Below are 56,984 nucleotides of genomic sequence, written 5' to 3'. Positions count from 1 at the left end.
GCGGGGTCGGCGGTCACCTGGCTGCTCTCGACGTTCTTCGCCGGGTGGATCAGCGACCGCATCGGCCGCCGGACGACCTACATCATCGGCTGGATCCTGCAGCTCGTCGGCGTCTTCACGCTGTTCCCGCTGGTCAACACCGGCGAGATCGGCCTCATGTTCGCGGGGCTCGCAATCCTCACGATCGGCCTGGGCCTCACCTACGGCCCGCAGGCGGCTCTGTACTCGGAGCTGTTCCCGGCATCCATCCGCTTCTCGGGCGTCTCGATCTCGTACGCGATCGGCGCGATCCTCGGCGGCGCGTTCGCCCCCACGATCGCGACGGCGCTGGTGCAGGCGACAGGTACCACGATGTCGGTCACGTGGTACCTCGCGGGGATGACGCTGATCGGCCTGGTCGCGACGCTCCTGCTGCGCGATCGGTCGGGCATCCCGCTCGGCCCCGACCACGAGGCGGAGCAGGCGGTGAGCCCGATCTACGGGCTCTCGAAGGCCTGAGCCGGACGTAGCCTGGTAGCGACGAGGGAGTCCCATGCAGTTCCATCACCACGGGTACGTGTCGGGCGATCCGCGGGTGCAGCCCGCCGCCGGCACGGGGATCGATCGCCCTGACGATCTCCCCGATGAGGTCGACGTCCTCATCGTGGGCTCGGGTCCGGCGGGCATGCTCCTCGCCGCTCAGCTCTCGCAGTACCCGACCCTCACGACGCGCATCATCGAGCGTCGTGAGGGTCGGCTCGTGCTGGGCCAGGCCGACGGCATCCAGCCTCGCAGCGTCGAGACGTTCCAGGCCTTCGGCTTCGCCGAGCGCATCGTCGCCGAGGCCTACAACATCGCCTACATGAACTTCTGGGGGCCCGATCCGGAGCACCCCGAGAACATCGTCCGCACCTCGCGCACCGACGACTACGCGCTGAAGATCAGCGAGTTCCCGCACCTCATCGTCAACCAGGCTCGTGTGCTCGACTACTTCGCAGAGTCGGCCGCGCACGGGCCGGCGCGCATCGCGCCCGACTACGGCGTCGAGTTCACAGGACTCGAGATCGATGACGACGGCGTCGACGTGCGCGTCAGCTACGTCGGCGGGCGGCGCGACGGTGAGGAGCGCACGATCCGCGCGAAGTACGTGGCGGGATGCGACGGCGCCCGCAGTCGCGTGCGCGACGCGATCGGTCGCACCCACGTCGGTGACATCTCCGCGCACGCGTGGGGGGTCATGGACGTCGTGGTGAACACGGACTTCCCCGACTGGCGGACGAAGTGCGCCATCAACTCGTCGGCGGGGAACATCCTGCACATCCCCCGCGAGGGCGGCTACCTGTCGCGCATCTACGTCGATCTCGGCGAAGTCGCCGACGACGACGACCACCGCGTGCGGCAGACGCCGATCGACGAGATCATCCGCCGTGCGGGCGAGATCCTGCATCCGTACACACTCGACGTCAAAGAGGTCGCGTGGCACAGCGTCTACGAAGTCGGCCACCGCGTGACCGACGGCTTCGACGACGTCACGCCCGACGGCGAGGGCCGCCCGCGGGTCTTCCTCACGGGCGACGCCTGCCACACGCACAGCGCGAAGGCCGGGCAGGGCATGAACGTCTCGATGCAGGACGGCTTCAACCTCGGCTGGAAGCTCGGCTCGGTGCTGACGGGCCGCGCTCCCGAGGCGCTGCTCGCGACGTACGCCGCCGAGCGCCGACCGGTCGCGCAGGAGCTCATCGACTTCGACCGCGAGTGGTCGTCGCTCATGGCCCGCAAGCCCGGCGAGATCTCGGATCCGCAGGAGCTCGCGACCTACTACCTCGCGACCGCCGAGTTCCCGTCGGGGTTCATGACGCGCTACGGCCCGTCCCGGATCGTCGGCGACGACGCGCATCAGGATCTCGCCAGCGGGTTCCCGATCGGCAAGCGGTTCAAGAGCAGCCCTGTCGTTCGTGTGAGCGACGGGAACGCCGTGCACCTCGGCCATCACGCGAAGGCGGACGGCCGGTGGCGGGTCTACGCCTTCGCCGATGTCGACGGCGCGGCGCTCACCGCGTGGGCTCAGCGCGTCGAACCGTCGCTGCGGCGATTCACCCCCGCCGACGCCGACGTGGACGCCGTCTTCGACGTGAAGGCCATCTACCAACCGCGGTTCGAGGAGGTCGACATCTCGACCGTGCCCGAGGTCTTCCTCCCGCGCACCGGCCCCCTGGGGTTGACCGACTGGGAGAAGGTCTTCGCGGCCGCGCCGAGCACCTGGACGCCCACCGACATCTTCGAGGAGCGAGGCCTCTCGCGCGATGGCGTCGTGATCGTGGTGCGGCCTGATCAGTACGTCGCGGCCGTGCTGCCTCTCGACGCGTCCGACGAGTTCTCGGCGTTCTTGGAGGGCGCCTTCCTCCCCGCGCGCTGAGGCTCGTGCAGACTCGAAGCATGACGACCGATCATCCCGACGGGTTCGAACCGGCATCCCTGTATCTCGATGCGGCGATCCTGCCCAAGCACGGCTCGGTCGGGGCGAAAGCGCTGCGCACTCTCGCGACGCTCGCTGCGGGGCTCATGACGAACGACCTCGAATCGGGCCCGTCCGTCCTCGACCTCGTCGTGACGAGGCGCGAGTCCGGCAACGAAGTGCTGCGCGTCTCGGCCGGCACCGTGCAGGAGTCCGACCGCCTTCTCGCTCGGGTGCGGCACGACCTCGACACCAAGAGCGTCGCCGACTTCATCGCGGAGTGGCGTGCTCCGGACTCCGACAGCGCACCCGTCGACTAGGGCGAGGGCGCCCGACCTTCACGCTCGAACCACTGCAGCGGGTCCCGCGTCAGGAGTTCACGCGGATGATCTCCTGCTGGTAGGGCGCGACGACGGCACCCGAGATGCGCACGTCGAGCAGCAGATAGGGGCGGGATGCCGCATCCTCCGTCGTCCACGTCGCGAGCCGTTCGAGGTCTTGCATCGTCCTGACCACGACCCCCTCGGCGCCGACGGCGCGTGCGAGGCCGGCGAAGTCCACGTCGGGGATCATCATGGGCCCGGTCGCCACACCCTTGAGGCCGTAGAGGTTCACCTCGGCGCCGTACGCGCCGTCGTTCCACACGACCGCGAGCCCGCGACCGCCCGCGACCCGGACGGCGGACTCGAGGTCGGCGAGCGCCATGAGCCCGCCGCCGTCGCCGGTCGTCAGCACGACGGTCGAGGTGGGCTGCGCGAGTGCGGCGCCGGGTACCGACGGGAATCCGAGCCCGATGGACTGATAGGCCGTGCCGACCATCATCATACGGTCGGGCGACGCGACGGGCCAGTACATGTTCGCCCAGCCGATGAAGTGCCCGCCGTCCGAGACGACGACCCGGTCCTGCGGCAGGAGTTCCCCGATGCGCGCCGCGACGGTCCGCGGATCGAGCCGGCCGTCGGGAGCGATGCCGTCGCCGGCATCCTGCGCCCGCAGCGCCGGGGCCGCGACGGACTCGCGCCATCCCGACGACGTGGCTCCTGCGAGGGCTGCGACGAGCGCTTCGGCGACGACCCGCGCATCGCCGCGGATGTACCCGCCCACGTGGGGATGCGTCGCGGTGGGCGCGACGTCGACCTGAACGACGCGCGTCCCGGGGGAGAAGAGTTCACCGAACCGCATCGTGAACTGATTGAGCGATGCCCCGAACACGACCGCGACGTCGGCCTCGCGGACGAGCTCCATCGCGTCCTCGGCTCCGAATCCTCCCGTGACACCGAGGTCGAACTCCTCGCGCGGGAAGATCCCGCGGCCGAGAGCGGTGGATGCCGTGATCGCGCCGGTCGCGTCGGCGAGGACTCCGAGCGCGGCGCTCGCGCCCGCGACCCAGGCTCCGCGGCCCGCGAGCAGGAAGGGGCGCTCGGCGGCGGAGAGTTCCCGCGCGAGCCCGGTGATCGCCGCGCCCCCGAACGCTGTCGGGGCGAGCGGCGCGGGCAGCCGCGGCTCCGCCGTGTCCGGCACGGCACCCGCCTCGAGCGTCGCGACGTCGTAGGGGATCGCGAGCACGGTGGGCACGCGGTAGGTGAGGGCGTGCTCGATCGCGATGACGGTCGTCGCCGCGGCATCCGCGTGTCCGACCGTGTACGTGCGCGCGCCGACCGCGGCCGCGAGCGCGATCTGGTCGACGTCCCACGGTCGTGGGCCCGAGGTGGGTTCATCGCCGACGACGAGGACGAGGGGCACGTGCGCCTGGACGGCTTCGGCGAGGGCCGTGAGCGTGTTGGTGAATCCGGCGCCGTAGGTCGCGGTCGCGGCGGCGAGACGGCCCGATGCGCGGTGGAAGGCATCGGCGGCGACGACCGCCCCGGCTTCATGACGGACCGCGGTGTAGGTGGCGGGAGTCGAGCGCTCGAGCGCGTCGAGGAACCAGGCGTTTCCGTTGCCCATCACCCCGAAGACGTGGTCGATGTGGCGGGCGAGGGTGACGGCGACGTGGGCGGACACGGTGGGCATGGAAATGCCTTTCCAGACGAGACGGATCGAGACCGTATGTGTCTGGCGTGCCCTTTTTTCGAGCACCGGCGGAACGAGCCGCCGGACACGGCCAGTATAGAAGTCATGAAGACGATTCAGCTGCGCCGTTACACGCTCGTCGAAGGGGAATACGACGCGTTCGTCGCGTGGTGGCAGGGGTGCATGCCGCGCGTCCGGCCCGAGGCGGGCTTCGCGATCGAGTTCGCCTACGGGCTTCGCGAGTCGAACGAGTTCGTGTGGGCGGTCAGCGCCGAGGGCGACCAGGAGGCGTTCCTCGCTCTCGAGAAGGAGTACATGGCGTCGGATGCCCGTGCCGAGGCGTTCGCCGGGGTCCCGCAGCGCGTGGCCGTCTACAACATCGCCTTCGCCGACGCGTTCTGACTCACGCTCCCGCACGGACAGTGCGCCCGGTTCGATGTACGACCTGTACATCGAACCGCCTCTCCGGTGTCGACAGAATGAAGTGACGATGGATGCCGCGGCATCCCGAACTGCGACGAAGGAGCACCGATGGCGGCGAGCACCGTGACCGAGACCCGCGAGACCGACCTGCTGGCCTCCGTTCCGGACGGCCTGTTCATCGGCGGCGAATGGCGCGCCGCGACCGGCGATCGCACGCTGCGCGTGTTCGACCCCGCGACGGGTCGCGTCGTCAAGACGATCGCCGACGCGTCGCCCGAGGACGGCAAGGCGGCGCTCGACGCCGCCGTCGCCGCGGCCGACGACTGGGCGAAGACCCCGGCGCGCGAGCGCGCCGAGATCCTGCGCCGCGCGTTCGATCTGCTGCAGGAGCGCAAGGAGGACTTCGCGCTGCTGATGACGATCGAGATGGGCAAACCGCTCGCCGAGGCGCGTGGCGAGGTCGGGTACGGCGGCGAGTTCCTGCGCTGGTTCAGCGAAGAGACCGCTCGAGTCCAGGGCCGCTACGGAGCGAACCCCGAGGGCACCGGTCGCATGATCGTGTCGCAGCACCCGGTCGGTCCGTGCTTCCTCATCACGCCGTGGAACTTCCCGCTCGCGATGGCGACGCGCAAGATCGCGCCGGCGCTCGCCGCAGGCTGCACCGTCGTCATCAAGCCGGCCGAGCTCACGCCCCTCACGACCCTGTACTTCGCGAAGCTGCTCCAAGACGCAGGGCTCCCTGCGGGCGTCGTCAACGTCTTCACGACCTCGACATCGGGCGCCGTGTCGGAGCCGATCATCCGCGACCCGCGGCTGCGCAAGCTGTCGTTCACCGGCTCGACGTCGGTGGGCCAGCGCCTGCTTGAGCAGGCGGCGCAGGGCGTGCTGCGCACGTCGATGGAGCTCGGGGGCAATGCGCCGTTCGTGGTGTTCGAGGACGCGGACCTCGACAAAGCGGTCGACGGGGCGATGCTCGCGAAGTTCCGCAACATCGGTCAGGCGTGCACGGCGGCGAACCGGTTCATCGTGCACCGGTCGGTGGCGGAGGAGTTCGCGAACCGTGTGACCGAGCGCGTCCAGGCCATGCGGATCGGCCGCGGCACCGAGGACGGCGTGCAGATCGGCCCGCTCATCGACGACAAGGCCGTCGCGAAGGCCGAGGAGCTCGTCGGCGACGCGATCGAGCGCGGTGCGACGCTGCGCACGGGCGGGCAGCGCCCCGACGGCGACGACACCCTGAGCGCGGGCACCTTCTACGAGCCGACCGTTATCACCGACGTGCAGGCCGGCAGCGACATCCTGCGGGAGGAGATCTTCGGACCCGTGCTCGCGATCGTCCCGTTCGACACCGAGGACGACGCCGTGCGCATCGCGAACGACACGGAGTACGGACTCGTGTCGTACGTCTTCACCGAGAGCCTCAGCCGCGGGCAGCGCATGATCGACCGCCTCGAGACCGGGATGATGGGCCTCAACGTCGGCGTCGTCTCGAACGCGGCCGCACCCTTCGGCGGCTGGAAGATGTCGGGGCTCGGCCGCGAGGGCGGAGCCGAAGGCATCCACGAGTACCTCCAGACCAAGTACACGCTCACCGCGAACCCGTACAGCTGACGCGCGTCGTCACGGACGCTCCGTGTCCGCGTTGTGCGTCAGGATGGCGGCATGAGGCGCGAGAAGGTCATCGAGGAGCGTCTGCGCTCGCATCGGCTGAGTGCGCCTGCGCAGAACGTCACCGACGCCGCCCGGCACATGCTGGCTGTGCAGGCGCAGGAGTTCTGGGGTGGCAGACTCGCGCTCGCCGCGCGCACGAAGGGCGATCCGACGATGCGCGAGGTCGACGCCGCGTTCGATCGCGGCGAGATCGTGCGGTCCTGGACGATGCGCGGCACGATCCATGCGATCCCCGCCGCCGACCTCGGCTGGGTCCTGGGCCTCACGGGGGAGCGGCAGATCCGCCAGGGGGCGGCCGTCCACCGTCGGGAGGGCATCGACGACGAGGTCGTCGTCCGCGCCGAGCGCATCGCCCGCGCCGCGCTGCGCGGACGCGATCAGCTCACCCGTAAGGAGCTCTTCGCCGCCTTCGACGCCGGCGGCGTGCCGACCGCCGGTCAGCGCAGCTACCACGTGCTCACCCGGCTCTCGATGAATCCCGTGATCGTGCAGGGTCCCGTCGTCCCGCGCGACGGTGCACCGACGCGGGAGCAGTACTTCGTGCTCGTCGACGAGTGGATTCCGGATGCCGCGGCCCCCGCCGATCCGCTCGCCGAGTTCTTCGTCCGCTTCATCGCGTCGCACGGGCCCGCGGGCGCGCGCGACTTCGCGTGGTGGAGCGGCCTGCCGCTCGGCGTCGCGCGGGCCGCGGAGAGCGCGGCCGCGGCATCCGATCGCCTCATCGTCACCGATGACGGACCAGAGCAGACCTACGTCGCCGCCGGTCCGCGACCGCGCCGCTCGCCGAACGCGCACGAGGTCGTCGCGCTGCCGCCGTTCGAGGAGTACTACATCTCGTACGCCGATCGCACGGTCTCGTGCTCACCCGAGTTCCTCGCCGCCGTCGGTCCGGGGGTCAACGGGATGGTTCGCCCCGTGATCCTGGCGCGCGGAGCGATCATCGGCGTCTGGACGCATTCGCTGGCAGTGGGGCGGCACGAGGACGATCCGCTGCCCGAGCTGTTCGCGCCGGATGCAGCGACCCACGCCGAGGTCGTCGACGCCCTCGCGCGCTACCGCCGTTTCGTGACCGCGTGAGGGCCGTTCTGCCACACTGAACCCGTGGCGGCGGGGGCGAAGCTGAGCGGGCGGCGACTCGTCGCCGTGATCATCGTCGCGTTCGTGCTCGTGTACGGGGTCGTGGTCGCGCTCTATGCGATCAGCGATCGCGATCGCGAGGGCTGCGTCGATGAGCCCGCGCCCGGTCATGCGCAGATCGAGATGATCCCGACGGCGGTGGATGCCTCGGCCGAGCGCACGGCCGTGACCTTCACGATCCGATCTTTCGGCTCGGCCGGCGGTGAAGACGGACTTCCCGTCGAGCCCGTGACGCTCTTCGTCGACGGTGCCGACGCCGAGTCGACGTTCGACTTCGAGCCCGGCGATCCCCCTTCGCGCGTCTCCGTACGGCTCATCTCGAGCGGCGAGATCGAGCGGTGGCCGTTCGACCGGCACGTCGCGGACTTCACGCTCGTGATGATCGCCGGCGAGGGCGACCGGCGCTCGGACATCCCGGTGAATCTGTGCGGCGAAGCGCACGTGCCCGGCTGGACCTTCACGGAGGAACAGGTTCCCGGCGACAGTCGCGTCGAGGTGGACGGCGAGCCCGTCGACCGCATTCTGCTCACCGCCGAGCGTTCGGCGGCGACGATCGCGTTCGGGCTCGTCATCCTGGCTCTCATGATCGTTCTCACGGTCGTGGGACTCACCGTCGCCATCCGCGTGTATCGCGGAGAGAAGAAGGCCGAGGTCACGCTCATGAGCTGGATCGCCGCGATGCTGTTCGCGACGCTCCCCCTGCGCGGATTCCTCCCGGGCGCACCGCCCATCGGGTCGTGGGTCGACTATCTCGTCGTGCTCTGGGTCGTCGCGGGTCTCGTCGCGAGCCTCGTGATCTACGTGCTCGCGTGGAGCAGATGGGCGCCGCCGGGGGAGAAGCTTCAGCCCTGAGCGTGGCGTTCGAGGAAGTCGTACACCTCGCCGTCATCCACTCCCGGGAACGCGCCGCGCGGAAGCGGCGAGAACATGTACTGGTGCACGCGGGCGCTGGGCCAGGCCTTCCCGGCCCAGCGCTCGGTGAGGTCGGGGGCGGGCTTTCGGCAGCACGACTCGTCGGGGCACGTCGAGACGCCGCGCATCGGCGTCTCGCGCCCGCGGAACCACTTCGCGTCGTCGAACGGCACGCCGACCGTGATCGAGAACTCGCCGTCGGCCGTCGTGCCGGTCTGGGTCGAGCACCAGAACGTCCCGCCCGGAGTGTCTGTGTACTGGTAGTGCTCGGTCGTGCGGTTCTGCTCCTCGAACGCGGCGCGCGCGAGGAACCTGCGGCACACGATCTGGCCTTCGACGGCACCGGTCACATCGAGGGGCAGGGGCAGTCCGTCGTTCTCGTACACGCGTGAGATCGCCCCGGATCCGTCGACGCGGAGGAAGTGCAGCGGGATGCCGAGGTGCACCGTCAGCAGGTTGGTCATGCGCATGCCGGCCGCTTCGTGCGTGACCCCGAACGCATCGCGGAAGTCCTCGACGGCGAGGTTGCGATCCTTCTTCGCCTGCGTGAGGAACGCGACCGAGGCGGTCTCGGGCATGAGGCAGCAGGCCGCGTAATAGTTGATCTCGAGCCGCTGCTGCAGGAAGTCGGCGTAGTCGGTCGGTGGAGTGTGGCCGAGCAGGCGGTGGGCCATGGCCTGCAGCGCCATCGACCGCAGGCCGTGGCCGCCGGGGATGGATGCCGGGGGCAGATAGATGCGGCCGTTCTCGAGGTCGGTGACCGAGCGGGCGGAGTGGGGCAGGTCGCCCGCGTAGATGAGCTCGAAGCCGAGCTGCTCGGCCATGATGCTCACGGTGCGGTGCGTCAGAGCCCCCGTACGGTGCCCCGCCGCCCACAGCTGCTTCTCGGCGAGCTTCTCGATCTCGGGCAGGTGGTTGTCGACCTCGCGCATGCGCAGGCGCATCCCGGTGTTGGCGCGCCGGGCCTCTTCGGGCGTCGCGATCGCCTCGCGCTCGCGACGCTGCAACTCACGGTGAAGGCCGAGCACCGACTCGATCGTCTCGTCGGGCATGCCCTTCGTGACCTTGACCGGTGCGATGCCGAGCCGACGGAAGACCGATCCCGCCTGCGCGCGTTCGAGCTCGATCTCGAGAGCCGCGCGGCGATTGGGCGGCTCGTTCGACAGCAGGTCCGTGACCTCGACGCCGGTCGCCGTGGCGATGGCCTGCAGGACGGAGAGCTTCGGTTCGCGCTTGCCGTTCTCGATCAGACTCAGTTGGCTGCCGGCGATGCCGACCCGCTCGCCGAGCTCGTCGAGGGTGTATCCGTTCGACACGCGGTGGTGGCGGATGCGGTGGCCCAGCGTGGACAGTTCGATCGCGGTCGGCATTCCTTCATGATACGGAAAGAATCGCAACTCTTGACACGTGATCCGGTGGGAAGAGGCATCCATCCCGCGTCAAAGTGGAGGAGAACCTAAATCTGTTCACTCGATCGCAGAGGAGCGACCCATGGCACTGGCCGACATCTTCACGCGCCCCACCCCGACTTCCGGAGCACCGATGCCCGCCATGACCCGTTCCTTCGGCATGCGCCCCGTCGGCGAAGGTCTCGCCGAGCTGATGGCGTGGGTCGACGAGATCGCCGCGCTGACGCAGCCCGCCCGCGTCCACTGGGTCGACGGCTCGCGTGCAGAGAACGACGCGCTCCTTCGCGAGATGGTCGACGAGGGCAAGCTCATCAAGCTCAACCCCGAGTGGCGCCCCGGCTCATACCTCGCCCGTTCGCACCCGAGTGACGTCGCCCGCACCGAGGGGCGCACGTTCATCGCGTCGGAGCGTCCCGAGGACGCCGGCCCCACGAACAACTGGGCCGCTCCGGACGAGATCCGCGCGACGATCACGCCGCTCTTCGAGGGCTCGATGCGCGGCCGCACGATGTACGTCGTGCCGTTCTCGATGGGAGCCGTGGGCGGACCGCTCTCGCACATCGGCGTGCAGATCACGGACAGCGCGTACGCCGTCACCTCGATCGGCATCATGACGCGCGTCGGCACCGCTGTGCTCGCCGAGATCGCCGACGGAGCCGCGTGGGTCAAGACGGTGCACACCGTCGGCGCCCCGTTGGCCGCGGGCGAAGCGGACGTCGCGTGGCCGTGCAACGACGAGAAGTACATCGTGCACTTCCCCGAGACGCTCGAGGTGTGGTCGTTCGGTTCGGGATACGGCGGCAACGCGATCCTCGCGAAGAAGTGCTTCGCGCTGCGCATCGCGTCGGTCATCGGCCGCAACGAGGGATGGCTCGCCGAGCACATGCTGCTCATCCGGGTCATCGACCCCGCCGGTCGCCGCTACCACGTCGCGGCAGCATTCCCGTCGGCGTGCGGCAAGACGAACCTCGCGATGCTGCGCCCCACGATCCCGGGCTGGCGCGTCGAGACGCTCGGTGACGACATCGCGTGGCTCCGTCCCGGTGAGGACGGCCGCCTGTGGGCGATCAACCCCGAGGCCGGCTTCTTCGGCGTGGCGCCCGGAACGGGCGAGTCGACGAACGTCGCCGCGGTCGAGACGCTGTGGGGCAACACGATCTTCACGAACGTCGCGCTGCGCCCCGACGGCGACGTGTGGTGGGAGGGCCTGACCGACGAGGCGCCCGCCGAGCTCACCGACTGGGAGGGCAACGCGTGGACCCCGGCATCCGGTCGTCCCGCCGCGCACCCGAACTCGCGCTTCACCGTCGCCGCCGCCCAGTGCCCGCAGATCGCCGACGACTGGGACTCGCCCGAGGGCGTGCCGCTCGACGCGATCCTCTTCGGCGGACGCCGCGCGACCAACGTGCCGTTGGTCGTCGAGGCGACGGACTGGACGCACGGCGTCTTCATGGGCTCGAACATCTCGTCCGAGCGCACGGCCGCCGCCGAGGGCACGGTCGGCGAACTGCGCCGCGATCCCTTCGCGATGCTGCCGTTCTGCGGCTACAACATGGCCGACTACTTCGGCCACTGGCTCAAGATCGGCCAGAAGCTCCGCTTCGACCGCGCGCCGCGCATCTTCCAGGTCAACTGGTTCCGCAAGGGCGCCGACGGCCGCTTCCTCTGGCCCGGCTTCGGCGACAACGCGCGCGTCGTCGACTGGATCATCCGTCGCATCGAGGGCGAGGTCGCCGCCGTCGACAGCCCCATCGGGCGCCTGCCGCTCACGGACGACATCGACCTCGACGGCATCGAGGTGCCGCAGGCGGACCTCGACGCGCTCTTCGCGATCGACGTCGACTCGTGGCTGCGCGAGGCCGAGCTGACCGAGGAGTTCTACCAGACCTTCGAAGGCCGCGTGCCCGCGCCCCTGTGGGCCGAGCTGGCCGCACTGCGGTACCGCCTGCAGCGCGCCTGACGTCGGATTCCGGATGCCCCGGCCCCGCCATCGCGGCGGGCCGGGGCATCCGTACCCACACGTTCTCGTCGAACCCACACGATTCGCGTGCAGGAACCGTGTGGGGTCGCGGAGAGTATGTGAGTTCGGCAGTGACGCGGCTCGCAGTCACACGAGCAGTTGGTGCTTCGCGAGATCGCGGTACAGCGGTGTGGACTGGACGAGCTCGGAGTGCGTGCCCTGACCGACGACCGACCCGTGATCCATCACGACGATCAGGTCGCTGTCGACGACGGTCGACAGGCGGTGCGCGATCACGATGAGCGTCCGGCCCGCAGTGACGGCATCGATCGCCTCGCGCATGCGCTGCTCGTTGAGCCCGTCGAGGGATGACGTCGACTCGTCGAGCAGCAGGATCGGGGGAGCGGCCAGCAACGCGCGGGCGATCGCCAGCCGCTGGCGCTCGCCGCCCGAGAGCATGACGCCCGATTCGCCGACCGGGGCGTCGAGGCCGAGGTCACTTCGGTCGAGCACCTCGCCGAGGTTGACGGCCCGCAGCACGGCTTCGCATTCCTGATCGGATGCCTCGGGCGACGCGAGGCGCAGATTGTCTCCGATCGTGCCGGCGAGGGTCGGGGCATCCTGCTCCACATAGCCGAGCTGGGCGCGCAGCGCCGCGCGATCGATCGCGCGCACGTCCACGCCGTCGAGCAGGATCGCGCCCGCCGTCGGGTCGTAGAAGCGCTCGATGAGCGCGAGCGTCGTGCTCTTGCCCGCGCCCGACGGGCCGACCAGTGCGACCCGCGCGCCGCGCGGCACCGCGAACGAGACCCCCCGCAGCACATCGCGGTCGGGAACGGCGCCTCCGGGCGCGTCGGGCAGCGTCACGCTCGAAGTGTCGACGTGGGCTGCCTCGAGGGCGCTGAGTGCTTCGGACTCGGCCTTGCGCCGCGCGGCGACGACGGCTTCGGGATAGGCGAACCGCACATCGCGGAACTCGATCGCCGGTGCGCCCTCTGCCCGGGCAAGGGGATCTGACGAGGCGAGGACGGTGCCGGGCGATTCAGTCCTCTGCTCGGCAACCGCGCTTGGCTGAGGAGAGGAGAGCGAGGCCGCGAGCGCCGCATCGCCCTGCGACTCGGTCGGCAGGTCGAGCACCTCCTGGATGCGGCCGAGCGCGCCGAGCGCCTGATTGACCGAGGTGATCGCGCCGAAGAACGAGCCGAGCGGCGCGATGAGCAGGAACAGGAACATCACGAACGTCACGAGCGACGCGATGGAGATGGCTCCGGATGCCACGCGGAACCCGCCGACGCCGAGGACGACGAGCAGCGACACCTGCAGGGCGATGCCCGCGATGGGCACGACGAGGGCCGAGACCTTCGCGATGCGCACGCCGACGCCGTAGACGTCGGTCGCGGTCCGGGTGATCGACGCGATCTCGCGATCGGACGCGCCCGCAGCGCGCACCGTGCGGATCGAACCGACCGCGCGCTCGACGCTCGATGCGAGTTCGCCGACCTTCTCCTGCTGCTCGGCGGTCGCGGTGCGGATGCGGCCCGACAGCAGCGTGACGCCGACGACCGAGACCCCGATCACGGCGACGATGAGCGCGAGCAGCATCCAATCGATCAGCGCCATCGCGATGATCGCGCCGACGAAGAGGAGCGCGTTGCCGACGGCATCCGCCAATCCCTGCGTCAGGACGGCGTACAGGAGCGTCGTGTCGGTGCCGACGCGCGAGACCAGGTCGCCCGTGCGACGGGCGTCGAACTCGCTGATCGGCAGGTGCAGGATGCGGGCGATGAGCTTGCGGCGGCTCGAATAGACGACGGCCGTGCCCGTGCGCTGGAGCAGGTAGTGCTGGAAGCCCGAGATGAGCGACGACGCGACGACCAGCGCCACGATCGCCCACAGCAGGTTGCCGAGCGGGATCTCGTTCTGCACGCGCTCGATGACTTGACCCACGACGAGGGGCTGCGCGAGCGTCGCGACCGCGCCGAAGACGCTGAGGACGGCGACGACCGCCAGGACTCCTTTGTGCTCCAGCAGGAAGGGGATGAGCTGCTTCAGGCTCGCGCGGGGGCCGTCCTGCTGTTCGCGGCGGCGACCGCGGCCGGAGCGGTTCATGGACATAGCGGTACCTCGATCTTGCGCGGGGGGTGTCACTTACGACCGTACTTCTTGTGCGCGGCCTGCTTCGTCACGCCCAGGGCCGCGGCGATCGCCTGCCATGAGTAGCCCAGGTTGCGGGCCTTGCGCACCTGCACCTCCTCGGCGCGGGCGAGTTCGCGTCGCACGCCGGCGAGGCGGTGCAGCTCGGCGATCGGCTCGCGCTCGGGCGCGGCGCCGATGAGGGTGCGGATGTCGTCGCCGCTCACGGTGTTCCCTTCGATGGATGCCGCGGGTGCGGCATCCATCGTCAACCGTAGTTGACGGCTTTGCCAGTCGTCAACCTGCATTGACGCTCAGCCGTGTCCGCACGCGGCGTTAGGGTAGTCCGGTGCCCGCACCCGTGATCTCCGCATCGAACCTCGTCAAGACCTACAAGGTCAAGGGCAAAGAGGACTTCCTGGCCGTCGACGGCCTGTCGTTCGAGGTCGCACCCGGCGAGTCCTTCGGCCTCCTGGGCCCCAACGGTGCGGGCAAGTCCACGACGATGAAGATGATCGGTGCCGTGTCCACGCGTACGGCCGGCGACCTGTCGATCCTGGGCCTCGACCCCGATTCCTATGGCCCCGAGATCCGTTCGCGTCTGGGCGTCGTGCCGCAGCAGGACAACCTCGACGGCGAGCTCAACGCGCGCGAGAACCTCTACATGTACGGGCGGTACTTCGGGATCCCGGGCAAGGAGTGCTCGCGCAAGGCCGACGAGCTGCTCGCGTTCGCGCAGCTCGAGGACAAGGCCAAGAGCAAGGTCGATGCGCTGTCGGGCGGCATGAAGCGCCGCCTCACGATCGCGCGCGGCCTCATCAACGACCCCCGCATCCTGCTGCTCGACGAGCCGACGACAGGGCTCGACCCGCAGGCGCGGCACGTGCTGTGGGACCGCCTGTTCCGCCTCAAGGAGCGCGGCACGACGCTCGTGCTCACGACCCACTACATGGACGAGGCCGAGCAGCTCTGCGATCGGCTGATCGTCGTCGACAAGGGCCGGATCATGGCCGAAGGCACGCCCGCTTCGCTCATCCGCGAGCACTCGAGCCGAGAGGTGCTCGAAGTGCGGTTCGGCTCGGACCGCAACGAGCAGTATGCGCCGCAGCTGCACGGCTTCGGTGACCGGGTCGAAGTGCTGCCCGACCGCATCCTCATCTACACCGCCGACGGCGAGGCGGCGCTCGAGCGCATCACCGCGTCAGGCCTCGAGCCCGTCACCTCGCTCGTGCGCCGGTCGTCGCTCGAGGACGTCTTCCTGCGCCTCACGGGACGGACGCTGATCGAATGAGCGATCTTCCCGTCACCGTCGATCCGTCCGTCGAAGCGGCCCGTGCCGAGGCGCTCGAATGGGGCCGCAAGCCCCGCGCGCGAGGGCTCTGGTACGTCACCGAGCACATGGTGCGCTCGATGCGCGCCTATGGCTGGACGATCGTCGTCGGCGCCGTCGGGCAGCCGATCGTCTACCTCCTCGGTCTCGCCGTGGGTCTCGCTGCCATCATCCAGCTGCCGATCGAGCAGGGTGGGCAAGAGGTCAGCTACCTCGTCTTCGTCGCGCCGGCCCTGCTCATGACGGCGTCGGTCGCCGTGGCTTCCGAAGAGCTGTCGTATCCCGTCATCTCGGGATTCAAGTGGCGGCGGCTGTTCTTCGGCTTCAGCGCGTCCCCGTTGTCGCCGGGGCAGATCGCCGGGGGCGTCATCATGGCCGCCGCCGCGCGCATGGGCCTCGCGGTCGTCGCCTACTACCTCTTCATCTGGGCGTTCCAGGCCGTACCGAACCCGCTCACGGGGTGGCTCATGATCCCGATCGGCGTGCTCGCGGGCCTCTCGTTCGGCATTCCCTATGCGGCATACGCGGCATCCATCACCGAAGACAAGGGTCAGTTCGCGCTCGTCCAGCGCTTCGTCTTCATGCCGATGTTCCTCTTCTCCGCCACGTTCTACCCGCTCACGAACCTGCCGATCGAACTGCGCTGGATCGCCTGGATCTCGCCCCTGTGGCATGCGACCGAGCTCGGCCGCGTCGTGAGCTACGGCATGCCGATCTCGCCGGCGCTGCTGTGGGCGCACGTGCTCTTCCTGCTCGTGCTGGCCATCGGCGGCTACATCGTCTGCCGCCGGATCTTCCAGAAGAGGCTCGCGTCATGAGCACTGCCGAGATGACGATGGATGCGACGGCCCGCCGCGGTGGCGTGCGCGCGCTGTGGGCGGGCAACCCCCAGGCCGTCGTGCAGCGCGGTCTGGTCGCGGCGCGCTCGTCGAGCTGGGTCGTCGTCGTGTCGGGGTTCTTCGAGCCCGTCTTCTACCTGCTGTCGATGGGCATCGGCCTCGGAGCGATGGTCGGGCCGGTGACGACCTCGGGAGGCGTCGAAGTGCCGTACGCGGCGTTCATCGCGCCGGCGCTGCTGGCGGTCTCGGCTATGAACGGTGCGATCTACGACTCGACGTGGAACGTCTTCTTCAAGCTCAACTACGGCAAGCTCTACGAGGGAATGCTCGCGACATCCCTCGGCCCGCTCGACGTCGCGCTCGGCGAGATCCTCTACGCACTGCTGCGCGGCCTCCTGTACGCGACGGGCTTCATGATCATCATGCAGTTCCTCGGGCTCAACCTCGCCTGGACGGCGATCCTCGCGATCCCGGCAGTGCTCCTCATCGCCTTCGGCTTCGCGAGCCTCGGCATGGCGGTCACGAGCTACATGAAGACCTTCCAGCAGATGGACTGGATCAACATCGTGCTGCTGCCGATGTTCCTCTTCTCGGCGACGCTCTACCCGATCACGGTGTACCCCGACTGGGTGCAGGGCATCATCCAGGCATTCCCGCTGTGGCACGCGGTCGAGCTCATCCGCGGTCTCACGACGGGTTCGCTGCAGCCCGTGATGTGGGTGCACGTGTTCTACTTCGTCGTCATGATCGCGGTGGGGCTCGTCTTCACGACGAAGCGGCTGCGCGCCCTCTTCCTCGACTGAGGTTCTTGAACGCGTTCAGATCTCGGAGTAGATTCTGAACATGTCCAGTTCTGAAGTCGCAGCAACCACGAAGAGCGACCGCACGCGTGCGGCGATCCGCGATGTCGCACTCCGATCGTTCCGCGAACGCGGCTACGACCAGACCACGATCCGGCTCATCGCCGGCGAAGCGGGCGTCTCTGTCGGCACGACGAACTACCACTTCGCGTCGAAGAACGATCTCGTGCAGGAGCTCTACCTCGACGTCCAGACGGCCCACCGGGAGGCGGCGCTGCCGCTGCTCGAGGCGAGCGACGACCTGGTGGAGCGGCTGGGGATCGTGTTCCGGACGGGCCTGAGTCAGCTCGGGCCGTATCACCGCTTCGCGTCGGAGTTCCTCTCGGCGGCCGTCTCGCCGCGGTCGTCGATCAACCCCCTCTCGGGCGACTCGGGGCCGTCCCGTGAGATCGTCGTGGGGCTCTTCCGAGACGCCGTGGCGGGAGCATCCGACAAGATCCCTGCGGAGTTCGAGAAGGATCTGCCGGCGGCGCTCATGCTCGGTCACCTGCTGCTCGCGCTCTTCTGGGTCTACGACTCCTCCCCGGGTCAAGAGCGAACGCAGCGGCTCCTGTCGAGGGGCCTGCGACTGCTCAAGCTGTCGCTGCCGCTCGTGCGGATGCGGGTTCTGCGCAAACCGCTGCGCGAGCTGCTCGATCTCGTCGCCGAGGTGGGGGCATGAGCGCCGAACACGCCGTCGCCCCGCCGGTCACGAGCGACCCGGGGCTCTGGCACGTCCGCTGGTTCCGGGTCCTGACGATCATCAATTCCACGATCGTGCTCTTCTCCGCCGTCGGCGCCGCGATCCCGTCGTCGACCGCGACGGGATGGTTCTTCATCGCGTTCCCGGTCGTCCCGGCGCTGTTCGCGATGCCGTTCGCGTGGTTCGTCCTGCTCGCGTTCGCCGTGGTGTTCTCCGCGGTCAGCATGCTGCTCGGCCCGGGCCGCAGAGGTCCACGATTCCTCCGAGCCCTGACGGTGTGGGGCACGATCTATCTCGGAACACCGATCGCGGTCACGTCGCTCGGCGCGGTCATTGTTTTCGTCGGCGACCTCGTGACCTGAAGGAGGCCCGGCCGAGGCATCCGGATCTCAGCGCCAGATGACCGCGAGCGCCGCGTTGAGCAGCGTCAGGATGCCGATCGCCCAAAACAGGCCGGGGGAGACCGAGGTGCCGGCCTTGCGGGCCCGCGACGCGCCGATGCCCATGAGCGCGCCGATCGCGAGCAGGACCACGAGCTTGACGCCGAGCTTCACGTAGTTGAGCTCGTACGAGATGCCCCACGGCGCAGCCAGGATCAGGCCCGCCACGGCCGCGATCACGAGACCCCAGTTCATGACCTTGTTGATCTGGAAGCGGCGAGTGAACGCTTCGACGGCCCAGCCACCGAACAGCAGCGCGAAACCGGTGATGTGGACGAACACGACGACGTGACGCAGGATCTCCATGCCGTCACGGTAGGCCGCGAGGATGCCTCGTCGCTAGCAAGGCAGACCTTGGTCAGCCCCGGAGCGCCCGGAGCACGAGCGCCGTGCGGACCGCGGCATCCGCCGCCTCGTAGCCCTTGTCCTCCTTCGAGCCCTCGAGGCCGGCTCGATCGAGGCCCTGCTTCTCGTCGTCGAGCGTCAGGACGCCGAAGCCGACGGGCTTGCCGGTGTCGAGCGCGACGCGCGTGAGTCCGTCGGTCGCGGCGGACGACACGAACTCGAAGTGGGGCGTACCACCGCGGATGATGACGCCGAGCGCCACGACGGCGTCGGCACCGGCATCCAGCGCCGCCTTCGCGACGACCGGAAGCTCGAACGAGCCGGGCACGCGAACGAGTCGCCAGGAGGCGTGGGATGCCTCGAGCGCGCGCTCGGCGCCCGCGATGAGCCCGTCGCTGATCGCGTCGTGCCACGTGCCGGCGATGACGACGACCGAAAGCCCCGTCGCGTCGACGGGTTCGCCGGGCTGGGGTGCTCCGACGCCGCTCATCGCTCTGCGCCTTCGTGCAGATCGGCGAGCGCGTCGCGCAGCTCGCCCTCGTCGATGATGTGGCCCATGCGATCCCGCTTCGTCTCGAGGTACTGGTGGTTGTTGGGGCCGACGCCCACGATGAGCGGCACCTGCTCGACGATGTCGAGACCGAAGTCGCGCAGCTGCTTGACCTTGTCGGTGTTGTTGGTCAGCAGTCGCACGCGCTCGACCCCGAGGTCGGAGAGGATGCCGGCGGCCGCCGCGTAATCGCGGGCATCGGCCGGGAGGCCCAAGGCGAGGTTGGCGTCGACCGTGTCGAGGCCGCGCTCCTGCAGGCTGTAGGCGCGGAGCTTGTTGATGAGCCCGATGCCCCGGCCCTCGTGGCCGCGCATGTAGATGACGACGCCGCCGTCCTGCTCGATCGCGTCGAGAGCGGCTTCGAGCTGCGGGCCGCATTCGCACTTGAGCGACCCGAACGCTTCGCCCGTCAGGCACTCCGAGTGCACGCGCACGAGCGGTGCGTCGTCGGTCAGGTCGCCCGAGACGACGGCGAGGTGGTCGGTGCCCGTGATGCGGTCCTTGTAGGCGAGGAATCGGAACTCGCCGTGCGAGGTCGGGACGTGCGATTCGGCACGCAGGCTCACCCGACGTTTGTGTGCGGGCGCGGCATCCACCGGCTGCACCTCGTCGAGGTACGCGATGAGCTGCTCGATCGTGATGACGGGAAGACCCTCGCGCTCGCCGAGCTCGATCAGGCCGGGCAGGCGCATCATGGAACCGTCCTCGGCCACGACCTCGCCGATCGCGCCGACGGGCTGCAGACCCGCGAGCTTCATGAGGTCGACGGCCGCCTCGGTGTGACCGGCGCGCTCGCGCACACCGCCGTCCACGGCGCGGAGCGGCAGGATGTGGCCCGGACGGATGACGCTCAGCGGCGTCGACGCGGGGTCGGCGAGCACGTTGAGCGTGTGCGAGCGGTCGGCCGCGCTGATGCCCGTCGACACGCGGTCGGCGGCGTCGACGCTGACCGTGTAGGCGGTGCCGCGCGAGTCCTCGTTCTGCGCGACCATCGGCGGCAGATCGAGCCGATCCGCCCAGTCGGCGGGCATCGGTGCGCAGAGGAATCCGCTGGACCAGCGGATCGTCCAGGCGAGCCATTCGGTCGTCGCGAGCTCGGCCGAGATGATGATGTCGCCCTCGTTCTCGCGGTTCTCATCGTCGGCGACGATGACGGGCTTGCCCTGCTGCAGGGCCGCAAGGGCTTCGGGGATGGTGGAAAGGCTCATCGCGAGCCTCCTTCGTTCGAGTTCTTCTGAGGGGTGAAAGCGAGCAGCCGCTGCACGTGGCGGGCCAGGATGTCGGTCTCGAGGTTGACGGCGTCGCCGACCTCGCGGGCGCCGAGCGTCGTCGCGGCGAGCGTCTCGGGGATGAGCGAGACCTCGAACCACTGCTGCGGCTCGTCGGCCGGGGACGCGGCCGAGACGGTGAGCGAGACGCCGTCGACGGCGATCGAGCCCTTGTCGACGACGAGCGGGGCGAGCTCGGCGGGCAGTTCGACCCGCAGCACGCGCCACTCAGCGCCAGGACGCACGTCGAGGATCCGGCCCGTGCCGTCGATGTGCCCCTGGACGATGTGGCCGCCCAGGCGTCCGTGCGCGGCGGTCGCCCGCTCGAGGTTGACGACACGGCCGGGCGCGACGCCCGCGAGGGTCGACATGTCCAATGTCTGGCGCATGACGTCGGCGGTGAACCAGTCCTCGCCCTGATCGACGACGGTGAGGCACACGCCGCTCACCGCGATCGAGTCGCCGTGCGCGGCATCCGACACCGCCTTCGGCGCCCGGACCGTGACCCGTACGCCGTCACCCGACGGCTCGACGGCCGTGACGGCGCCGATCTCTTCGACGATTCCCGTGAACATCAGCTGGCTCCTTCGGAGGCGGGGCGGGCGACGATCAAGAGGTCGTCGCCGAGGGTCTGGATGGATGCCACAGCCAGCCGTCGCGCCTGTGCGATCGTGCCGACACCGACGTCGCCGAGGGCGAGTCGACCGCCGCCGAGCAGCACGGGTGCGACGTAGGCGAGGATCTCGTCGGCGAGGCCGGCGCGCACGAACGCGCTCGCGAGCGTCGGACCGCCCTCGATGAAGACGCGCTGCACGCCGAGGCCGCCGAGTTCGGCGAGGACGGCTGCCAGGTCGTCGCCCGATCGCTGGAAGTAGGGACGCGGATGCCGCGTAACTGCCGCCACCGAGGGCACGGCGCGGGCGCCGAGGACGACGGGGATGGGCTGGTTGTCGTAGAGCGTGCCGTCGGCCTGCCGCGCGGTCAGTGCGGGATCGTCGGCGAGCAGGGTGCCGGTGCCGACGACGATCGCGTCGGCCTCCGCGCGGCGGCGATGCACATCGGCCCGCGCGTCCGGACCCGTGATCCACTGGCTCGTGCCGTCGTCCGCGGCCGCACGCCCGTCGAGGCTCTGCGCCCACTTGACGGTGACGTGCGGGCGACCGAGCCGCTGCAGCGTGAGCCACGACGCGAGCAGGTCTTCCGCCTCCTCGGCCAGCACGCCGGCATCCACGTCCACTCCCGCGTCACGCAGGCGCTCGGCACCGCCGGACGAGTGCTCGCCGGGATCGTCCACGGCATAGACGACCCGCGCGACTCCGGCGGCGATGAGGGCCTCGGAGCAGGGCCCCGTGCGCCCGGTGTGGTTGCACGGCTCGAGGGTCACGACGGCCGTCGCGCCGCGCGCGGCATCGGTCTTCGCGAGCGCGTCGACCTCGGCGTGCGGCGTTCCGGCGCCTCGGTGCCAGCCCTCGGCGATCACGTCGCCCGTCGGCGACAGGAGCACGGCGCCTACCTGCGGGTTGATCCCGCGGGGGCCGCGTTCAGCGAGCTCGAGCGCACGGCGCATGGCCTGCCGCTCCGCGTCGTTCGCCGTCATCCGTTCCATCCTGGTTCCGAGTTCTCGGACTCCGGGGGCAACGGGAAGATGCGGCGTCCGACACTCGTCGGATGCCTTCGTGCGCCTCCCATCCGGACTAGCGATGGCTGACCATCGCATCACCGTCGGTTCCGGAGTTCCACCGGATCAGCCTCGGCAGGATCTGCGTCGGCTCGCGGACTATGACCGCCGGTTCGGATTCCCACCGACCCCGGAGCACGTAATGCTCACGAGTCTACCCAACGCCTCGCGGTCGGGTTCATTCCATGACGCTGGATGAATGCGGTGAACCGGCGCGGGTGGGCTGAGGCATCCCGATCCGGACGTAGCCTGGAGGAGGGGAAGGGGTGCCATGTCGGATCGCAGGATCGGGTTCGCCGCGTTGCGCGAGCGACCCTACGCGGACGTGCTCATCATCGGCGGCGGGATCAACGGACTCGCGACGTTCCGCGATCTCGCGCTGCAGGGGGTGGATGTCGCGCTGGTCGAGCGCGCGGACTTCGTCAGCGGCGCATCGGCTGCGTCGTCGCACATGATCCACGGCGGCATCCGCTACCTCGAGAACGGCGAGTTCCGGCTCGTGCACGAAGCCGTGACCGAGCGGAACGCGCTGTTGCGCACCGCGCCGCACTTCGTCCGACCGCTGCAGACGACGATCCCGATCTACTCGACGTTCTCGGGCATCCTGAGTGCGCCCCTGCGGTTCCTGCGCCATGGTGCGGGCAGACCGCGAGAGCGCGGTGCGATCCTCATCAAGATCGGCCTCGTGATCTACGACTCCTTCTCGCGGGGCGGCGGCCGCGTGCCCCGGCACGCCTTCCACGGTCGCCGGCGATCGCTCGCCCAGCTGCCGCAGCTCAACCCTGCAGTGAGGTACACGGCCACGTATTGGGATGCCTCGCTGCACGACCCGGAACGCCTCGCGATCGACTTGCTGGCCGACGGCCTGGCGGCAGGTGCCGGCGAGGCGCGCGCCGCCAACTACACCGCAGCGGTCGGTGCGGACGGCGAGAAGGTCGTGCTGCGCGACGCCGAGTCCGGCGAAGAGGTCGAGTTCACGGCATCCGTCGTCGTCAACGCATCGGGTCCGTGGACCGATGTCACGAACCTCGCACTCGGTGACCCGACGGCCTACATGGGCGGTACGAAGGGCTCGCACATCGTTCTCGACAACCCCGCGCTGCTGGCGGCGACGGGTGGTCGCGAGCTGTTCTTCGAGGCGACCGACGGCCGCATCGTGCTCATCTACCCGCTCAAGGGCCGGGTGCTGGTGGGCACGACCGACCTCGAGCACGACATGGCCGACCCGATCGTGTGCACCGAGGCCGAGGTCGACTACTTCTTCGCCCTCGTGAATCAGGTGCTGCCGGCCGTCGAGATCGACCGCAGCGAGATCGTGTACCGCTTCTCGGGTGTGCGCCCGCTGCCCGGTCACGGCGACCTCGCGCCCGGCTTCGTCTCGCGCGACTACCGCATCGAAGCCGAGCTCCTCGCAGGCACGAACGGCCCGACCGTGCTGAGCCTCGTCGGCGGTAAGTGGACGACTTTCCGCGCATCGGCCGAGCACCTCGCGGACCGCGTCCTGGATCTGCTGGCGCGGCCGCGCCGCCGCACGACGAAGGGTCTCGCGATCGGCGGTGGCCGCGGGTTCCCCGCGACCGAGCGTGCGCGCCGGCAGTGGATCGACGCGCACGACAGCGGGATCGGCAGCGCCCGCACGGCGACCCTGCTCGACCGTTACGGCACGGTCGCGGCGGATGTCATCGCAGGACTGGATGCCGAGGACCGCCCGCTCGAGACGGTGCCCGGCTACAGCACGGGCGAACTGCGTCACCTCGCGCGAACCGAGGGCGTCGTGCACCTCGACGACATCCTGCAGCGGCGGACGTCCCTCGCGTTCACCGGTCGCGTGTCGCACGCCTCGGCGACCGAGATCGCCGAGGCGATCGCCCCCGTGATGAGGTGGGATGCCGCATCCGTCGCCATCGAAACAGGTCGCGCGCTCGCGAAGGTGCACGCGGCCGACCCGTCCTGGTCAGCAGTCGACGCCCGCTAGCCTGGCGGTGTCACTCACCCGCGAGGAGGCGGAATGGCAGAGCACGTCCTGGCCCTGGACCAGGGGACGACATCGACCCGTGCGATCGTCTTCGATGCGAAGGGTGCAATCGTCACCACGGCGCAGCGCGAGCACGAGCAGATCTTCCCGCGCGCGGGGTGGGTCGAGCACGACCCCATCGAGATCTGGACCAACGCGCAGTGGGTCATTGCGACGGCCCTCGACTCGGCAGGCCTCGGGGCGGGGGACATCGCGGGACTCGGCATCACGAACCAGCGCGAGACGGCGATCGTGTGGGACAAGCGCACGGGTCGCCCCGTGGCGAACGCGATCGTCTGGCAGGACACCCGCACACAGCAGGCGATCGACCGCCTCGCGGCGAGCGGCGGCACCGACCGCTTCGCCGCCAAGACCGGGCTGCCGCTCGCGACATACTTCTCGGCGTCGAAGATCGCATGGATCCTCGAGCACGTGCCGGGGGCGCGCGCAGATGCCGAGGCCGGACATCTGCTGTTCGGCACGCCCGACACGTGGGTGATCTGGAATCTGACGGGCGACACGCGCCGCGGCATCCACGTCACGGACGTCACGAACGCGAGCCGCACGCTGCTCATGGACCTCGAGACGCTCGCATGGGACGACGAACTGCTCGAGGCGTTCGGCATCCCGCGCGCGATGCTGCCCGAGATCGTGCCGTCCTCGGGCGTCGTCGGCGAGGTGCACGAGCCGGTCGCCGCCCGTGGCGTGCCGATCGCGGGCATCCTCGGCGACCAGCAGGCCGCGACCTTCGGGCAGGCGGCGTTCGACGCGGGGCAGTCGAAGAACACGTACGGCACGGGCAACTTCCTGCTCGTCAACACCGGCACCGACATCGTGCGCTCGCAGAACGGACTCGTCACGACGCTCGCCTACCAATGCGGCGACGAGCCCGCGCGGTACGCGCTCGAGGGGTCCATCGCCGTCACCGGCTCGCTCGTGCAATGGCTGCGCGACAACCTCGGCATCATCTCGTCGGCGCCCGAGGTCTCGCGCCTCGCGTCGACGGTGGAAGACAGCGGGGGAGCGTACTTCGTCCCGGCGTTCTCGGGCCTGTTCGCCCCGTACTGGAGACCCGATGCGCGCGGCGCGCTCGTCGGTCTCACGCGTTACGTCAACAAGGCGCACATCGCCCGGGCGGCCCTCGAAGCCGCCGGATTCCAGTCGCGGGATGTCATCGACGCGATCGTCGCCGACACCGGCACGGCCCTGGACGAGCTCCGCGTCGACGGCGGAGGCTCGCGCGACGAGCTCATGATGCAGTTCCAGGCCGACATCCTCGGCATCCCCGTCGTGCGGCCCGAGGTCATCGAGACGACGGCGCTCGGCGCCGCGTACGCGGCGGGCCTCGCGACGGGCGTCTGGAAGGACCGCGACGAGCTCCGCACGCACTGGCGCGAGGGTGTGCGCTTCGAGCCACGCATGGGTGAAGAGGAGCGTGAGCGGCGCGTGCGCATGTGGCGCAAAGCGGTCTCGAAGTCCTACGACTGGGTCGATGAGGATGCCCGGGTCCTCGCGGGCACGAACGACGTCTGACCCGTGCCGAGCCTGTCGAAGCCGGCTACTTGAGGAGCCTGCTGAGTCGGCGGTCGGCCAGGATCTTGCCGCCCGTCTGGCACGTCGCGCAGTACTCGAGCGAGTTGTCGGCGAAGAAGACGCTGCGCACCTCGTCGCCGCAGATCGGACACTTCTCGCCGCGGCGGCCGTGCACCTGCATCCCGCGGCGCTTGGCGTCCTTGAGCTCGGCGGGCGGCTTTCCGGATGCCTCGGCCACGGCATCCGTCAACGTCTGGCGCATCGCCGCGAAGAGGCGATCGACGTCGTCGTCGCTCAGGCTCGAGGCCAGTGCATACGGTGACATCTTCGCGGCGTGGAGGATCTCGTCGGAGTAGGCGTTGCCGACGCCGGCGATGATCGACTGGTCGCGCAGGACGCCCTTGATCTGGGTCCGGCGCTCCTTCAGGAGCGCTGCCAGGGCGTCGCGGTCGAACGTGTCGTCGAGCGGGTCGGGACCGAGCCGGGCCACGCCGGGCACGTCGGCGGGGTTGTTCACGATGTAATACGCGAGCGACTTCTTCGTGCCCGCCTCGGTGAGATCGAAGCCCGAGCCGTCACTGAGCGCGATGCGCAGGGCGATGGGCGTCTTGCCCGGGCGGATGAGCGTCGGGGCGAGCGCATCGGTGAACCGCAGCCAGCCGGCTTTCGCGAGATGGAAGACGAGGTGCGGACCGCTGGTCGCGATGTCGACGAACTTGCCGTGGCGCTCGACGCCCGTGATCGTCGCGCCTTGCAGTGCCGTGATCGGCGGATCGTACGTCTTGAGCGCGGCGATGTTCGCGACGGTGGCCTTCGTGATCTCGAGGCCCCTCACGCGGCCGCGGAGGAACTCGACGAGTCCCTGCACTTCCGGCATCTCGGGCATGCGGCCATCCTTTCACGCGGTGCCCACGCGCGGCCATGCCTGCCGGCTGCGTCAGGCCTCGAGCACCGGCCAGGGCTTCGGGGTGCGGTCGTCATCCGTGAGCAGCCCGGCGATCCAGCCGTCGTCGCGGCCGCGCGGGCTGCTGAGCGCTTGGCGCAGCATCCCTTCGTAGGTGAATCCGAGCTTCTGCGCAGCGCGCGCCGAACCGGTGTTGCCGACGACCGCGCGCCACTCGATGCGCTGCAGGTCGAGCTCGTCGAAGCCCCAGTCCACGACCGCGAGGGCTGCCTCCGTGAGCAGGCCGCGGCCGCGGGACTCCGGCGCCATCCAATAGCCGATCTCGCCTGCGCCGTTCGCGACGCGGTAGAGCCCGATGAGCCCCGCGAGGGTCGATCCGTCGCGGATGGCCCACGTCAGCTCGGTGCCGGCCTGCCAGCTCGTCGCGACGTGCGGCACGAACCCTTCGGCGTGCTTCCGCTCGTAGGGCGACGGAACCGTCGTATAGCGCTGGATGTCGGGATCCTGACAGGCCGCGTATATCTCATCGATGTCACCCGCCGTCGGGAGCGACAGCACGAGTCGCTCCGTGCGCAGCGTGACCGGTTGCATCGGCCCAGGCTACCCGCGACGGACGCCGAGTCCTTGCGCGCACAACTCCTGCAAACCCCGGCGTTGGAGCTGGTTGATGGGTCCAGGTGGATCGCGGCCGCCACATTGCAGGAGTTGTGCGCCCACTCCTCCCCAGCCCGAGTCGCACGGGAACCCTTCCACCGACCCGCACGATCGACCACGGACAATCCGCTCCGCGGCGCACCCTCGGGTCGTGAAGAGAGTTCCTGGCCCACCTCCCGTCGTCCACACCTACGCCGAACTGCGCGCGATGAGCCTCAGTCGAAGCCGAATCGACAGACTCGTGGCGAGCGGCGGACTGGTTCGGGTGCGGAAGGGTCGATACATCCGGGCGGACGTGACGCCCACGTTTCGAGCGGCGGCGGCCTTGGGCGTCCGCGTGGACTGCGTCTCTCTCCTCGCCGAGAGGGGCATCTTCGTCCGCTCCGCGCAGCGGCAGCACGTGCAGGCGGATCGCGCTGCCAGTCGACTGCCGGCCCGTGCGAGCGGCGTGGTGTGTCATTGGCGCGACAGCGCGTCGCCGGCGGGCCGGCTCGATGCCGATCTGATCGAGGCGCTTGCGCAGGCCGTCGTGTGCCAGGATCCGCGAGCGGCCATCGCGTCGCTTGACAGCGCGTGGCACCAGGGCTGGGTCGATGACGCAGGCATCGCCGAGGTTTTCACCCGGTTGCCGCAACGCTGCCACGTGCTTCGTCGCCATCTGGATCCGCGCAGCGAGTCCGGCACGGAGACTCTCGTGCGCCTCATCCTGCGAGGCCTCGGAGAGTCGCCGGAGTTGCAGGTGGACATTCCCGCTGTCGGTCGGGTCGACTTCCTGGTCGGGGGCTGGCTCGTCATCGAGTGCGACAGCGAGGCGCATCACTCGGATTGGAAGGCGCACAAGCGCGACCGCCGAAGGGACGCCGAGGCGGCACGACAGGGATTCTCGACGATTCGTCTGCTCGCGGAGGACATCCTGTACCGCCCGGAATGGGTCGTGGAAGTGCTCCGCGACGCGCTACGGGCGGGGCGTGCCGCAGGTCGGCGGTCCTGAGGGCGGCGCACAACTCCTGCAATCCGTGCAGTTCCTCGCCGCTTCGGATACTTCCGTCCGGGTCGAGCGTCGGAATGCAGGAGTTGTGCGCGCAGACACGGGCGTGGAGCGGAACCGGGTGCGCGGAGCGACAGGGCGCGCGGCGCCCAGCTCAGCGGCGGCGGAGCAAGCCGACCTTGTCGTAGACGTCGTCGAGCGTCGCGTCGGCGACGGCCTCGGCCTTCGCGGCGTTCGCCGCGAGCACCCGGTCGAGCTCGGCAGGATCGTCGAGCAGATCCAGCGCGCGCTGGCGCACAGGCCCGAACTCGTTGACGACGACCTCGGCGAGACCCTTCTTGAAGTCGCCGTAGCCGCGGCCCGCGTACTCGTCCTCGATCGACGGGATCTGCCGGCCGGTCAGCGCCGCATAGATCACGAGCAGGTTCGAGACCCCCGGCTTCTCGGAGCGGTCGTAGCGCACCGCCCCCTCCGAGTCGGTCACCGCCCGCATGACCTTCTTCGCCGAGACGGACGGGTCGTCCAGAAGCCAGAGGGTTCCGGCATCCGACTCCGCCGACTTCGACATCTTCGCCGTGGGGTTCTGCAGATCATAGATGCGCGCGGTGTCCTGCTGGATGACGGGCATCGGCACCTTGAAGGTCTCGCCGTACCGCGCGTTGAAGCGCTCGGCCAGGTCGCGGGTGAGCTCGACGTGCTGCTTCTGGTCGTCGCCGACCGGCACGATGTCGGTCTGGTACAGCAGGATGTCGGCCGCCATCAGGATCGGGTAGGTGAAGAGCCCGACCGAGGTCGTGTCGGCGCCGTACCGCGACGACTTGTCCTTGAACTGCGTCATGCGTCCGGCCTCACCGAAGCCCGTGATGGTCGAGAGGATCCACGCGAGCTCGGGATGCGCCGGCACGTGCGACTGCACGTACAGCGTCGACTTGGACGGCTCGATGCCGGCGGCGATGTACTGCGCGGCCGTGCGCCGGGTCTTCTCGCGCAGCTCGGCCGGATCGTTCGGCTGGGTGAGCGCGTGCAGGTCGACGACCGAGAAGAACGCGTCGTACGCCTCCTGCAGATCCCGCCACTGCATGAGCGCCCCGATGTAGTTGCCGACCTGAAGCGAGTCGGCCGAGGGCTGCATGCCGGAGTACAGACGGGGTTTGCTCATCCGTCCAGTCTAGAGAAGGGATGCCGCGGCTCAGCGCCGCGCCTCGATCCCGTCCAGCAGCACGTCGAGCGCGAACTCGAACTCGGCCTGGTCATCGCACCAGCCGATGATGCTGTCGGGGTCGTCGTGCACGACGTCCTGCAGCATCTCGATGACGTGGGGCATCCATGGCGCCATCGCCGCTGCGGCCTCAGGGTCGACCTTGGCATCGGACGAGTCGGCGAGGATGAGCTCCTGCGAGAACCCCCACTGGCGGCTGCCGAGGGTGTGCATCGCGTGATGGATGAGGTCGTACGACAGACCGCCCGATCGCATCGCCGCGATGTTGCCGTCGACCCACGTTGCGAGCGAGCGGGTCATCACTCCGTGCGTCTCGAGCGCACGCGGGGCCCACGGGTGGCGGAGCAGGATGCGGCGGGCCACGAGGATGCGCTGGCGGAGCAGCGGTCGCCACCCCTCCGTCGGCGGCGCGGGTTCGGCGGCGGCTTCGGCGGTGACGTCGGCGTACACGAGTTCGAGCGCTCCCGACAGGACCGCGTCTTTGCCGCGCACGTGGTGGTAGATCGACATCGCCTCGACCGACAGGCGTTCGGCGAGCCGCCGCATCGTGAGGCCCTCGAGGCCCTCCTCGTCGGCGAGTTCGATGGCTGCGCGGAACACCCGCTCCCGCGTGAGCGGCTCGCGTCGCGAGGCCTTCACGGCTCCCGGCATGTCCACCGCCTTTCTCGTCCACGCTATCGACGTCGGCCGACGACCCGCTGCAGCGCGCGGAAAGTGCTGGACATCGCGTCCGCTCCACGCTACCTTACGACGTAAGACTTACAGCGTAAGGCAAAAGGAGTGCACCATGACCATCAACGAGACCCGCACCGAGACCATGCGCGCCGCAGCGTTCCACCGCTTCGGCGGCCCGCAGGAGGTCGCGCTCGAGCGTGTGACCAGACCGGTGCCCGCGTCCCACGAGGTGCTCGTGCGCGTGCACTATGCGAGTGTGAGCATCGCCGACCACCGCGTGCGGGCGCGCGATGTGCCGCGCGGCCTGAAGCTACCCGTGACAGCCGCCCTGGGGTGGCGCACGCCGAAGCACCCCGTGCTGGGGATGGATGCCTCGGGCGTGGTCGAACAGGTGGGGGCCGACGTCACGGACTTCGCGCCCGGTGACCGTGTCGTGCTCCTGCGCGGGGCGAGGTTCGGCTGCCACGCCGAGTTCGTCACGGTGCGCGCGGCAGGATCGATCGCACGCATCCCGGACGAGCTGTCCCTGCAGGATGCCGCGACCGTGCCGTTCGGTTTCGGCACCGCGCGGACCTTCCTCGACACCGCCGGGGTGGCGCCGGGGCAGAAGGTTCTCGTCAACGGGGCGTCCGGCGCCGTCGGCTCAGCGGCGGTGCAGCTCGCGGTGCGCGCGGGCGCCATCGTGACCGGGGTCACGAGCGCGCGCAACGCGGAGATCGTGCGCGGCCTCGGCGCGACCGACGTCGTCGACTACGCCCGTGCGGACTTCACCGACGCCGGCCCGGTGTACGACATCGTCGTCGAATGCGTCGGCAACGCCCCGTACGCCCGCTCGAGGAGGGCGATCGTGCCCGGGGGAGCGCTGCTGCTCGTCATCACCGACCTGGTCGGCATGACCGGCGCGAAGCTGCGACCCGTTCGCGGGGGTATCCGCCGCATCGAGAGCGTCGGGGTCATCACGGGCGCCATGCTCGGCGACCTCGCCGCGCGCATGGCGGCGGGCGAGATCCAGCCGGTGCTGGACCGCGTCTTCGAGTTCGACGACATCCGTGCGGCGCACGAGTACGTCGACACCGGCCGCAAGCGCGGCACCGTGCTCGTGCGGATCGGTCAGAGCCCGAGCGTGTAGTCCGCGACGACGGGAGCGTGATCGCTGAACCGGGTGTCCCACGCCGAGGCGCGCACGATGCGGTAGTCGGTCACGCGCTGCGCGAGCCCTGCCGTCGCGAGGTGGTAGTCGATGCGCCAGCCGGTGTCGTTGTCGAACGCCTTGCCGCGGTTGGACCACCACGAGTACGGCCCGTCGACCTCACCGGCGAAGCGTCGGCCGACGTCGACCCACCCGAGCCCGGGCCCGGTCGAGCCGTCGACGCCCGTGACCGAAACGCCGGAACCGAGGAAGCGGTCGAAGTACGCCCGCTCGCGCGGCAGGAAGCCCGCCTTCTTGACGTTGCCCTTCCAATTGCGGATGTCGAGTTCGCGATGCCCGACGTTCAGGTCGCCCATGACGAGCGCGAGCGGCGATTCGGCGGCGAGCCGCGGCATCCGACTCTCCATCGCGTCGAGGAACGCCCACTTGGCGTCCTGCTTCGGCGTTCCGGCCTCGCCCGTCGGGACGTACGCGGACACCACCGCGAGGCGCTCGCCGTCGATGTCGAAATCGACCTCGATCCAGCGACCGGCGGAGTCGAGTGTCTCATCGTCGCTGAGCACGCGTCGCACCTCGACGGAGCTCGATCGCGATGCCACCGCGACGCCCGCGCGCCCCTTGGCGAGGGCTTCGTCGTTCACGAGCTCCCACCCGGGCAGAGCCTTCGCGAGTTCGTCGGCGGGGGCCCGCACCTCTTGCAGCGCCATGATGTCGACGTCGGCATCGGCGAGCCACTCGAGCATTCCCTTGCGCGTCGCCGCGCGGATTCCGTTGACGTTGACAGAGGCGATGCGGACGCGGCGAGACACGCTTTTCAGCCTATCCGGCGCCTCCGACGCGCGAGGTCGACGGCTTGCGCTTCTTCGTCGGCGCGGGTGGGGGAGTGGATGCCTCGACCTGCGCGAGTTCGGACTGCGCGTGCGCGACCGCTCGATCGGCGAACGGGATGCGGAACCACGGCGCGCTCGCGCGCTCGTCCTTCGCGGTGCGCAGGCGCACTTGCGCGGCCACGAGCAGTGCGGCGTGCTCCTGCCGTAGACGCTCGGCCTCGGTCACCGGAATGAGGGGAACGTCCTTGTCGGCCGCGGCCACCGCGATCCACGCGGAGGCCACGAGGATGATGATGCCGATGATCCGGAACCACAGCAGCAGACCGACGAAGATCGCGAACGTCGCCAGAAGCGGGTTGCTCGGCGTGTAGATGAGCAGCCAGCCGGCCCCGACCTGGAGCACGGTGATCGCGCCACCGCCGAGCAGCGCACCCGGCCAGATCCGTCGCCACTTCAGCTGCGTGCCCGTGAGGAACTTGACGAGGGCGACGAGGGCGCCCGAGTACAGGGCGAACGAGACGACGATGGATGCGAGGCGCACACTGAAGTCGTAGCTGGGGGTCTGTTCGCCCGCGCCGAGAAGGCTGTACAGGAGTCCGAGGGCCCACGTTCCGACCGAGGTGGCTGCCGCGCCGAAGAGCAGCGCCACACCGAAGATGGCGGCGGCGAGCAGGTCGCGTGCCTTCAGCAGGAAGTAGCTGCGACGGTCCGGAGCGATCCCGAAGATGTCGCGGACGGCGCGCCGCGCATAGGTGACGAAGCCGATCGCGGTCCAGATCAGGGTGCCGAGCGCGATGACGCCCGTGATTCCGAGCGTCGTGGTGCTGCTCGTCGCGATCTGGGTGACCTGCTCGGTGGTGAACAGCCCGCTACCCGGCGTGTCGGAGATGAGCCCGGGGATGTAGTTGTTGATGGCCTGGATCAGCGCATCGATCGCTTCGGGGCTTCCGCCGAGCCACAGCCCCGTGATCGCGAACGCGACGTAGATCGCCGCGAAGAAGGCGAAGAGCGCCTGATAGCTGACCCCGGCGGCGAGCAGGAAGCCGTTGTGCTGCAGGAAGTGCCGCCAGACCCGGACCGGGAACCACGCGAGGGTGCGCTGCGTGATCAGGGTCGCGCGGTTGATCGGCTCGTCGAAGCGCTCGCGCAGGCTCTCCTGCGTCGCCTCCCACCGCTCGCGCAGGGTCTCCTCGTGCGCACGCGCTTCGGCGGCCGCCTCTTTGGGACGCTTGCCGCGGGTGTCGGTCACGATGCCAGGCTATCGACACGGATCGGTGCTCGCGTCACCTCAGTGGGGTGACGGCGCTGCCTCAGGAGTGTTGCGGAATCGCGGCACGAAGAACAGGATCGCGAAGAGCGCGACGGCGGGGATGAGGAACGCGATCCCGAGACCCGGTCCGTCGGCGAGGAGCCCCAGCACGACCGCGCCGAAGATCGATCCGGCGTAGTTGAAGATGTTGACGCGGGCGATGACCTGGTCGCTGTGCTCCGGGGCGAGTTCTCCGGCGGCGCCGAACGTGACGGGGATCAGGATGCCGCTCGCGACGCCCGCGAGTGCGAAGCCCGTGATCGCCGCGGCCGGGAACGGCAGGAGGGCCACGACGACGCACCCGATCGCAGAGATCACCGCCGCGGAGAAGACCAGCGGCCGGCGGCCGAGTCGTGTCACGAGTCGGTCGGTGACGAGGCGCGTGATCAGCACGACCCCCTGGTAGGCCGCGTAGCCGAGCGGCGCGACCCAGGCCAGCGTCAGCAGTTCGTCCTGCAGATAGACGGTGCTCCACGTGCTGATCGCCGAATCCGAGATGAAGACGGCGAGGATGACGAAGCCGAACACCCAGATGCCCGCGCGGGGGAGCTTCGCGCGCTCGCCGACGGGGAGCGCCTCGTCGACGGGGACCTCGCGGGCTGCGAAACGCACGACCACGAGACCGGCGAGCAGGGCGATGGCGCCCGCCGCCGCCAGCGCGATGCCCGCACCGAGCGACGAGAACGCGACGAACGAGACCAGCAGGGCTCCGACGATCGCCGCCGCTGTCGCGGCCGCGAAGAATCCGCCGAGCAGGTGCCTGCCGTATGCGCGCTGCACGGCCACACCCTGCATCGCCGCGGCCGCGTCGACGCAGCCGAGGCCCACACCGAACAGCAGGAAGGCGGCGAAGAAGACCGGGAAGGGAGTGGGCAGGGCGATCACGGGAAGGAACAGCGCCTGCACGAAGAGGCCGAAAGCCAGCGCCGCGCGACTGCCCCACCGCACGGCGATCGCATTGGCGACGATCGATCCCGCAGCCGCGGCGAGCGAGACTCCCAGGACGATGATCGAGACGGTGACGTCGTCGACCTGTTGGCGCGCCTTGACGGCGGGCAGCGACGTCACGACGACGGCGTACCCGAGCCCTTGCGAGACGTAGGCGGCGGTGACGGCCAGGCGCGACGCGCGCAGCGGAGCGGGGGGACGATCCATCCGCTCATCGTGGCACAGGCGACGCCAGTGCACGCGCAATCGAGGTCAGCGACCTCGCAGCACCGCCTGCTTTACCTCGGCGATCGCCTTCGTCACCTCGATGCCGCGGGGGCATGCCTCGGTGCAGTTGAAGGTCGTACGGCAGCGCCACACGCCTTCCTTGTCGTTGAGGATGTCGAGACGCACGTCGCCGGCGTCGTCGCGCGAGTCGAAGATGAAGCGATGCGCGTTGACGATCGCGGCGGGGCCGAAGTACTGCCCGTCGGTCCAGAAGACCGGGCAGGACGACGTGCACGCAGCGCACAGGATGCACTTCGTGGTGTCGTCGAAGACCTCGCGGTCGACGATCGACTGGATGCGCTCCTTGCCCGGCTCGGGCTTCGAGTTCGCGATGAGGAACGGCTGGACCTCGCGGTAGGACGCGAAGAACGGCTCCATGTCGACGACGAGGTCCTTCTCGAGCGGAAGGCCCTTGATCGCCTCGACGTAGATGGGCTGCGAGATGTCGAGATCCTTGATGAGGGTCTTGCACGCGAGGCGGTTGCGGCCGTTGATGCGCATCGCGTCGGACCCGCAGATGCCGTGTGCGCACGAGCGGCGGAAGGTCAGCGAGCCGTCGACCTCCCACTTGATCTTGTGCAGCGCGTCGAGCACGCGGTCCGTCGAGTAGAGCTCGACGTCGTAGTCCACCCAGCGCGGCTCCTCGTCGACTTCGGGGTCGAAGCGGCGGATGATGAACGTGACGAGGAACGACTGGATGCCGGTGTCGTTCGTGGTCTCGGCTTCGATCGTCTCGATCGCACCGGGCTCGACGAGGGCTGTCGACATCAGTACTTCCTCTCCAACGGCGGGTAGCGCAACTCGCCGGCCTCGTTCTTCGTGAACACGACGGGCTTCCAGTCGAGCCGGATGTGGTCCTCGGCGTTCGACGATCCGGCATCCCCCGACAGGTACGCCATCGTGTGCTGCATGTACTTCTCGTCGTCGCGCGTGGGGAAGTCGTCGCGCATGTGACCGCCGCGGCTCTCCTCGCGGTTCTTCGCCGTCACCACGACGACCTCGGCGATGTCGAGCAGGAATCCGAGCTCGACGGCCTCGAGCAGGTCGGTGTTGAACCGCTTGCCCTTGTCGTCGACGTGGATGTTCCGGTAGCGCTCGCGGAGCTCTTCGATGACCTCGAGCACTTCGCCGAGCGACTCGTCGGTGCGGAACACCTGGGCCTTGCGGTCCATCTCGTCCTGCAGCTTCTTGCGCAGAACCGCGATCCGCTCGGTGCCGGTGTTGCCGCGCAGGCCCTCGATCATGTCGCGCACCGCCTTGGCGGGGTCTTCCGGCAGCGGTACGAACTCGGCCGTCTTGACGTATTCGACCGCGTTGCGACCGGCGCGCTTGCCGAACACGTTGATGTCGAGGAGGGAGTTGGTGCCCAGGCGGTTCGAGCCGTGCACCGAGACGCACGCGCACTCGCCGGCGGCGTAGAGCCCCGGGACGACCGTCGTGTTGTCGCTCAGCACCTGCGCGTCGTTGTTGGTCGGGATGCCGCCCATCGCGTAGTGCGCGGTCGGCATGACGGGCACGGGCTCGACGACGGGATCCACACCCAGGTAGGTGCGCGCGAACTCCGTGATGTCGGGCAGCTTCGTCTCGAGGACCTCGGCACCGAGGTGGGTGCAGTCCAGCAGGACGTAGTCGCGATGCGGACCGGCGCCGCGGCCCTCGGCGACCTCCTGCACCATGCAGCGGCTCACGATGTCGCGCGGTGCGAGGTCCTTGATCGTGGGCGCGTAGCGCTCCATGAACCGCTCGCCGCTCGCGTTGCGCAGGATCGCGCCCTCACCGCGGGCGCCCTCCGTGAGCAGGATGCCGAGGCCTGCCAGACCCGTCGGGTGGAACTGGAAGAACTCCATGTCCTCGAGCGGCAGGCCCTTGCGCCAGATGATCCCGACGCCGTCACCGGTGAGGGTGTGGGCGTTGGAGGTCGTCTTGAAGATCTTGCCGAAGCCGCCCGTCGCGAAGACGACGGCCTTGGAGTGGAAGACGTGCAGGTCGCCGGTCGCGAGCTCGTACGCGACGACGCCGGCGATCTCGGTCGAGCCGTCGTCCTTCTTCACCGTGATGAGGTCGAGGACGTAGAACTCGTTGAAGAAGTTGATGCCGAGCTTGACGCAGTTCTGGAACAGCGTCTGCAGGATCATGTGGCCCGTGCGGTCGGCGGCGTAGCACGCGCGGCGCACCGGAGTCTTGCCGTGGTCGGCCGTGTGGCCGCCGAAACGGCGCTGATCGATCTTGCCCTCGGGGGTGCGGTTGAAGGGCAGACCCATGTTCTCGAGGTCGATGACGGCGTCGATCGCCTCTTTCGCGAGGATCTCGGCGGCATCCTGGTCGACGAGGTAGTCGCCGCCCTTGACGGTGTCGAAGGTGTGCCACTCCCACGAGTCCTCCTCGACGTTCGCGAGCGCCGCGGCCATGCCGCCCTGCGCGGCGCCCGTGTGCGAGCGGGTCGGGTAGAGCTTCGTGATGACGGCCGTGCGCGCGCCGGGGCCCGCCTCGATCGCGGCACGCATGCCGGCGCCGCCGGCGCCCACGATGACGATGTCGAACTCGTGGTAGTGGACGCCGTCCTTGACGTAGCTGTCGGTTGTCTGGGTGCTCACAGAGGGTGCTTTCAGGAGTCGTCGTCGGGGATGCCCGAACTACGAGCAGATGGAGATCATGGTGTCGGAGGCCGTCGACGCGTCGAAGCCGAGGCACGGGTCGAACGTGAAGACGACCAGCGTGCCGAGGACGATGAGGAAGGCCGCGGCGAGCCACAGGGCCCACACGAGGACGCGGCGTGTGCGGTCGTGCGTGACGTAGTCGTTGACGATCGTGCGCATGCCGTTCGCGCCGTGGATGAGCGCGAGCCACAGCATCAGGACGTCCCACCACTGCCAGAACGGGGTGGCGTACTTGCCCGCGACGAAGGCGAAGTCGATGCCGTGGATGCCTTCGCCGACCATGAGGTTGACGAAGAGGTGTCCGAAGATGAGCACGACCAGCAGCACGCCCGACACGCGCATGTAGATCCAACCCCACTTCTCGAGGTTGGGCCCCTTGCGGCGGACGGTGACGCGCGGGGAACGAGGATCGGCGATCGCGGTCATCAGTGACCCCCTCCCGTGCCAGGTGCGAAGGCGAGCATGAGGTGACGCGGCGCGAAGCCCGCCATCGTCACGGCCCAGACGCCCAGGACGCCCCACCAGAGCTGCCGCTGGTGGCGCGTCGCCCACGGCCACAGGTCGACGGCGATGATGCGCAGGCCGTTGTAGGCGTGATAGGCGATCGCGGCGACGAGCACGACCTCGCCGAGCGCCATGATCGGGTTCTTGTACGTGCCGATGACGGCGTCGTACGCCTCGGGCGAGACCCTGATGAGCGCCGTGTCGAGCACGTGCACCAGCAGGAAGAAGAAGATCGCGACACCCGTGATGCGGTGCAGCACCCACGACCACATGCCTTCGTTGCCGCGGTACAGCGTGCCGCGGGGGACTTTGGACGTCGTCTCTGAAACTGACGGTGTCACGCGGGCTGGTGCCGACACGGCCGTCCTCCCTGACTCGATCATGAAGCGGGGACGAAGAATGCCCCAAGATGACCCGCGTCATGCGGATTCGGGTCACCGGCGTCACGCGGGCGCTTGCTCGATCCTATCGCCGACCGCGGTGGAGCGGCGATTAGGTGCACCTAAGTTTGTCTCGATGTCGAGATAACTGCTCGAGCGCGACGGCCCCGATAGCCTGGGGGGATGACCGAGACGATCGAGGATTTCTACGCCGTCATCCCGGCCGGGGGCATCGGCAGCCGACTGTGGCCGCTGTCGCGAGCCGATGCGCCCAAGTTCCTGCACGACCTCACCGGCTCCGGGCACACGCTCCTGCGCGGTACGTGGGATCGCCTCGAGCCCCTCACCGGCCCCGATCGCATCGCCGTGGTCACGGGTCGCGCGCATCGCGCGGCCGTCGAGGGGGAGCTGCCCGGCATCCCGGACAGGAACGTCTTCCTCGAATCCGAGCCTCGTGACTCGACCGCGGCGATCGGCCTCGCGGCCGCGATCCTCGTGCGGCGCGAGCCCGACGTCATCATCGGCTCGTTCGCGGCGGATCACGTCATCCGGGTCCCCCATCTGTTCGATTGGTCGGTGCGGCAGGCGGTCGCCACGGCGCGCGAGGGCTACATCTGCACGATCGGCATCCAGCCCTCCGAGCCCTCGGTCGGGTTCGGCTACATAAAGAAGGGCGAGGGGCTCATCATCGACGGCGCGCCCGAGGCGGCGCTCGTCGACAGCTTCGTCGAGAAGCCCGACCTCGAGACGGCGACCGAGTACCTCATGGCGCGCTCGTACCTCTGGAACGCCGGCATGTTCATCTCGCGCGCCGACGTCCTGCTCGCCGAGATCGAGGCGAATCAGCCCGAACTCCACGCGGGACTCATCGAGCTGGCGGAGGCCTGGGACGACCGGGATGCCCGTGGTCCGGTCGTCGACCGCGTGTGGCCGACCCTCACGAAGATCGCGATCGACTACGCCGTCGCCGAGCCCGCGGCGGCGAAGGGCCGGCTCGCCGTCATCCCGGGTCACTTCGACTGGGACGACGTGGGCGACTTCGCGAGCCTGTCGAAGCTCAATTCGGGCGGACGCAAAGAGAACCTGGCCATCCTGGGATCGAACGCACGGGTGCTCGCGGACGCCGCGAGCGGCATCGTCGTCAGTCAGACCCCCCGGGTGATCAGCGTGATCGGCGTGAAGGACATCGTGATCGTCGACACCGAGGACGCGCTCCTGGTGACCACGACCGAGCACGCGCAGCGCGTGAAGGGCGTCGTGGACGCATTGAAGCTCACGGGCCGCGGCGACGTGCTCTGACGAGGCGGATGTCGGGGTTATTGCGTCTTTGTAACCATTCCCCGTTCGGGAGATGCGAACCATGCAACTGTCGCGTCACACTCGGTAACGTTTACCGTCCCCGTGAGAGACGCGGGGCCATGGATGTGGAGGCTGAGTTGACCATCTCACGCACCAAGAAGCTCGTCGGAGCTGCCGCAGCAGCAGCGACCTTCGCCCTTGTCCTCGCGGGCTGTGGCGCAGCGCCCGAGACCGGCGGCGAAGGCTCGGAGGCTCCCGAAGCCCTCGATTTCGTCCCCTGCCTCGTGTCGGACGACGGCGGGTTCAACGACAAGTCGTTCAACCAGTCGGCCCTCGAGGGCATGGAGCGCGCGGCCGAGGAGCTCGGTGTCACGCCGATCGAGGTCGAGTCGCGCAGCGCCAACGACTACGCGTCGAACCTCGAGAACCTCGTCGCCGAGGGCTGCGACTTCATCGTCGCGGTCGGCTTCAAGCTGTCGGCCGACACGATCGCCTCGGCGACCGCGAACCCCGACATCGACTACGCGATCATCGACGACTGGGCCGACGCCGACTTCGACGGCACGACCGACGCGCCCAACATCAAGCCCCTGATGTTCGACACGGTCCAGGCCGCGTACCTCGGCGGCTACGCCGCGGCGGCGTGGTCGGCTGAGGCCGGAGTCAACAAGGTCGGCACGGTCGGCGGCATCAAGATCCCGCCGGTGACGATCTTCATGGACGGCTTCGTCGACGGCGTCGGCAAGTACAACGAAGACAAGGGCGCTTCGGTCGGCACGGTCGGCTGGGACGTCGCGACCCAGGAGGGTTCGTTCACGAACAACTTCGAGGCGAACGACGACTCCAAGCAGGCCATGCAGGGTGTTCTCGACCAGGGTGTCGACGTCCTCCTGCCCGTCGGCGGCCCGATCTACCAGAGCGCCGCAGCCGCGATCACCGAGGCCAGCTCCAGCAGCCTGCTCATCGGTGTCGACTCCGACCTCGCCGTCGCCGACCCGTCGGTCGCCGACCTCGTGCTCTTCTCGATCATGAAGCGCATCGACGTCGCGGTCTACGAGGCCACGACGCAGGCGGCCGGTGGCGACTTCGACGTCACGCCGTACGTCGGCACGCTCGAGAACGAGGGCGTCGGCCTGTCCGGCTTCGGCTCGTTCGAGTCGCAGCTGCCCGCCGGCCTGACCGACGAGCTCGCGACCCTGCAGGAGCAGATCATCTCGGGTGAGCTCGAGGTCACCTCGCCCAGCTCGCCGTAAGCGAACCGCAGTACCGTGCCGCGGCCGGGTGGATGACGCATCCACCCGGCCGCGGTCATCCCCGGCGCAGTCCTTCCGGGCCGCGCATGACACTGGATAAGGTGCATCTATGAAGCTCGAGCTCCGTGGGATCACGAAGCGGTTCGGGACTCTCGTCGCGAACGACCACATCGATCTCGTGGTCGAACCGGGTGAGATCCACGCCCTCCTGGGCGAGAACGGCGCAGGCAAGTCCACCCTCATGAACGTGCTCTACGGCCTCTACCAGGCCGACGAGGGCGAGATCCTCCTGGACGATGTCGTCCAGCATTTCCGGGGGCCGGGCGATGCCATGGCCGCCGGCATCGGCATGGTGCATCAGCACTTCATGCTCATCCCCGTCTTCACGGTCGCCGAGAACGTCATGCTCGGCCACGAGGACACGAAGGCGCTCGGCGCCCTCGACCTGCCGAAGGCACGTCAGCACGTCCGCGATGTCGCGAAGCGGTTCGGGTTCGAAGTGGATCCCGATGCGCTCGTGGGCGATCTGCCCGTCGGCGTGCAGCAGCGTGTCGAGATCATCAAGGCGCTCTCGCGCGAGGCCAAGGTCCTCGTCTTCGACGAGCCCACCGCGGTGCTCACGCCGCAGGAGACCGACGAGCTCATGGCGATCATGCGCCAGCTGCGTGACGAGGGCACCTCGATCGTCTTCATCACCCACAAACTCCGCGAGGTGCGCGAGGTCGCCGACCGCATCACCGTGATCCGCCTCGGCAAGGTCGTGGGCGAGGCATCCCCGACGGCATCCAACACCGAGCTCGCATCGCTCATGGTGGGTCGAGCGGTCGAGCTGACCGTCCACAAGGACGCCCCGAAGGTGGGCGAAGGCGGCCTCGTCGTGACCGACCTGCGGGTCATCGCACCCGACGGCACGGTCGTCGTCGACAGCGTGAACTTCGAAGTGCGCCCCGGCGAGGTCCTCGCCGTCGCGGGTGTGCAGGGCAACGGCCAGACCGAGCTCGTCGAGGCGATCGTCGGTCTCGCCGATCGGGTCACCGGCTCGATCGCGCTCGACGGCCGCGAACTCGTCGGCAAGTCCGTGCGCGGCATCCTCGACGAGGGCGTCGGGTTCGTGCCCGAAGACCGAACCGAGGACGGCCTCGTGGGCGGCTTCAGCGTCGCCGAGAACCTGATCCTCGACCGCTCGTCCGACCCCGAGTTCGTCCGCGGCGGCACGATCCGCCGCGCGGTGCTCGACGAGTTCGCGAAGGCGCGGATCACCGAGTACGACATCCGCACGCAGGGCTCCCAGGTCCCCGCCGGAACCCTCTCGGGCGGCAACCAGCAGAAGGTCGTCATCGCCCGCGAGATGAGCCGCGAGCTCAAGCTGCTCGTCGCGGCGCAGCCGACGCGCGGCGTCGACGTCGGATCGATCGAGTTCATCCACAAGCGCATCATCGAGACGAGGGATGCCGGCATCCCGGTCGTCGTCGTCTCGACCGAACTCGATGAGGTCTCGGCCCTTGCCGACCGCATCGCGGTGATGTACCGCGGCGGCATCGTCGGCATCGTGCCCGGCGACACCCCCCGTGACGTGCTCGGCCTGCTGATGGCCGGCGAGAAGCCCGAGGAGGCGGCGGCGTGAGCGGTCAGACACCAGGAGCCGGCGAGCCCCTGAAGGGGCTGCCCCCCGAGCAGCTGCCGCCGGTCTCGGGCCCGCTCACGGGCGGCGAGTCCGCGACGTCGCCGAAGGCCGACGACTTCGCGCCCGCGCCGCGTCAGAACGTCTTCCTCAAGGAACTGCTCCGCAGCAACTGGGTGACGACGCTCCTCGCGATCGTCGCGGCGGTCATCGTCGGCGGCATCCTGATGGCCGTGACGAACAAAGAGGTGCAGACGGCATCCGTCTACTTCTTCAGCCGGCCGGGCGACACGTTCGTCGCGATCTGGAACTCGGTCTACGGCGGTTACGAGGCGCTCTTCCGCGGGTCGATCTTCAACGCGCGGGCCGACGACTTCCTCACCCAGATCCGTCCGCTCACGAACACGCTCGGCTTCGCCGCTCCGCTCATCGCGGCCGGCCTCGGCGTCGGGCTCGCGTTCCGCGTCGGCCTGTTCAACATCGGCGCCCGGGGGCAGATCCTCATCGGCTGCGCCGTCGCGGCGCTGCTGACCTTCAACCTCGACCTGCCGATGTTCCTGCAGCTGCCGGTCACGCTTGCGGCCGGCATCGCGGGCGGTGCGATCTGGGGCGGCATCGTGGGGCTTCTCAAGGCGCGCACGGGTGCGCACGAGGTCATCCTCACGATCATGCTCAACTACGTCGCGATCTACCTCGTGCAGTGGATGGTGCGCACGCCCGGCGTGCTGCAGCGCCCGTCGGGTGGGCAGCCCATCTCGGCAGCGACCCCGGCGAACGCCCAGTTCCCCGAGCTCTTCGGCCCGCGCTTCCCCCTCCTGGACTGGGGTTTCGTCGTCGTCATCGGCGCGACGGTCTTCGTGTGGTGGCTCGTCGAGCGGTCGAGCCTGGGCTTCCGTCTGCGCGCCGTCGGGGAGAACCCGCACGCCGCACGGGCATCGGGCATCTCGGTGCAGCGCATGTACATCTACGCGATGCTCTTCGCGGGCGGCCTCGCGGGCCTCGCCGGCATGAACCAGATCCAGGGCGCCGTGACGACCGGGTTCGACAGCACGATCGACGCCGGCATCGGCTTCGACGCGATCACGGTCGCCCTCCTCGGTCGCAGCCGCGCGTGGGGCGTCTTCGCCGCCGGTCTGCTCTTCGGCGCTCTCAAGGCGGGGTCGTTCACGATGCAGGCGTCGCAGGGCATCCCGGTCGACATCGTGCTCGTCGTGCAGTCGCTCATCGTGCTCTTCATCGCGGCTCCGCCGCTCATCCGCACGATCTTCTTCCTCCCGAAGACCGATGCCGAGAAGGCGGCCAAGGCGAGAGCCAAGGCGGCGAAGAAGGCGGTGATGTCATGACCGCTCTCGCATCGGCCGATGTGTCGGGCCTTCCGCAGCTGACGACCGTCAAGGTGCGGTCGTGGAAGCTCGCGATCACACTCGGGATCGTCACGGTCCTGCTCGCACTCCTCTTCCTGTTCTCGCCGCGGACGGGTGAATCGAGCTTCCGCCTCGGAGATGCCAGTTCGTCCTTGACGCTCCCCGTCGTCTCGGTGCCGACCGCCGCGACGAGCTGGATCGTCTGGGCGGTGCTCCTCGTGCTGACCCTGCTCGCGGTCTGGCAGGCCTACAGCTACCGCAAGAGCGGGATGTGGCTCGCGATCGTCTACGGGCTCCTCGCCATCTTCGCGTTCCTCGTGTGGGCGGCCGCGGGCGGCCTCGTGCCCGTCACGGGTCTGCTGTTCGGCGCGGTGTCGCTGTCGATCCCGCTCATCTTCGGTGCGCTGGGCGGTGTCATCGGCGAACGCGTCGGCGTCGTCAACGTCGCGATCGAGGGTCAGTTCCTCTTCGGAGCATTCACGGGGGCGGTGCTCTCGAGCATCACCCACAACCCGTTCGTCGGACTCATCGGGGCCATGGCGGGCGGCGTGCTCGTCGCATTCGTGCTCGCCGCGTTCTCGATCAAGTACCTCGTCGACCAGGTCATCGTCGGTGTCGTGCTCAACGTGCTCGTGGCAGGACTCACCGGGTTCCTGTACGGAGCGCTGCTGGTGCCGAACGAGTCGACGCTCAACCGGGCGGTCACGTTCGAGCGGTGGAAGATCCCGCTCCTGGGAGACATCCCGATCATCGGACCGGTCCTGTTCAACCAGACCTTCATCGGGTACCTCATGTACGCGACGGTCGCGGTCGTCGCCTGGGGCCTCTACCGCACCCGGTGGGGTCTGCGGCTGCGAGCGGTCGGCGAGCACCCGCAGGCGGCCGACACCGTCGGCATCAAGGTCAACACCTCGCGGTTCTGGAACGTCTCGCTCGCCGGGGCCATCGCCGGCATCGGCGGCGCGTACTTCACGCTCGTCTCGGTGCCCGCCTTCACCAAGGACATGACGGCCGGCCTCGGCTTCATCGCGCTCGCCGCCGTCATCTTCGGTCGCTGGGATCCGATCCGGGCGACGCTCGCGGCGCTGCTGTTCGGGTTCGCGACGAACCTGCGAAACCTGCTGTCGGTGCTGCAGACCCCGATTCCGAGCGAGTTCATGGCGATGCTGCCGTACGTCGTGACGATCCTCGCGGTCGCGGGCTTCGCCGGACAGATCCGCGGGCCTGCAGCGGCCGGCAAACCGTACATAAAGGGATGAGGCATCCGTGACCGACATCGACTGGGACGAGCTGCGTGCGGCCGCGACGGAGGCGATGCATCGCGCCTACGCGCCCTACTCGCGCTACAAGGTCGGCGCCGCGGCGCTCGTATCGGACGGCCGCATCGTGCAGGGGTGCAACGTCGAGAACGCGTCGTACGGCGTCACGCTGTGCGCCGAGTGCGGGCTCGTGTCCGAACTCCACATGTCGGGCGGCGGCCAGCTCGTCGCGTTCGTGTGCGTCAACAACGACGGCCACACGATCATGCCGTGCGGTCGTTGCCGCCAGCTGCTCTTCGAGCACGCGGTACCCGGGATGCTCCTCGAGACGGTCTCGGGCATCCGCACGATCGACGAAGTGCTGCCGGACGCCTTCGGTCCCCGCGATCTCGAAGAAGCCGCGCGATGACCGACGTCGAACCCCATGATGCCGTCGATGTGATCCGCGCGAAGCGCGACGGCACGGCGATCCCGGAAGACGCCCTGCGCTGGATGGTGGATGCCTACACACGCGGCTACGTCGCCGATTCGCAGATGGCGGCGTTCGCGATGGCCGTCCTCCTCAACGGGATGACGCGCGACGAGATCCGCGTCATGACCGACGCCATGATCGCCTCGGGCGAGCGCATGAGCTTCGCTGGCCTGGGCAAGCCGACCGTCGACAAGCACTCGACCGGGGGTGTCGGCGACAAGATCACCCTCCCGCTCGCTCCGCTCGTGGCGACCTTCGGCGTGGCCGTGCCGCAGCTGTCCGGCCGCGGCCTCGGGCACACCGGCGGCACGCTCGACAAGCTGGAGTCCATCCCGGGGTGGCGCGCAGCGCTGTCGAACGACGAGCTGTTCGCGCAGCTGCGCGATGTGGGCGCCGTCATCTGCGCCGCGGGTTCGGGCCTCGCGCCCGCCGACAAGAAGCTCTACGCCCTGCGCGACGTCACCGGCACGGTCGAGGCGATCCCGCTCATCGCGTCGAGCATCATGTCGAAGAAGATCGCGGAGGGCACGGACTCGCTCGTGCTCGACGTCAAGTTCGGCTCGGGCGCGTTCATGCGCGACGTCGATCGTGCGCGCGAGCTCGCCCGCACGATGGTCGCGCTCGGCACCGACTCGGGCGTCGCGACGACGGCGCTCCTGACCGACATGAACACGCCCCTGGGGCTCGCGATCGGGAATGCCAACGAAGTGCGCGAGTCCGTCGAGGTGCTCGCGGGCGGGGGCCCCGCCGACGTCGTCGAGCTCACGCTCGCGCTCGCGCGGGAGATGCTCGCCCTCGCAGGCCAGCCCGACGCGGACGTCGAGGAGGCTCTGAAGGACGGCCGCGCGATGGACACGTGGCGTGCCATGATCCGCGCGCAGGACGGGGATCCGGATGCCGCGCTGCCGCAGCCGCGCGAGACCCATACGATCACGGCTGCCGCTGACGGCTTCGTGACGCGCATCGAGGCACTGCCCTTCGGCATCGCGGCATGGCGGCTCGGCGCGGGCCGCGCCCGCGCCGAGGACCCGATCCTGCACGCCGCGGGCATCGACCTGCACGTGAAGCCCGGCGATGCCGTGCGCGCCGGACAGCCCGTGTTCACCTTGCTGGGTCACGATGATTCCCGATTCGAGCGCGCGCTCGACGCCCTCGAGGGCGCGTGGGACGTGGGGGCGGTAGCCCCGGCATCCACTCCACTCGTCCTCGAACGCATCACCGCCTGACCTCCACGAAGGAGCACATCATGCCCATCGATCAGCACGGCGATGCCGACCTGCAGGGACTCTCGATCCGGGGTCTCCCGAAAGTCTCGCTGCACGACCACCTCGACGGTGGCGTGCGGCCCGCGACGATCATCGAGCTGGGCGACGCGATCGGGCTCGATGTCCCCGAGTCCGACGCCGACGACCTCGCGGACTGGTTCGCCGAGAAGAGCGATTCGGGCTCGCTCGTCGAGTACCTAAAGACGTTCGACCTCACGACGGCGGTCATGCAGACGCGTGAGGGCCTCACGCGCGTCGCACGCGAGTTCGTCGAGGACCTCGCTGCCGACGGTGTGATCTATGGCGAAGTGCGCTGGGCGCCCGAGCAGCACCTGGCACGCGGCCTGTCGCTCGAAGAGGTCGTGGCGGCCGTGCAGGAGGGCATCGACCAGGGGGAGGATGCCGCGGAGCGCGCCGGCACCGACATCCGGGTCGGTCAGCTCATCACCGCGATGCGCCACACCGACCGGTCGCTCGAGATCGCCGAGCTCGCCGTCGCGTGGCGCGGGCGCGGCGCCGTCGGGTTCGACATCGCCGGCCCCGAGGACGGGTTCCCGGCGAGCAACCACCGCGCGGCGTTCGACTTCCTCGCGTCGGAGTTCTTCCCCGCGACGGTGCACGCCGGCGAGGCGGCGGGTCTCGACTCGATCCGGGGTGCGCTCATCGACGGACGCGCCCTGCGCCTCGGGCACGGCGTGCGGATCGCCGAGGACCTCGAGGTCGTCTCCAGCGAGGCCGATGAGGTCTACGTCAAGTTCGGCGATCTGGCGCGGTGGGTGCGTGATCGCGAGATCCCGCTCGAACTGTCGCCGTCGTCGAACCTCCAGACGGGCGCGATCACGCAGTGGGGCACGACGCTCGAGGACCACCCCTTCGACCTGCTCTATCAGCTGGGGTTCGCCGTCACGGTGAACGTCGACAACCGCACGATGAGCCGCACGTCGCTCACGCGCGAGCTGGCGCTTCTCGCCGAGACGTTCGACTACACGCTCGACGATCTCGAGGCGTTCCAGCTCAACGCGGCCGCGGGCGCGTTCCTCGCCGTCGAGGAGCGCGAGGAGCTCATCGAGCTGATCGCCGAGGGCTTCGACCGCTGACCTGTCGCTGCGCTCGTCCTCGCGCGGTTCGGGCTGCTCTGCGTGTCGCGTGGACAGCGGCCAGGGGTCATCGGCGTGTCGCGTGGATACCGGCCAGGGGTCATCGGCGTGTCGCGTCGCCCCGGACCATCTCCATACGCTGTTGAACCTGCGGCTCACACGTCGTGGGCGGGCTGGTCGTAGGGAGGCGCGTGGGGCGATGAACTTCCGGTTCACACAGGCGGGATTCGCTGGTGGGCCCGTTGGTCAGTTCGCACTGATGAACTTCCGGTTCACACGTCTCCTGCGCATCGACGCGTGTGAACTGGAAGTTCAACGGCGCGCAGAGCACGCGTGTGAACTGGAAGTTCAACGGCGCGCAGAGCAGGCGGGTGAACCGGAAGTTCAACGGCGCGCAGAGCACGCGTGTGAACTGGAAGTTCAACGGCGCGCAGAGCACGCGTGTGAACCGGAAGTTCAACGGCCTCGCGAGCAAAGGTCTGCGGCCGCGACACGCCGGAGTCGCGCCGGAACGAGCAGGCCCCAACGAGCGCGCCTGTCAGTCGAAGGCGACGCTCGCGGTCTCGTCGTTCAGCACGATGACGGGCGTGATCGCAGACAGTCCTGCGGCCTCGATCTTCGCGCGGTCGAAGCGCAGCAGCGGCGTCCCGCGAGACACCTTCTGACCCGCCTCGACGAGCACCTCGAAGCCGTCGCCCTTCATGTTCACGGTGTCGACGCCGACGTGGATGAGCAGTTCGACGCCGCCGTCGAGCTCGAGTCCGATCGCGTGACCCGTGGGGAAGACCGAGGCGACCGTCGCGTCAGCGGGCGCGACGACCGTGTCGCCCGACGGGTCGATCGCCGCCCCGGGGCCCATGACCCCCTGAGCGAACATCGGGTCGGGCACGCCGGCGAGGGGCACGACCGCGCCCTCGATCGGCTGGAGGAGCCGGATGACGGGGCCCGCGGCATCCGCTTTCGACGAGGCCGCCGCGCCGGCCGCGATCGTCGCGGCCGCGACGTTCGGCACACCGACGGCCGTCGCGACGCCCGCGGCGAAGCCCGTCTCAGCGGCGGTGGCGCCCGGGAACGCCTCTATCGCCTCGGGCACGTCGAGCTTGCCCTCGATGATCTGCTCCATCGCATCCTTCACGAACTGCACGTTGAGGCCGTAGATCACCTGCACCGAGTGCCCACCGGGTTTGATCGTGCCGGAGGCGCCGGCGCGCTTGAGGGCCGCGTCATCCACCTTCGACGTGTCGGCGATCTCCATGCGGAGCCTCGTCGCGCAGTTGTCGAGCTCGATGATGTTGTCCTTGCCGCCGAGGGCCCGGATGAACTTCGCTCCGGCGAGGGCGAACTTGTCCTCGCCGACGGCGGCGTCGCCGACCTCTTCGACGACATCGTCGTCTTCGCGGCCGGGCGTCTTGAGGTTGAACCGGCGGATGAAGAAGCGGAAGACGAAGAAGTAGACGAAGAACCAGAAGACGCCCATGACGAGGATGATCCACGGGTTCTGCGCGAGCGGGTTCGTCCACTGGAGGATGAGGTCGGTGAACCCGGCCGAGAAGCCGAAGCCCATTCGCACGGGCAGGATCGACGCGATCGCGAGCGAGATGCCCGTGAAGACGGCGTGCGTCAGGTAGAGCCACGGCGCGAGGAACATGAACGAGAACTCGAGAGGCTCGGTCACCCCCACGAAGAACGACGAGATCGCCGCGGAGAGCAGCAGGCCCGCGACGACCTTCTTGCGGGTCGTCTTGGCCGTGACGTACATCGCGAGAGCGGCTCCGGGCAGACCGAACATCATGATCGGGAAGAAGCCCGTCATGTATTGGCCCGTGACTCCGTACACGCCGTCGCCCGAGGACCCCGCGAGGAAGTTGTTGAGGTCGTTGATGCCGGCGACGTCGAACCAGAACACCGAGTTGAGGGCGTGGTGCAGGCCGAGCGGGATCAGCGCACGGTTGAGGAAGCCGTAGATGCCCGCGCCGACCGGCCCGAGAGTCACGATCCACTCGCCGAAGATGACGAGACCGCCGAAGACGAAGGGCCAGAGGAAGAGCAGAATGGCCGCGAAGACGAGCGAGACGCCGGCAGCGACCAGGGCGACGGACCGGCGACCCGAGAAGAACGAGAGCGCGTCGGGGAGCTTCGTGTCTTTGAACTTGTTGTAGCTCCATGCGCCGATGAGGCCGCAGACGATGCCGACGAAGACGTTGTTGACGCGGCCGAACGCGGGATCGACCGACTCGACGTCGATGCCGTAGAGCACCGACACCGTCACAGGGGCGAGGATCGCCTGCACCGTGAGCCATGACACGAGCCCCGCAAGAGCCGATGTGCCGTCGGTCTTGTTCGCCATGCCGAGCGAGATGCCGACAGCGAACAGCAGCGCCATGTTGTCGAGCATCGCGATGCCGGCCGCGCTGATGAACGTCGAGACGACGTTGGGGCCGAAGATCCCGATCGCCCAGTTCGACAGGCCGACGAGGATCGCGGCGACCGGCAGCACCGCCACCGGGAGCATGAACGAACGGCCGAGCCTCTGCATGAACTTCATCGTGTCTCCCTGAGGGTCATCCGAGCCCGGGATGGAGTTCGTGCCGGGCGCGAGTGGCGGGGGCATGCCTTCAGTGGCGAAGATATACCGTGGCGCGCATCACCCGCGACCCCCAGACCGACGGAGGAACCATGGCCGAAGTGCTCATCGTGAAGGACCAGCAGGAGGCCGGGGGGATCGTCGGGCGGGCGATCGCCGACCTGATCGCCGCGAAGCCGGATGCCGTGCTCGGCCTCGCGACGGGGTCGACGCCGCTGCGGGTGTACGAGGCTCTCGCGGGCATCGTCGCCGCGGAGGGGCTGGACGTCTCGCACGTGCGCGGATTCGCGCTCGACGAGTACGTGGGCCTGCCGGTGGGCCACCCCGAGAGCTACCGCGCGGTCATCACACGCGAGGTCGTCGAGCCGCTCGGACTCGACCCCGCGCGCGTGCTCGTCCCGGGTGAGAACGCGACCAGCATCCAGACCGCGGGCGAGGACTACGAAGCGGCGATCGCCGCCGCCGGGGGAGTGGACCTGCAGATCCTCGGCATCGGACGCACCGGACACATCGGCTTCAACGAGCCGGGCAGCTCACTGGCATCCCGCACGCGCGTCAAGACGCTCACCGAGCCGACCCGCATCGACAACGCGCGCTTCTTCGACTCGCCCGACGACGTACCCGTGCACTGCATCACGCAGGGGATCGGCACGATCCTCGAGGCGCGGCACGTGTTCCTGCTCGCGTTCGGCGATGCGAAGGCGGATGCCGTGGCCGCGGCACTCGAGGGTCCGGTGACGGCCAGCAGCCCGGGCTCGGCCGTCCAGCTGCACCGCCACGCCACTGTCGTGGTCGATGAGGCCGCCGCGGCGCACCTGAAGCTCAGCGACTACTACCGCTACGCGCTCGCCCACAAGCCGGACTGGCAGGGGCTCTGAGGCACCTACCTCGCGACCCCGGGGTGGGTCGCGAGGTACGCCTCGAACGCCTCGGCCGAGGTCTTGGCGGGCGTGAAGCCGAACTCCTGCTTCAGAGCGGTGTTGTCGAGCACGGGGCGATAGCGCAGGAACCCGACCTGCTCGGGGCCGTGCACCGTGAGGCGCAGCGCGCGCCCGATGCGCAGACCGAGTGCGAGAACTCCCGCCGGCACGGTGACGCGCGGTTTGCCGAGCCGCTTCGCGAGCTCCTGCACGGTGACGCGGCCGTCGCCGGCGACGTTGTAGATGCCGGCGGGCCCGTCGGTCGCGGCCCGCGCCATCGCGCCGGCGACATCGTCGACCCACACGAAGACGAAGGGTGAGTCGGCGCCTGCGATCGCGAGGATCGCGCGGCCGTCCCACAGGGCGGTGATCTGGTTCTGCACCGTCGGTCCGAGGATCGTGCCGATCCGGAACACGACCTGCTCGAGCTGCCGGTCGCTCTCGCGCGCCGCGGCGAGCATCTCTTCGACGAGCCGCTTGTGCTTCGAGTAGGCGAACTCGTCGTTGCCGCGTACGGGGTCGGTCTCGATGAGCCACTCCGGGCTGTCGGCGTGGTAGCCGTAGGCCGCGCCCGACGACGAGACGACCAGGCGACGCACGCCCGCGGCGCGGCAGGCGTCCAGGACGTTGCGTGATCCGTCGACGTCCACCCGGTACTCGAGATCGTGATCTCGGCCGGGGTTGACGATCGCCGCGAGGTGCACCACGACGTCGATGCCGTGTCGTTCGAGCAGCGGCACGAGACCCGCGGAGCGCGTCACGTCGCAGTCGTCGTAGATGACGCCCTCGATGGGATGCTCCGGCCGTCGCACATCGCCCGCGACGACGAGGTCGACGTCGTCGCGCGCGACGAGGGCCGCGACGACGTGCGAGCCGAGGAAGCCCGCCCCGCCGGTGACGAGGACCCGTGTCACGAGGTGACCTCCGGCGTCGCGTGGCGCGAGGCATCCCCCTTCGAAGAACCCGTCCGCTTCTTCGTGTGCCGCGCCCACAGCGCCGCGACGAGGAGCCCCGCGATGATGTCCCAGATGCCCCACCAGCCCGCGACGATCGCCATGCCGCCGAGGCCGCCGAAGAAGGCGAACACGAGACCGAGGCCGAGTCCGGCGTTGCGGATGCCGACCTCGAACGTCATGGCCTTGCGCTCGCGCGTGCCCAGGCCTCCGGCCACCGCCGTGCCGTAGCCGATCGCGAGGGCGACGGCGTCGTGCACCGTCACCACCAGCACGATGATGCCCAAGAACGCGATGAAGAACTGCCAGTTGCCCGCGAGCGCTGCGACGATGAACCCCACGAGCGCGAGGAGCGAGAACCACTTCACGAACGGCTGGACCTTGATGGCGAACGAGGGGAGGCGGTTGCGGATGAGGAGGCCGGCAGCGAACGGCAAGCCGATGATGAGGAGGATGTCGATCAGCATCGTCCAGGGGTTGAGCTCGACGGTCTCGAGCAGTCCGCGTGCGGTCGGGTGCAGCGATCCCCAGAACGCGACCGAAAGAGGAAGCACGAAGATGTAGATGACGTTCGACACGGCGGTCATGGACACCGAGAGGGCGACATTGCCGCCGGAGCGATGCGTGAGCACCTGCGAGATGTTGCCGGGTGGGCAGCACGCGACGAGGATCATGCCGAGCGCCATCGAGGGCGTCACGGGCAGGATGAGCGTCAGGCCGAACGTCACCGCCGGGAGCACGATGAGCTGCGCGAGGATCGCGATGACGAAGGGCTTGGGCTTGCGCGCGACGGCCTTGAAGTCGTCGATCGTCGTATCGAGCGCGATCCCGAACATGATGAGCCCGAGCACGACGTTGAGGATCACCAGGGTGCCCGGGTTGAAGTTCAGGGCGATGTCGTCGGGATTCATGCGCGCGCCTTCTTCTTCGACGGCTTGTGCGAGGCGCTGGATGCGGAGGGATCGCGGCGGAGCTCTGCCGCGGCATCCTTCACCGCGGCCCGGTAGGCGTCCTTGTTGACGTAGTACGACATGCGCTCGAGCCCCAGGTACTTGTATCCGCCGGTCAGATTGGGCCACGGCTCGTCCGCGACGCGACGGCGGAACGCGGCCTGCTGCACCGGGGGAGCGGAGAGGTAGGACGCGATGAGGTCCGCCTGCTCGTAGCGGCCCTGCCAGCCGATGCCCGAGGCTTCGATCATGCCCATGACGTAGAGCCCGTTGAACGAGGGAGGGAACACGTTGAGGAAGAGCTTCGGCGACCAGCCCGTCCAGTTGAGCTGGTCACGCGCGACGAACGGGTAGTCGAGCGTGTAGCCGGTCGCGAGCAGGATCGTGTCGTACTCGGCCGACGAGCCGTCGCGGAAGTGCACGGTCTTGCCGTCGAACCGGTCGATGTCGGGCCGGATTTGCAGATCGCCCTGCCCGAGATGGTTGAGGATGAGGGTGTTGACGATCGGATGCGACTCGTAGAGCTTGTAGTCGGGCTTCGGGAATCCGAAACGCACGGGGTCGCCCGTGAACGCCTGCAGGACGCGCTTGTCGACGAACTGCTTGATGCGGGCCGGCAGCGGTTTGCCCTGATTGAGGGTGTCGGAGGGCTTGCCGAAGAGGTAGCGCGGCACGAAGTAGTAGCCGCGGCGCACGCTCATGTCGACGGATGCCGCATGGTGCACGGCATCGACGGCGATGTCGCAGCCCGAATTGCCGGCGCCGATGATGAGCACGCGCTTGCCCGTCAGCTGTGTCGCGGACTTATATGCCGAGGTGTGCATGAGCTCGCCCGTGAACTCGCCCCGGAAGGTCGGGACGTTGGGCTCGGCCAGCGTGCCATTGGCGAGGATGACGCCGTCGTAGCGCTGTGCGAGATCACCGTCGCGAGCGGTGGCGCGCAGCATCCATCCCTCTCCGACGGGCTCCAGGGAGGTGACCTTCGTGTCGAAGCGGAACCGCTCGGTGATGCCGAAACGATCGGCGAAGTCGCGGAAGTACCGGATGAGGGTCTTGTGGCTCGGATAGTCGGCCGTGGAATCCATCGGGAACTCGGCGAACTCCGTCGTCGTGCGAGACGAGATGAGGTGCGCGGACTCGTACATCGTCGACCGGGGGTTGTCGATGTCCCACAGGCCCCCGACGCCCGCTCCGGCCTCGTAGCCGTCGAAGGCGATGCCCGCCTTCTGGAGCGCGCGCGCCGCAGACAGGCCCGACGGGCCCGCACCTATGATCGCGTACCGCTGCTGATCCATACTTCTCCACACGTCTTCGTGTCGGGCGTCCACCCTGACGACGACACGATGTTAGCGGTTCTTAACTGAAATCCCGCATCGTCATGACAACAGTGCCAGGATGCCGCGCACGAGCACCACCGTGGCTCCGGCCCACGCGATCGAGAGCATCGCGATGCGGGCGATGCGCGGGGGGACGAACCGCGTGAGGAGCGTGCCGATGAGGATGCCCGCGGCCGTCGCCGCGATGAGCAGCCAGACGTCGGCGACGGGGGATGCCGGGAGGCCTCTCAACACCACCGAGACCGTCGAGAACACGAGGAAGATGACCTGGACGCTCGCGGCGAATCGGCGCTGCTCCCATCTGTCGCCGACGGCGTAGGCGGCCAGCGGCGGGCCCGAGAGGCCGCTCGCGACATGCATGAAGCCCGCGGCGGATCCTGCGACCACGGCGCCTGACCGCCCGCGCAGCGCCGCCGACAGTGCGGGGATCCATCCCGCGACGAGGGCGAAGTACGCCATCGCGGCGATGAGGAGCAGCTGCGCGGCTTCATGCAGCACGCGTACGAGGAGCGCCGCGAACGGCGCCGCCACGAGACCCGGCCAGATGAGCCACCACGCGCGCGTCCACTCGACCTCGCGCCACACGAGGGGCACGGCGCTGAGCGACGCGACGAGCGCGAGCAGCACGCCGATCGTGATGCCCTCGAGGGGGCCGTAGAACAGGACGATCGGGCCGAGGAGCACGAGGACGAACCCGAGCCCTGTGATGCGCTGGATGACCGCCGCGACGAACGCGGCGAGGCAGGCGAGAGCGAGGGTCACGGCGGGAAAGTCTACGTGCCGCCGGTGACGGCGGTTCGCGCCTTCGCGCTCGCCGAATCGACTTCGTATTCACGAGACGGCGCGTCGCGCGCGCGAATACGAAGCTGTCTCGTGAGGAGGAAGTTGATTCGGCGGGAGGTGTTCAGCCGGAGAGGGATGCCGCGAACCCGCCGACGAGCTCGGTCAGCTGCGCCGTCATCTCCTCGTCGGAGATCGCCGGCGTCCCGTCGCCGTCCTGCGGCCCGTAGTCGCCGAACGACGAGTGGCTCGCGCCCTCGATCTCGACGAAGTCGGCGTCCGGGGGCAGCAGGTGCCGAGCATCCTCGATCTTCTGCGGCGTGGAGAGGCCGTCTTCCGACCCCGAGATGCTGATCGCGGGGAGTCCCGACCCGGAGAGATCGGTCGCGCAGTACGACGCGAAGAGCGCGAGGGCATCGGCATCCGTCGCCATCATGCACGCCCGCACCCCGCCGAGCGAGTGCCCGCCGACGATCCAGGTGCCCACATCGGGAGCAAGCGCCGTGAAGGCGTCGAGCGGCCGCAGATCGAAGAACGCGAGGTTGAGCCACGGTTTCGTGATGACGACCGTGACGCCGTCGTCGGCCACGACGCCCGACAGCTTCGCCGCGTACGCCCACGGGTCCACCTTCGCGCCCGGGATGTAGACGAGCCCGATGTCGGATGCGCCGGATGCCGGGGCGAGCACGATGCCGGCGGAGTCCTCCGTGATGACGATGCGGTCGTCCGCGCGCACCGCCGCGAGAGGCTCGGGCTCGGCGGCCATGACCCCGACCTGGCTCCACACGACGATGGCGATCGCCGCCACGAGCACGAGCGCTCCGAGCGATCCGAGGACCCACCAGAGGATTCGACGCCAGCGCGGCGCCTTGGACGTCGTCACGCGATCTCGGCCTGGCGCTCCTCGACGACCTTCTGCACGCGCGCGAAGAGCGGATGGCCGGGCTCGAGGCCCGTGACGGATGCCGTGAAGGCCGCGGCATCCATCTCCCGGATCTGCCGCTGGAGATCGACCGACTGCGGGTCCTCGGTGTCGTCGAAGGCGAGCGCCGCGCCCATCGCCGCGACGAGGCCCTCGGTCTCGAGCCCGCGCTCGGCGGCCTCGGCGGCGGGCCCGACGAACCGCTCGTGGCGCGAGAGCTTGCGCAGCGGCTGACGACCGACGCGCCAGACGGTGTCGGGCAGCTCGGTGTTGCGGAAGCGCCGCAGGATCGTCGCGCGATAGTCCGCCTGCACCTGCGGATCGAGCTCGTGCTTCGCGACGAGAAGGGCGGATGTCTCTTCCAGAGCCTTCTCGACCGCTGCCGCGACGGCGGGATCGGCGAGAGCGCCGGCGATCGTGTCGACGCCGGCCTGCGCACCGAAGTACGCCGTCGTCGCGTGCCCCGTGTTGACAGTGAAGAGCTTGCGCTCGATGTACGGTGCGAGATCGTCCACGAAGTGCGCGCCGGGGATGTTCGGCGGGTCGTCGCCGAACGGCGGCCGCTCGATCGCCCACTCGAAGAACGGCTCGACGGTGACATCCACTCCTTCGCCCGGCGGCTGCGCCGGCACGATCCGGTCGACGGCGGTGTTGGCGAAGACGGCGCGTCCTTCGAGGGCGTCCCAGGCGTCGCCCGCGACGTTCTTCATCTCGTCGCGGAGCAGGTCGGTGGCGTTGATCGCGTTCTCGCACGCCATGATCTGCAGCGGGGGGGACGACGGATCGCGCAGT

At 69.1% G+C, this 56,984-nt stretch carries 53 protein-coding genes and 1 riboswitch (2 of these 54 cut by a window edge); of the genes, 26 read left to right on the top strand and 27 right to left on the bottom strand.

All coding sequences use genetic code 11. The features are described from left to right. The 3 genes in view from MA876_RS14645 to MA876_RS14635 are tightly spaced (at most 34 nt apart) and all read left to right on the top strand, a layout consistent with a single transcriptional unit that may run on beyond the window. Window positions 1–498, top strand: partial view of an MFS transporter gene (locus MA876_RS14645; RefSeq protein ID WP_248150993.1) — the final stretch only. 879 nt of this gene lie to the left of the window's left edge; the window shows 498 of its 1,377 coding nt (coding positions 880–1,377); its start codon lies off the left edge, out of view; its stop codon occupies window positions 496–498. 34 nt (window positions 499–532) lie between these two features. Beyond that, window positions 533–2,395 carry an FAD-dependent monooxygenase gene (locus tag MA876_RS14640; protein ID WP_248150991.1) on the top strand — a complete coding sequence of 621 codons (1,863 nt, stop codon included), beginning with the start codon at window positions 533–535 and terminating at the stop codon, window positions 2,393–2,395. Between the two features lie 20 nt (window positions 2,396–2,415). After that, window positions 2,416–2,754, top strand: a complete 339-nt coding sequence (locus MA876_RS14635) for a hypothetical protein (RefSeq protein ID WP_248150988.1) — start codon at window positions 2,416–2,418, stop codon at window positions 2,752–2,754. A 49-nt stretch (window positions 2,755–2,803) separates the two neighbouring features. Here MA876_RS14635 and MA876_RS14630 read toward each other — a convergent pair whose 3' ends face one another. Next, on the bottom strand, window positions 2,804–4,447 hold the full coding sequence (locus tag MA876_RS14630) for a thiamine pyrophosphate-binding protein (protein ID WP_248150986.1): 1,644 nt from the start codon (window positions 4,445–4,447) through the stop codon (window positions 2,804–2,806). A 105-nt stretch (window positions 4,448–4,552) separates the two neighbouring features. On the opposite strand from MA876_RS14630, the gene MA876_RS14625 reads away from it, so the two are divergent. From MA876_RS14625 to MA876_RS14610, 4 genes are all read left to right on the top strand, one after another. Further along, window positions 4,553–4,849, top strand: a complete 297-nt coding sequence (locus tag MA876_RS14625; RefSeq protein ID WP_248150984.1) for a hypothetical protein — start codon at window positions 4,553–4,555, stop codon at window positions 4,847–4,849. A 129-nt stretch (window positions 4,850–4,978) separates the two neighbouring features. Next, on the top strand, window positions 4,979–6,481 hold the full coding sequence (locus MA876_RS14620) for an NAD-dependent succinate-semialdehyde dehydrogenase (RefSeq protein WP_248150976.1): 1,503 nt from the start codon (window positions 4,979–4,981) through the stop codon (window positions 6,479–6,481). Between the two features lie 51 nt (window positions 6,482–6,532). Continuing rightward, on the top strand, window positions 6,533–7,618 hold the full coding sequence (locus tag MA876_RS14615; protein ID WP_248150973.1) for a winged helix DNA-binding domain-containing protein: 1,086 nt from the start codon (window positions 6,533–6,535) through the stop codon (window positions 7,616–7,618). Window positions 7,619–7,642: 24 nt separating this feature from the next. Next, a complete protein-coding gene (locus MA876_RS14610) occupies window positions 7,643–8,530 on the top strand; it encodes a DUF8686 domain-containing protein (protein ID WP_248150969.1) in 888 nt (295 codons plus the stop codon). On the opposite strand, the gene MA876_RS14605 is transcribed toward MA876_RS14610, so the two are convergent. Next, window positions 8,521–9,960 carry an XRE family transcriptional regulator gene (locus MA876_RS14605; protein ID WP_248150966.1) on the bottom strand — a complete coding sequence of 480 codons (1,440 nt, stop codon included), beginning with the start codon at window positions 9,958–9,960 and terminating at the stop codon, window positions 8,521–8,523. The two genes, MA876_RS14610 and MA876_RS14605, sit on opposite strands and share 10 nt — an antisense overlap. 121 nt (window positions 9,961–10,081) lie before the next feature. Here MA876_RS14605 and MA876_RS14600 point away from each other — a divergent pair, with 121 nt between their 5' ends. Beyond that, on the top strand, window positions 10,082–11,959 hold the full coding sequence (locus MA876_RS14600; RefSeq protein ID WP_248150963.1) for a phosphoenolpyruvate carboxykinase (GTP): 1,878 nt from the start codon (window positions 10,082–10,084) through the stop codon (window positions 11,957–11,959). 147 nt (window positions 11,960–12,106) lie between these two features. On the opposite strand, the gene MA876_RS14595 is transcribed toward MA876_RS14600, so the two are convergent. Both MA876_RS14595 and MA876_RS14590 read right to left on the bottom strand, forming a co-directional pair. Next, a complete protein-coding gene (locus MA876_RS14595) occupies window positions 12,107–14,068 on the bottom strand; it encodes an ABC transporter ATP-binding protein (RefSeq protein ID WP_248150960.1) in 1,962 nt (653 codons plus the stop codon). A 35-nt stretch (window positions 14,069–14,103) separates the two neighbouring features. After that, a complete protein-coding gene (locus MA876_RS14590; protein ID WP_275563115.1) occupies window positions 14,104–14,358 on the bottom strand; it encodes an AsnC family protein in 255 nt (84 codons plus the stop codon). Window positions 14,359–14,441: 83 nt separating this feature from the next. On the opposite strand from MA876_RS14590, the gene MA876_RS14585 reads away from it, so the two are divergent. From MA876_RS14585 to MA876_RS14565, 5 genes are read left to right on the top strand one after another with little or no spacing between them, the layout of a single operon-like run. Beyond that, complete coding sequence (locus MA876_RS14585) at window positions 14,442–15,383, top strand: ABC transporter ATP-binding protein (protein ID WP_248150958.1); 942 nt, start codon at window positions 14,442–14,444, stop codon at window positions 15,381–15,383. After that, the gene (locus MA876_RS14580; RefSeq protein ID WP_248150956.1) at window positions 15,380–16,240 is read left to right on the top strand and encodes an ABC transporter permease; all 861 of its coding nucleotides are present in this window, start codon (window positions 15,380–15,382) and stop codon (window positions 16,238–16,240) included. The genes MA876_RS14585 and MA876_RS14580 overlap by 4 nt, the downstream gene beginning before the upstream one ends. Further along, entirely contained in the window at window positions 16,237–17,064 is an 828-nt protein-coding gene (locus MA876_RS14575) for an ABC transporter permease (RefSeq protein ID WP_248150953.1), read from the top strand. The genes MA876_RS14580 and MA876_RS14575 overlap by 4 nt, the downstream gene beginning before the upstream one ends. A gap of 40 nt (window positions 17,065–17,104) precedes the next feature. After that, window positions 17,105–17,782 carry a TetR/AcrR family transcriptional regulator gene (locus MA876_RS14570; protein ID WP_248150951.1) on the top strand — a complete coding sequence of 226 codons (678 nt, stop codon included), beginning with the start codon at window positions 17,105–17,107 and terminating at the stop codon, window positions 17,780–17,782. Beyond that, window positions 17,779–18,165: a hypothetical protein gene (locus MA876_RS14565; protein ID WP_248150949.1), complete on the top strand. Its 387-nt coding sequence runs from the start codon at window positions 17,779–17,781 to the stop codon at window positions 18,163–18,165. The genes MA876_RS14570 and MA876_RS14565 overlap by 4 nt, the downstream gene beginning before the upstream one ends. A 27-nt stretch (window positions 18,166–18,192) precedes the next feature. On the opposite strand, the gene MA876_RS14560 is transcribed toward MA876_RS14565, so the two are convergent. From MA876_RS14560 to ribD, 5 genes are read right to left on the bottom strand one after another with little or no spacing between them, the layout of a single operon-like run. Next, window positions 18,193–18,549 (bottom strand): Fe-S protein, encoded by a 357-nt coding sequence (locus tag MA876_RS14560; RefSeq protein WP_248150946.1) that lies wholly within the window; start codon window positions 18,547–18,549, stop codon window positions 18,193–18,195. A 52-nt stretch (window positions 18,550–18,601) separates the two neighbouring features. After that, window positions 18,602–19,078: a 6,7-dimethyl-8-ribityllumazine synthase gene (ribH, locus tag MA876_RS14555; RefSeq protein ID WP_248150943.1), complete on the bottom strand. Its 477-nt coding sequence runs from the start codon at window positions 19,076–19,078 to the stop codon at window positions 18,602–18,604. Continuing rightward, the gene (gene ribA / locus MA876_RS14550) at window positions 19,075–20,346 is read right to left on the bottom strand and encodes a GTP cyclohydrolase II (protein WP_248150941.1); all 1,272 of its coding nucleotides are present in this window, start codon (window positions 20,344–20,346) and stop codon (window positions 19,075–19,077) included. Before ribA ends, ribH begins: the two co-directional genes overlap by 4 nt. Continuing rightward, window positions 20,343–20,981: a riboflavin synthase gene (locus tag MA876_RS14545; protein ID WP_248150938.1), complete on the bottom strand. Its 639-nt coding sequence runs from the start codon at window positions 20,979–20,981 to the stop codon at window positions 20,343–20,345. Before MA876_RS14545 ends, ribA begins: the two co-directional genes overlap by 4 nt. Beyond that, entirely contained in the window at window positions 20,981–22,003 is a 1,023-nt protein-coding gene (gene ribD, locus MA876_RS14540) for a bifunctional diaminohydroxyphosphoribosylaminopyrimidine deaminase/5-amino-6-(5-phosphoribosylamino)uracil reductase RibD (RefSeq protein ID WP_248150935.1), read from the bottom strand. Before ribD ends, MA876_RS14545 begins: the two co-directional genes overlap by 1 nt. A 76-nt stretch (window positions 22,004–22,079) precedes the next feature. Beyond that, a riboswitch (FMN riboswitch) is annotated at window positions 22,080–22,226 on the bottom strand. A 129-nt stretch (window positions 22,227–22,355) separates the two neighbouring features. On the opposite strand from ribD, the gene MA876_RS14535 reads away from it, so the two are divergent. Continuing rightward, window positions 22,356–24,059 (top strand): glycerol-3-phosphate dehydrogenase/oxidase, encoded by a 1,704-nt coding sequence (locus MA876_RS14535; RefSeq protein ID WP_248150932.1) that lies wholly within the window; start codon window positions 22,356–22,358, stop codon window positions 24,057–24,059. 33 nt (window positions 24,060–24,092) lie between these two features. Then, a complete protein-coding gene (glpK, locus tag MA876_RS14530) occupies window positions 24,093–25,631 on the top strand; it encodes a glycerol kinase GlpK (protein WP_248150929.1) in 1,539 nt (512 codons plus the stop codon). Between the two features lie 25 nt (window positions 25,632–25,656). On the opposite strand, the gene MA876_RS14525 is transcribed toward glpK, so the two are convergent. Then, window positions 25,657–26,517: an Fpg/Nei family DNA glycosylase gene (locus tag MA876_RS14525; RefSeq protein WP_248150927.1), complete on the bottom strand. Its 861-nt coding sequence runs from the start codon at window positions 26,515–26,517 to the stop codon at window positions 25,657–25,659. A gap of 51 nt (window positions 26,518–26,568) precedes the next feature. Continuing rightward, complete coding sequence (locus MA876_RS14520) at window positions 26,569–27,126, bottom strand: GNAT family N-acetyltransferase (protein WP_248150925.1); 558 nt, start codon at window positions 27,124–27,126, stop codon at window positions 26,569–26,571. Window positions 27,127–27,526: 400 nt separating this feature from the next. Here MA876_RS14520 and MA876_RS14515 point away from each other — a divergent pair, with 400 nt between their 5' ends. Beyond that, entirely contained in the window at window positions 27,527–28,180 is a 654-nt protein-coding gene (locus MA876_RS14515; RefSeq protein WP_248150923.1) for an endonuclease domain-containing protein, read from the top strand. Between the two features lie 151 nt (window positions 28,181–28,331). Here the strand turns inward: MA876_RS14515 and trpS are convergent, their stop codons facing one another. After that, window positions 28,332–29,336: a tryptophan--tRNA ligase gene (gene trpS / locus MA876_RS14510; protein ID WP_248150920.1), complete on the bottom strand. Its 1,005-nt coding sequence runs from the start codon at window positions 29,334–29,336 to the stop codon at window positions 28,332–28,334. A 30-nt stretch (window positions 29,337–29,366) separates the two neighbouring features. Then, window positions 29,367–30,047 (bottom strand): TetR/AcrR family transcriptional regulator, encoded by a 681-nt coding sequence (locus MA876_RS14505; protein WP_248150917.1) that lies wholly within the window; start codon window positions 30,045–30,047, stop codon window positions 29,367–29,369. Window positions 30,048–30,183: 136 nt separating this feature from the next. Between MA876_RS14505 and MA876_RS14500 the strand changes: the two genes are divergently transcribed. Continuing rightward, window positions 30,184–31,200, top strand: coding sequence for an NAD(P)-dependent alcohol dehydrogenase (locus MA876_RS14500; protein WP_248150908.1), 1,017 nt, complete (start codon window positions 30,184–30,186; stop codon window positions 31,198–31,200). Here the strand turns inward: MA876_RS14500 and MA876_RS14495 are convergent. The 7 genes from MA876_RS14495 to sdhC are packed head-to-tail and all read right to left on the bottom strand — an operon-like array spanning window position 31,182 to window position 38,095. Beyond that, window positions 31,182–32,030, bottom strand: a complete 849-nt coding sequence (locus tag MA876_RS14495) for an exodeoxyribonuclease III (RefSeq protein WP_248150905.1) — start codon at window positions 32,028–32,030, stop codon at window positions 31,182–31,184. The two genes, MA876_RS14500 and MA876_RS14495, sit on opposite strands and share 19 nt — an antisense overlap. Window positions 32,031–32,040: 10 nt before the next feature. Beyond that, complete coding sequence (locus MA876_RS14490) at window positions 32,041–33,300, bottom strand: YihY/virulence factor BrkB family protein (protein ID WP_248150893.1); 1,260 nt, start codon at window positions 33,298–33,300, stop codon at window positions 32,041–32,043. Between the two features lie 39 nt (window positions 33,301–33,339). Beyond that, the gene (locus MA876_RS14485; protein WP_248150891.1) at window positions 33,340–34,515 is read right to left on the bottom strand and encodes an MFS transporter; all 1,176 of its coding nucleotides are present in this window, start codon (window positions 34,513–34,515) and stop codon (window positions 33,340–33,342) included. 45 nt (window positions 34,516–34,560) lie between these two features. Next, complete coding sequence (locus MA876_RS14480) at window positions 34,561–35,343, bottom strand: succinate dehydrogenase iron-sulfur subunit (protein ID WP_248150888.1); 783 nt, start codon at window positions 35,341–35,343, stop codon at window positions 34,561–34,563. Continuing rightward, on the bottom strand, window positions 35,343–37,169 hold the full coding sequence (sdhA, locus tag MA876_RS14475) for a succinate dehydrogenase flavoprotein subunit (RefSeq protein WP_248150886.1): 1,827 nt from the start codon (window positions 37,167–37,169) through the stop codon (window positions 35,343–35,345). Before sdhA ends, MA876_RS14480 begins: the two co-directional genes overlap by 1 nt. A 39-nt stretch (window positions 37,170–37,208) precedes the next feature. Further along, entirely contained in the window at window positions 37,209–37,658 is a 450-nt protein-coding gene (locus tag MA876_RS14470) for a succinate dehydrogenase hydrophobic membrane anchor subunit (RefSeq protein WP_248150874.1), read from the bottom strand. Further along, complete coding sequence (gene sdhC / locus MA876_RS14465; RefSeq protein ID WP_308221664.1) at window positions 37,658–38,095, bottom strand: succinate dehydrogenase, cytochrome b556 subunit; 438 nt, start codon at window positions 38,093–38,095, stop codon at window positions 37,658–37,660. Before sdhC ends, MA876_RS14470 begins: the two co-directional genes overlap by 1 nt. Window positions 38,096–38,299: 204 nt before the next feature. On the opposite strand from sdhC, the gene MA876_RS14460 reads away from it, so the two are divergent. From MA876_RS14460 to MA876_RS14425, 8 genes are all read left to right on the top strand, one after another. Beyond that, entirely contained in the window at window positions 38,300–39,415 is a 1,116-nt protein-coding gene (locus MA876_RS14460; protein ID WP_248150872.1) for a mannose-1-phosphate guanylyltransferase, read from the top strand. Window positions 39,416–39,552: 137 nt separating this feature from the next. Next, entirely contained in the window at window positions 39,553–40,668 is a 1,116-nt protein-coding gene (locus tag MA876_RS14455) for a BMP family lipoprotein (protein ID WP_248150870.1), read from the top strand. A gap of 109 nt (window positions 40,669–40,777) precedes the next feature. Further along, entirely contained in the window at window positions 40,778–42,292 is a 1,515-nt protein-coding gene (locus MA876_RS14450; RefSeq protein ID WP_248150868.1) for an ABC transporter ATP-binding protein, read from the top strand. Beyond that, window positions 42,289–43,632: an ABC transporter permease gene (locus MA876_RS14445; RefSeq protein WP_248150865.1), complete on the top strand. Its 1,344-nt coding sequence runs from the start codon at window positions 42,289–42,291 to the stop codon at window positions 43,630–43,632. Before MA876_RS14450 ends, MA876_RS14445 begins: the two co-directional genes overlap by 4 nt. Then, window positions 43,629–44,912, top strand: a complete 1,284-nt coding sequence (locus MA876_RS14440; RefSeq protein ID WP_248150862.1) for an ABC transporter permease — start codon at window positions 43,629–43,631, stop codon at window positions 44,910–44,912. The genes MA876_RS14445 and MA876_RS14440 overlap by 4 nt, the downstream gene beginning before the upstream one ends. Before the next feature lie 7 nt (window positions 44,913–44,919). Next, window positions 44,920–45,321, top strand: a complete 402-nt coding sequence (locus tag MA876_RS14435) for a cytidine deaminase (RefSeq protein WP_248150859.1) — start codon at window positions 44,920–44,922, stop codon at window positions 45,319–45,321. Continuing rightward, complete coding sequence (locus MA876_RS14430) at window positions 45,318–46,610, top strand: thymidine phosphorylase (RefSeq protein ID WP_248150855.1); 1,293 nt, start codon at window positions 45,318–45,320, stop codon at window positions 46,608–46,610. Before MA876_RS14435 ends, MA876_RS14430 begins: the two co-directional genes overlap by 4 nt. Before the next feature lie 20 nt (window positions 46,611–46,630). Then, window positions 46,631–47,746: an adenosine deaminase gene (locus tag MA876_RS14425; protein ID WP_248150852.1), complete on the top strand. Its 1,116-nt coding sequence runs from the start codon at window positions 46,631–46,633 to the stop codon at window positions 47,744–47,746. A 538-nt stretch (window positions 47,747–48,284) separates the two neighbouring features. Here the strand turns inward: MA876_RS14425 and nagE are convergent. Then, window positions 48,285–50,291 (bottom strand): N-acetylglucosamine-specific PTS transporter subunit IIBC, encoded by a 2,007-nt coding sequence (gene nagE / locus MA876_RS14420; RefSeq protein ID WP_248150849.1) that lies wholly within the window; start codon window positions 50,289–50,291, stop codon window positions 48,285–48,287. 131 nt (window positions 50,292–50,422) lie between these two features. Here nagE and nagB point away from each other — a divergent pair, with 131 nt between their 5' ends. Further along, entirely contained in the window at window positions 50,423–51,208 is a 786-nt protein-coding gene (nagB, locus tag MA876_RS14415; protein WP_248151144.1) for a glucosamine-6-phosphate deaminase, read from the top strand. Window positions 51,209–51,213: 5 nt separating this feature from the next. Here the strand turns inward: nagB and MA876_RS14410 are convergent, their stop codons facing one another. From MA876_RS14410 to MA876_RS14385, 6 genes are all read right to left on the bottom strand, one after another. Beyond that, on the bottom strand, window positions 51,214–52,164 hold the full coding sequence (locus MA876_RS14410; protein ID WP_248150847.1) for an SDR family oxidoreductase: 951 nt from the start codon (window positions 52,162–52,164) through the stop codon (window positions 51,214–51,216). After that, window positions 52,161–53,114, bottom strand: a complete 954-nt coding sequence (locus tag MA876_RS14405) for a bile acid:sodium symporter family protein (protein WP_248150845.1) — start codon at window positions 53,112–53,114, stop codon at window positions 52,161–52,163. Before MA876_RS14405 ends, MA876_RS14410 begins: the two co-directional genes overlap by 4 nt. Beyond that, on the bottom strand, window positions 53,111–54,448 hold the full coding sequence (locus MA876_RS14400; RefSeq protein ID WP_248150843.1) for a flavin-containing monooxygenase: 1,338 nt from the start codon (window positions 54,446–54,448) through the stop codon (window positions 53,111–53,113). Before MA876_RS14400 ends, MA876_RS14405 begins: the two co-directional genes overlap by 4 nt. 81 nt (window positions 54,449–54,529) lie before the next feature. Continuing rightward, window positions 54,530–55,252, bottom strand: a complete 723-nt coding sequence (locus MA876_RS14395) for a sulfite exporter TauE/SafE family protein (protein WP_248150841.1) — start codon at window positions 55,250–55,252, stop codon at window positions 54,530–54,532. A 142-nt stretch (window positions 55,253–55,394) separates the two neighbouring features. Continuing rightward, window positions 55,395–56,153, bottom strand: coding sequence for an alpha/beta hydrolase (locus MA876_RS14390; protein ID WP_248150838.1), 759 nt, complete (start codon window positions 56,151–56,153; stop codon window positions 55,395–55,397). Further along, window positions 56,150–56,984: the 3' portion of a mannitol-1-phosphate 5-dehydrogenase gene (locus MA876_RS14385; RefSeq protein ID WP_248150835.1), read on the bottom strand. Its footprint extends 317 nt past the window's final position; 835 of the gene's 1,152 nt are visible here — the last part of the coding sequence; the start codon falls outside the window, past its right edge — the gene reads right to left on this strand; it ends in the stop codon at window positions 56,150–56,152. Before MA876_RS14385 ends, MA876_RS14390 begins: the two co-directional genes overlap by 4 nt.

The organism is Microbacterium aoyamense (assembly GCF_023155855.1).
Taxonomy (GTDB): Bacteria; Actinomycetota; Actinomycetes; order Actinomycetales; family Microbacteriaceae; genus Microbacterium; species Microbacterium aoyamense.
The sequence above is the reverse complement of the archived record's forward strand: the minus strand, read 5'-3'. Positions and strand labels throughout refer to the sequence as shown.

Bases quoted from the DNA above. Each gene is read 5' to 3' on its own strand.
- MA876_RS14640 (WP_248150991.1), top strand. From the start codon at position 533: ATGCAGTTCCATCACCACGGGTACGTGTCGGGCGATCCGCGGGTGCAG.
- MA876_RS14635 (WP_248150988.1), top strand. From the start codon at position 2,416: ATGACGACCGATCATCCCGACGGGTTCGAACCGGCATCCCTGTATCTC.
- MA876_RS14630 (WP_248150986.1), bottom strand. From the start codon at position 4,447: ATGCCCACCGTGTCCGCCCACGTCGCCGTCACCCTCGCCCGCCACATC.
- MA876_RS14625 (WP_248150984.1), top strand. From the start codon at position 4,553: ATGAAGACGATTCAGCTGCGCCGTTACACGCTCGTCGAAGGGGAATAC.
- MA876_RS14620 (WP_248150976.1), top strand. From the start codon at position 4,979: ATGGCGGCGAGCACCGTGACCGAGACCCGCGAGACCGACCTGCTGGCC.
- MA876_RS14615 (WP_248150973.1), top strand. From the start codon at position 6,533: ATGAGGCGCGAGAAGGTCATCGAGGAGCGTCTGCGCTCGCATCGGCTG.
- MA876_RS14605 (WP_248150966.1), bottom strand. From the start codon at position 9,960: ATGCCGACCGCGATCGAACTGTCCACGCTGGGCCACCGCATCCGCCAC.
- MA876_RS14600 (WP_248150963.1), top strand. From the start codon at position 10,082: ATGGCACTGGCCGACATCTTCACGCGCCCCACCCCGACTTCCGGAGCA.
- MA876_RS14595 (WP_248150960.1), bottom strand. From the start codon at position 14,068: ATGAACCGCTCCGGCCGCGGTCGCCGCCGCGAACAGCAGGACGGCCCC.
- MA876_RS14590 (WP_275563115.1), bottom strand. From the start codon at position 14,358: ATGGATGCCGCACCCGCGGCATCCATCGAAGGGAACACCGTGAGCGGC.
- MA876_RS14580 (WP_248150956.1), top strand. From the start codon at position 15,380: ATGAGCGATCTTCCCGTCACCGTCGATCCGTCCGTCGAAGCGGCCCGT.
- MA876_RS14575 (WP_248150953.1), top strand. From the start codon at position 16,237: ATGAGCACTGCCGAGATGACGATGGATGCGACGGCCCGCCGCGGTGGC.
- MA876_RS14570 (WP_248150951.1), top strand. From the start codon at position 17,105: ATGTCCAGTTCTGAAGTCGCAGCAACCACGAAGAGCGACCGCACGCGT.
- MA876_RS14565 (WP_248150949.1), top strand. From the start codon at position 17,779: ATGAGCGCCGAACACGCCGTCGCCCCGCCGGTCACGAGCGACCCGGGG.
- MA876_RS14560 (WP_248150946.1), bottom strand. From the start codon at position 18,549: ATGGAGATCCTGCGTCACGTCGTCGTGTTCGTCCACATCACCGGTTTC.
- ribH (WP_248150943.1), bottom strand. From the start codon at position 19,078: ATGAGCGGCGTCGGAGCACCCCAGCCCGGCGAACCCGTCGACGCGACG.
- ribA (WP_248150941.1), bottom strand. From the start codon at position 20,346: ATGAGCCTTTCCACCATCCCCGAAGCCCTTGCGGCCCTGCAGCAGGGC.
- MA876_RS14545 (WP_248150938.1), bottom strand. From the start codon at position 20,981: ATGTTCACGGGAATCGTCGAAGAGATCGGCGCCGTCACGGCCGTCGAG.
- ribD (WP_248150935.1), bottom strand. From the start codon at position 22,003: ATGACGGCGAACGACGCGGAGCGGCAGGCCATGCGCCGTGCGCTCGAG.
- MA876_RS14535 (WP_248150932.1), top strand. From the start codon at position 22,356: ATGTCGGATCGCAGGATCGGGTTCGCCGCGTTGCGCGAGCGACCCTAC.
- glpK (WP_248150929.1), top strand. From the start codon at position 24,093: ATGGCAGAGCACGTCCTGGCCCTGGACCAGGGGACGACATCGACCCGT.
- MA876_RS14525 (WP_248150927.1), bottom strand. From the start codon at position 26,517: ATGCCCGAGATGCCGGAAGTGCAGGGACTCGTCGAGTTCCTCCGCGGC.
- MA876_RS14520 (WP_248150925.1), bottom strand. From the start codon at position 27,126: ATGCAACCGGTCACGCTGCGCACGGAGCGACTCGTGCTGTCGCTCCCG.
- trpS (WP_248150920.1), bottom strand. From the start codon at position 29,336: ATGAGCAAACCCCGTCTGTACTCCGGCATGCAGCCCTCGGCCGACTCG.
- MA876_RS14505 (WP_248150917.1), bottom strand. From the start codon at position 30,047: ATGCCGGGAGCCGTGAAGGCCTCGCGACGCGAGCCGCTCACGCGGGAG.
- MA876_RS14500 (WP_248150908.1), top strand. From the start codon at position 30,184: ATGACCATCAACGAGACCCGCACCGAGACCATGCGCGCCGCAGCGTTC.
- MA876_RS14485 (WP_248150891.1), bottom strand. From the start codon at position 34,515: ATGGATCGTCCCCCCGCTCCGCTGCGCGCGTCGCGCCTGGCCGTCACC.
- MA876_RS14480 (WP_248150888.1), bottom strand. From the start codon at position 35,343: ATGTCGACAGCCCTCGTCGAGCCCGGTGCGATCGAGACGATCGAAGCC.
- MA876_RS14470 (WP_248150874.1), bottom strand. From the start codon at position 37,658: ATGACCGCGATCGCCGATCCTCGTTCCCCGCGCGTCACCGTCCGCCGC.
- MA876_RS14460 (WP_248150872.1), top strand. From the start codon at position 38,300: ATGACCGAGACGATCGAGGATTTCTACGCCGTCATCCCGGCCGGGGGC.
- MA876_RS14450 (WP_248150868.1), top strand. From the start codon at position 40,778: ATGAAGCTCGAGCTCCGTGGGATCACGAAGCGGTTCGGGACTCTCGTC.
- MA876_RS14440 (WP_248150862.1), top strand. From the start codon at position 43,629: ATGACCGCTCTCGCATCGGCCGATGTGTCGGGCCTTCCGCAGCTGACG.
- MA876_RS14430 (WP_248150855.1), top strand. From the start codon at position 45,318: ATGACCGACGTCGAACCCCATGATGCCGTCGATGTGATCCGCGCGAAG.
- MA876_RS14425 (WP_248150852.1), top strand. From the start codon at position 46,631: ATGCCCATCGATCAGCACGGCGATGCCGACCTGCAGGGACTCTCGATC.
- nagE (WP_248150849.1), bottom strand. From the start codon at position 50,291: ATGAAGTTCATGCAGAGGCTCGGCCGTTCGTTCATGCTCCCGGTGGCG.
- nagB (WP_248151144.1), top strand. From the start codon at position 50,423: ATGGCCGAAGTGCTCATCGTGAAGGACCAGCAGGAGGCCGGGGGGATC.
- MA876_RS14405 (WP_248150845.1), bottom strand. From the start codon at position 53,114: ATGAATCCCGACGACATCGCCCTGAACTTCAACCCGGGCACCCTGGTG.
- MA876_RS14400 (WP_248150843.1), bottom strand. From the start codon at position 54,448: ATGGATCAGCAGCGGTACGCGATCATAGGTGCGGGCCCGTCGGGCCTG.